Origin of the sequence: Flavobacterium sp. (assembly GCF_046296355.1) — a bacterium.
Lineage (GTDB): Bacteria > Bacteroidota > Bacteroidia > Flavobacteriales > Flavobacteriaceae > Flavobacterium.
In genome coordinates this window covers 1-57,671 of sequence record NZ_JBKBLM010000007.1, presented here as the reverse complement: position 1 = coordinate 57,671, position 57,671 = coordinate 1, and the positions used below count along the sequence as shown (strand labels likewise).

Here is a 57,671-nt window from a genome sequence, read left to right as displayed (position 1 = left end):
GGTGGCTATTTCAATGATCCCGATGCACCGGTGAGTTCTTCACCTGCGGAGATGCAAAGATACTTGAGCAAGATTTCCGGACCGTTGTTAGATAGGATTGACATTCACATTGAAGTGACTCCGGTACCATTTGAAAAACTTACTGAAACCAGACCGGCAGAAAGTAGCGTGTTGATTCGGGAACGCGTAACCAAAGCCAGAGAGATTCAATCTAATCGCTTTGAAGCATTGGACAATATTCATTATAACGCTCAAATGAGCACTAAACAAATCAGGACTTATTGTGCTTTGGATGAGGTTTCGTTACAACTTTTAAAAACCGCGATGGAAAGATTAAATCTATCGGCACGAGCTTATGACAGAATTCTGAAAGTCTCCAGAACCATAGCCGATTTAGAACAAGCAAAAACGGTCAATTCCAATCACATTGCAGAAGCGATTCAGTATAGGAGTTTGGATAGAGAGGGTTGGTTGGGTTAATTGAATTTATAATATCTCGCGCCAACCAAAACAGGATTTTCTTTTTCAACTGATTCCAAATAGAATTCGTTTGTCGGAGCCAAAACCGATTGTTTTAATTCTTTTTTATGTAATTTTTCATAAGTTGAGAAATCAATGGCTGTCGCTTGTTCCAAAGTTTCGAAGAGTTTTACTTTCTCAATGGCTGATTGCCAATCAGCTGAGACTTCAGCTTCGAAGACTTTTGATTTTGAACCACTTCCGTAGGCTATGAAACCCAATTTTTTGTTGGACAAATTTGTTTTTTGTTGGAAATGATAACACAACGTTGACAACAATCCCAAGAAAATCGAGCCGGTATAAATGTTGCCAATTTGTCCCGATGCGATTTCGGATGGCAATATTTTAGTATTGACTAAGGCTAAATATTCCTGACTTTTAGCTAAGGCTTTGAGTTTGTCTTTGGTTGTTTCTCCGATTTGAGTTTCTAGTAATTCCGGATTTTCTTTGGCAAAAATTTCAATAAATGTTCTTCGGCCTTGAAAACAATAGGGAAGATGCATTAAAATATTTGACCAGTTTTCATAGACTTTACCGCTTTGATGGCTTTCGGTTTTATAGTGTTCGTAGGCTTCCGAAATTCGGTTGATGTAACACTGATTTGAATATTGTCCGTCGAAAACCGGTTGCTCTTTGTAAATCGCTATTTCGCTTTCTAAAACACCATGCCAATCCGGATTATTTTCTAATTGTAAATCTTCTTTGCTGACAGATCGACGAGGTTTGAAGAAATCAAATACGCCTTGGGTTGAAATTCCGACTTCATTTGAAAAACTCAAAATCGCAGGTTCAGAAGTAATTAACATAGCGATTGATCCAGCGCCTTGAGTGTATTCTCCGGTTGAATTCAAATCGTATTTAGCATTGTCAGAAGCAATTACTATCGCTTTTTTAGTTGGGTTTAACCGAATGTAATCGAGGCAATTTTGTAATGCATCAATCGCACCGATACAGGCAAAAGTCAAATCTACTACATCACAATTTTTGAAACTACCTTCGCCTAAAACATTTTCTAAATTAGATAAAACGTAAGAAGCTACGGGTTTTGAACTGTCGATTCCGCTTTCGGTTCCAACGTATATTCGGTTGATTTCTGAAGGATTCAGGTTTTCTTGTCGGATAAGTTTCAAAGCTGCATTCGAGGCCATTGTCACTACATCCTGATGAACATCAAGGAAACTCATTTTGTGTAAGCCCAAACCTTTGATAAGCTTGTCGGCTTCAATGTTTCTGTTTTCGGCTAAAGTGTTTATGGGAAGGTATAATTGTGGAATATCAAATGCGATACTGTCGATGCCTGCTTTCATTTTTTTTACAATTTTGCTTTGCAAAATTAAAAAAGACAACCTCAAAATGACTTGAAATTGTCTTTAAAATTAACGAGTTGAACACGATTTATGATAAATGCAAAAAAGAATAGTTTTAATTTTTGAATTGTGATTTTTGCTAAAAATTATTGTTTTTTTTAATCCAAAAGTGCTGAAAATGTATCTCCTTGTTTAATATCTCCAGAGTTGTAGCCCTTTTTAAACCAATACATTCTTTGCTCTGACGTTCCGTGCGTAAAACTATCCGGTGTAACTTGACCTTGTATTTTACTTTGAATAGCATCGTCACCTACAGCATGTGCTGCGCTCAATGCTTCTTCAATATCACCTTCTTCTAAAAGATTTTTGTTATAATGTGCCCAAACGCCGGCGTAGAAATCGGCTTGCAATTCTAAGCAAACGGACAATTTATTGGCTTCGGTTTCGCTTTTACTTTGTTGCAATTGACGTACTTTTCCGGATGTTCCCATGATGGTTTGCAAGTGATGTCCCATTTCATGAGCAATCACATACGCAATGGCAAAATCGCCACCTTCAGCTCCAAAGCGGGTTTTTAGTTCTTCGAAGAAACGCAAATCCATATAGATTTTTTTGTCACCCGGACAATAAAATGGTCCTGAAGCAGAAGTAGCACTTCCACAAGCGGTATTTACGCCATCATCAAAAATAACCATTCCGGGTTCTTCAAAATCCATGTTGTTTTCTTGGAAAATTTTGGCCCAAGTTTCATTGTTGTACACAAAACAAGATTTTGAAAACTCACCAAGTTCTATTTCTTCAGCCGATAGTTCTCTGGTTTGAGTTTCTTCAGTTTGCGTTTCTGTTCCTTGCGTTTGCTGTATTATATTGCCAATGGTTTGTCCCGTTTCTCCACCAAACATTTGGAGTAACAAAACTACAATTCCAATAAGTCCACCACCAATTAAGGCTTTTCCGCCTCCGGACATGCCTCTGCGATCTTCAAAATTTCCGCTCTCTTTTTTTTGCCATTTCATGATATGTGATTTTTTTTAGTTTAATTTCAATAAATCTTTAATAATTTTTTCAAGTAGTTCTTTGTCTATTGGTTTTGGAATGTAATCGTTCATTCCGTTTTCGATACATTTCTCTTTTTCGCCAACCACGGTGCCTGCCGTCAAGGCAATGATTGGAATGTCAGCCGTATTAGGCAATTTTCTTATGGCTACAGTCGATTCATAGCCATTCATAATCGGCATTTGTATGTCCATTAAAATTAAATCAGGGACTAAAGTTTGTACTTTTTCAAAAGCTTCTTTACCGTTTTCGAGTTCTATAATTTGAGCATTGGGCAAAATTTGCTTGACTAAGGTTTTGGCCAAAAGCATATTGATTTTGTTATCTTCTACTATGAAAATTACTTTATTTGCTGTACTGATGATAGTTACGGCATGACTTGATTTATCCGATTTGTCTATTGATTTGTTGTTTTCTGTCGACAAATTAGAATGCGTAACATCCAAAACAAAACTAAACTCACTGCCTTTATTAGGTTCGCTCGACAATTCGAGTTTACTGTTCATTAAACTTAAAAGTTGGTTCGAAATGGAAAGTCCTAAACCGGTTCCGCCAAATCTTTTAGACGTAGAATTGTCTTCTTGTGAGAAGGCTTCAAATATTTTTAATTGGTTACTTTTTTTGATGCCAATTCCGGTGTCTTTTACGGCAAACTGTAATTGGATACTGTCTTCATCAATATTTTTAAACACCACTACCGATAAATCAATACTGCCTTTTTCGGTAAACTTCACGGCATTGCTTAACAGATTGATTAAGACTTGTTTTAAGCGAATGTAATCTACCCAAATGTATTTTGGCACTTCCTTTTGAACTATTAAATTGAGCTTCAGATTTTTGAGATTTGCTTCATATTGAATTAAGTCAACCACTTGATTCAGTAATTCAACGATGTTAATTTTCTCTATGTTGAGTTCCAATTTACCCGATTCAATTTTGGAGAAATCAAGTATATTATTGATAACTTCCATCAACGAATTCGCCGATTGGTTGATGGTATCCATGTATTTTTTTTGGATATTTTCCAAATTGGTATTCATCAAAAGTTCAGTAAAACCTATGATTCCGTTTAAAGGCGTTCTGATTTCGTGACTCATATTGGCCAAGAATTCCGACTTAGCTCTGTTGGCAGCTTCGGCATAATTTTTAGCTTTAATGGCTTCTTCGGCTTCCATTCTGGTGGTGATGTCGATGAATATCCCAACAATATAAACGATTTGATTTTCTTTGAAAATTGGTTCGCCAAATTCCTCTACCCAAATAGATTGCCCTGATTTATTGACTATTCGATAGATTAAATGTACCTTTTGTTTGCTTTTAAACAATTCATCAGCTTTGTGTCTGACAATTTCAATATCATCAGGATGCACCAAATCGATATAGAATATTTTGTTGTTCAAAAAGTCTTCTTTAGGATAACCCGTCAGTTTTTCAATTTCATCATTAAGATATATTTTCGACCATTTTTCATCATATTTAGAGAGATGAACAGTTCCCGGAATATTATTGGCCAAAAGCCTGAATTTCTCCTCGCTTTCTTTGATAATGCCTTCGTTGATGTTTCTTTCAAAAGCAGAAGAAATATTATTGGCTAGCGATTGCAGTATCGTAATTTCATCAATAGACCATTCTCTTTCAAGGGTTGAATCATCAAAGACTAAAAAACCATGCAACTCGTTTTTGACAAAAATCGGCAGAAATAAAACGGATTTAATTTCAAAAGCCTCTAGGAATTTTCGGGTAGTTTCATCTTTAATTTTTCTTACTACTGCAGCATAATAATAATTTTCTTCCATGTGTTTCATTACAAATGAAAGCATACCCGGTGTTATATTCTGTAATACTTCTCTGGGTTGGGCAAATCCTTTTTCGGTGGCAAGCCAACGGTGTTTTTGATAATAAAGAATGTCTTTTTCATTCCTAGCAAAGAAGGAAATTCGATCTACTTTTAAGACTGTACCAATTTCATTTACAATTCCTTTAAGGGTTTCATCGGTATTTTTATTGAGTAAAAATTTGTCAATGTTTTTACTGATTACGGTCAAAATTTCACTCTTGTATGATAGCTTTTTATCTGATTCCAGCAGCAATTGTGCTTCAATGGCAATCGCTATCAAATCGGCAATAGAACGGGCAAAATTGATATCTTCGTTGTCCCATTCAAAAGGAGTGTCGGTTTTTTCAAAACACAATATTCCAATAATTTTTCCATTGATAAAAATGGGTGTATCAAGCAACGACATGATGTCGTTTTTGGGAACATAATCGTAACACAACTCTTGAGTAATACTGTTGTTATAAACATTCGAAGCCACTATTTGCATACCGGTTTCTATATTTTCAAAGTAGTTAGCGTAATTTTCTTTGCCCAAGAAAAAATTCTTTTCAAAACGATCACTTTTCAGATAATATATGCTTTCACAACGCAATCCTTCCGGGATATATGACCAATAACCAACTCTGTCAATGGTACAATTGGTCGCTGCTACTTTAAGTATGTTTTTGAGAATTCCGCTAAAAGTATCTTTGTTGGAATAACTTTGCGAGGTTAATATCTTTAGTGTTTCATTGTGAACTCTAACTTTTTTACTGCGATTGTAGTGTTCGATTTCAAGGTTTTTAACCAATGTAATATCTCTGGCAATCGCTGAATAACCAATGGCTTCTCCAAAATCATTTTTCTTCAAAGTTACTTTTTGGGAAACCCAAATAGTTTCACCGTCTTTTTTCAGTAACGGAAATACCAAGTCATTGTATTCCTGCGTTTCTTTGGGGATTTCTTTATAAAAATCGGTTACATATTCTAAATAATCGGCCCGAACAAAATTAGAAAAATGCTTGCCTAAAATATCTTCTTTTTCATAATGCAGTGTTTTTACGGCGAATTGGTTCACATAGGTAACAACCGCTTTTAAATCAATTTCATAAATTAAATCGGCTGCTGATTCAATTAAACTGCGGTATTGGTCTTTGATTTTTACTTGTTCGGTAACATCTTGTCCGATGCCGATAACCACATCATTGGAGTATTTTTTATCCTTCCATTGGATGAATTTATAATCACCGTTTTTGCATTTCAATTTTCGGATATAGGATCGTTCATCAACAAAACTTTCGTGGTAAGCTTCTCCTATAAATTCTGGGTCTTCGGTTAGTTTCCAATAACCCATTCCCATAACTTCTTCGACTTTATATCCTAAAATGGTTTCTACAGATTCGCTACAAAATGACACTTCACCTTTGGTATTGGTAGTCATAATCAACGAATTTCCGTTGTTGACAATAATATCTGAGAAGAGGAATTTGTTTTTGGTTTCCAATAGCGCCAAGTGCCTTGAAATATGTATGGCAACTGTTGAAAGAAAGGTACAAACTAATAAAACAGTCAACTTGCTTTCAATTAATTCCGTTTGGTAACTAAATATTAAAAAAGCAAAAATCGAGAGCACAAATATCCAATACTGCAGTATGTTTTTGATCACAAAGTAGGAAAGGAAAAAGGCAACGATAAAGCTCGCATAGGAAATTAATTCATAAGGTTTAAAGAATAAGTTGTAACCGATAAAACAAAAGTAACCGAGATAGAATAGAGGAAATATAATGGTAATTCTTTTATAAAAATAATCATATCGGCTGCATAAAAAATAAAACAGCAACATCAGTGCACCAACAGTAAAATTTATTCCAAGATTTTGTGTAGCACGTAAATCGAAAACATCAACGATAGTTTCAACTAACGGAATAGTGATACCGAAAAACAGCAAATAAATCCTAAACTGCTCTTCCTTAGGTTCATATTCGGTGTATTTATTACTGAGGTTTAATTTCTTTTGTAAAGTTTTATGAATAGCAACATAGAACAATAATGAAATAATCAATAATAAACAGATTATGATGTAGCTATTAATGTTGGCAAATGAAAAAAGATAATTCAATGTACAGGAGAGATTTAACCAATTAAACGATTTAGATTTATAATATTACAACTTTTGCATTACAATATACACAAAAAATAAATTACTGCTCACTATTTGAAAGTCATATTCAAGAAAACCATTTTAATAATTTTTTGATAGAATTTAATTTGCCTTGGTAAGGCGCATATCTTGTAGGGATATCAAGCCAGTTGGCTTTTTTAACCACCGCTTTATGGTGTGAAAAAAGGTCAAAACTTCGCTTTCCGTGATAAGCTCCGATACCGCTGTGACCAACACCGCCAAACGGCAATCTTTTATTGGCAAAATGAATCAGCGTGTCATTGATACAGCCACCGCCAAAGGCATATTTTGCAATTACTTTTTGGGCAAAAGTTTTATTTTCAGTGAAAATATAGAGCGATAGCGGTTTTTCATAACGGGAAATAATTGGTTCCAAATCAGCTTCCCTTTCATAACTCAAAACCGGCAATATCGGACCAAAAATTTCCTCTTGCATCACCAAACGGTCTAAGGAAGGTTCGTCGAGTAAAGTAGGCGAGAGGTAAAAATCCTCGGCATTTGATTGTCCGCCCAAAAGAATGGTTTCGTTTTCCAAAAGCGCCAATTGTCGGCTCCAGTTTTTTTCATTGATAATGCGCGGATAATCAGGGGAAATCTCAGGATTTTCTCCGTAGGCCAAAATGATTTCTTCTTTTAGAAAACCAACGAGTTTTGTTTTTATGTTTTGATGCACCAGAAGATAATCGGGCGCAATACAAGTTTGTCCGGCATTCAAAAATTTTCCCCAAATGATTCGCTTAGCAGCCAATTTCAAGTTAGCTGTTTCATCAACAATACAAGGGTTTTTTCCACCCAATTCCAATGTAACAGGCGTTAGGTTTTCCGCAGCAGCTCTGGCTACAATTTTTCCGACGGCCACACTTCCGGTGAAAAAAATATAATCCCAGCGTTGTGCCAATAATGTTTGAGCGACTTCAGTTCCGCCTTCAACACATTCCACATGATTTTTATCAAAGGTTTTGCCAATGATTTTTGCGATGATTTTGGAAGTGTTCGGCGTGAGTTCTGAAGGTTTGACCACCACTTGATTTCCGGCTGCAATAGCTGCTATTAAAGGGGAAAATGCCAATTGATAAGGATAATTCCAAGGCGCAATAATCAATACTTTTCCAAAAGGTTCTTTGTAGAGATAATCTGTCGAAGGAAAATTCAAAAGAGAAGGCAAAACCCATTCCGGTTTTGCCCACTTATTGATGTTTTTAAGGGTCTGTTTTAATTCGGTAATTATGTATTCGGTCTCTGTAAATACCGCTTCAAAAGCCGGTTTTTTGAAATCGTCATACAAAGCCTTGATAATTTCAGCTTCGTGTTCTTGAACGGTTACAAGTAATTTCAGCAACGATTGTTTTCTGTAATTGATGTCCGTTTTAAAAATCATGGTAGGTTCTATTAGCTAGGCTAATATAGGATTTTTTACGGGACAATTTCAAATTTTTGTTACAGAAATGCCCAACGGAATCCGGTGTAAATATCGCCTTGTTTGCTGTCGCTAACCAAAGCCGTTACCAAAGAACTTGTTCCAAGATAAAAACCGCCTAATCGGAATCCTAACCCAACATTAGTTCCTGAAATCTCATTGAAAGTTACCGGAACATAGGTCTCAAAAAATCCTAAGTTTACTCTTGGGGTAATGCTGAAAATATTAGGCACCGTGATTTGGTCATTGCCTGAATCTTCATTGACTTTTTGTTGCAAATAAGCAGTAACATAGAATTTTGAAACCAATTTAAAATCGACGTAAGTAGAAAGCACCGTTGGTAATTTAACTTTAAAATTATCTTGACCACTGGTCTCGGTTAAATATCCGTTACTGTTTAAAATATCTTCTACGTCACTTAAATTTTCTGCATTTTCAAACAAACTCAAATCCAAGCCTTGCGGGTTTTGAACGGTTGGTTGAATGTTTAAAACATAATTAGTGGAAGCATTATTATTATCATCAAAAGACATGCTTCCGATGTTTCTGACGGCTAAACCGGCATTCAGCTTATAGTCTTTCCCTTTTTTCCATTGGTAGTTAAATCCGATATCTCCGGCAAAACCGTTTAATCCACCAAAAATTGATTGGCTGTAATCATCAAAATTGGTAAAACTATCCGCCAAATTTCCTGAATAAGCAATATTCAAACTTGCCGGTGAATTGGTAGTCAAATAAGCACCCGTAGCGTTTTCAGTAACAGTTCCGTCTAATTGGCTCAGACCAAAATTCGAATACGAGCCGGGAAATAATATTTTCAAAGTAACTCCGGCGCTGAATTTGTGATGGTCATTTTCAAAGAAAGTTCTTGCCGCCGACAAACCCACTTCACCATAAGAAGTACCGCTCAACCTTTGATTATTTGGATTGTTCAAAAGAGTTGTATTCAGAATAACATTGTCATTGGTAATCGCATTTCCAATAGTCGGGTCAATATCAACCATGTCAAACTTGGCATGGGCTTTAGTGGTAATGGCAAAACCCCATTTTTTCCAGCGCATAGCCACACCCGGACCGAGAATCTCTGCATCAATTCGAGCGTTTACCGGACTGCTTCCTTGAAAGATTAAGGTTTCAAAATCGGCGTCTGATGAAATATCACTGAAAGCAATTTTGTTATTGGCCACATTAAAACTCAAGCCATAAATGTTGACCTCAAATTTTTTAGACAAATTGGCCAACTCGGACGGATTGATATTGGCGTTCAAAATACCAACTCGATTAGAAGTACTGATACCCGTAAAGTGGTCTTGGGCAAAAGCGTTTAGTCCAACTAAGAGACTAACGGTCAAAATGATTTTTCTCATACAAGGATTGATTTTGGTTTATAACAGTTGGGTTTTCAAAAACCCTAACTACACTATAAACGTAAATGTAGTCATTTTAGTTTATAAAGCGTTCCAAATAACTTCATTTGGCGTGGGTGCAATAATTGCGACAGGTTCCTTGGAAACCGGATGAATGAAAACTAATTTTCGGGCATGAAGATGTATGCCACCATCAGGATTACTGCGGTCGAAGCCATATTTCAAATCACCTTTAATTGGGCAACCAATAGCCGACAATTGTGCTCTAATTTGGTGATGTCTTCCGGTGTGAAGATTGATTTCTAAAGCAAAATAATTGTTGAGTTCCTTGATGATTTTATAATCTAAACTCGCTTTTTTGCTTTCGGGCACTTCTTTAAGATGGGCTTTAGAAGTATTGTTTTTTTCGTTTCGTTTCAGAAAATGAACTAGATTATCCTCAGTCTTAGGTGGTTTGTTTTTGACTACTGCCCAATACGTTTTCTGCGTTTCTCTATTGCTGAACAATTCATTCAAACGAGTTAATGCCTTACTGGTTCTCGCAAAAACGACAATCCCTGTTGTTGGTCGGTCCAATCGGTGAACTACGCCTAAAAAGACTTCGCCGGGTTTGTTGTATTTTTCTTTGATATATTCTTTAACGACTTCAGACAGCGGTTTATCTCCGGTTTTGTCTCCTTGTACAATATCGCCAACGCGTTTGTTCACCACAATAATGTGATTGTCTTCGTGAAGAATTTGGAGATTGTCTTTGGTGGAAATTACTTTTTCTGCCATCTGCGTTCTGCTGCCAGCTTTCTAGTATTGCTCGTTCTTATTCGGGAAATCCTGTGACTTTACATCGGCTACATAATTTCCAATAGCGGAAGTCATTTGCTCGTATAAGTTTAAGTAACGGCGTAAAAATCGCGGACTGAATTCATTGTTCATCCCCAACATATCGTGTATCACCAAAACCTGTCCGTCAACGCCACCACCGGCACCAATTCCGATTACAGGAATCGAAATCGTCTTAGCTACTTTTTCAGCCAATGACGCCGGAATTTTTTCTAAAACCAAAGCGAAACAGCCCAGTTTTTCTAATAATTTTGCGTCTTCAATTAATTGTTCCGCCTCGGCTTCTTCTTTGGCGCGAACCGTGTAAGTTCCGAATTTGTAGATGGATTGTGGCGTCAAACCCAAGTGTCCCATCACCGGAATTCCGGCATTCAAAATGCGTTTGATGCTTTCTTTGATTTCGCTTCCGCCTTCCAGCTTTACGGCATGTCCGCCGCTTTCTTTCATGATTCTAATGGCAGAACGCAAGGCTTCTTTTGGATCAGATTGGTAACTGCCGAATGGCAAATCAACCACCACTAAAGCTCTTTCAATGGCTCTCACCACGGAAGATGCGTGATAAATCATTTGGTCCAAAGTAATTGGCAAAGTCGTTTCGTGACCCGCCATTACGTTACTCGCAGAATCACCTACCAAAATCACATCGACACCGGCGGTATCTACAATCTTAGCCATAGTAAAATCATAAGCGGTCAACATCGATATTTTCTCGCCATTGGCTTTCATGTCAAAAAGGGACTTGGTCGTAATTCTTTTGTAATCTTTCTTTGCAGTAGACATAGTGGTTCGTTTTGAAGCTGTAAAAGTATTAAATCTATTTTTGATGCAACAAAATTAAGTCGGTTAATGTGATTTTATACTACTTTTGTCAAAACTGATTTGGAGCGAGTGGCTTGGGCAAAGAATAAACCATATTCCAGCTTTCCGTTACAATCTTTTTTGTCTTACCTCGGGTTAAAACCCAAGCCAAGCCAAAAAAGGATTTCCACTACAATCAGGGCTAAAAAGCCAACCATGAAAAGAATTATAAATTAGGAGTTGGGAGTTATGAGTTAGGATTTTAACTTACAACTTACAACTTACAACTTACAACCCATATGCCCAAAATATTAATCATCGAAGACGAAGCTACCATCCGAAGAGTATTAATTAAAATACTTTCAGAAGAAAGCGACACCTATATAGTTGAAGAAGCCGAAGACGGAAAAATTGGTTTTGAAAAAATCAAAAACGAAGATTACGACTTGGTGTTATGTGACATCAAAATGCCCAAAATGAGCGGCGAAGAACTACTCGAAGCCGTCAAAAAAATCAAACCCGAAATCCCAATGGTTATGATTTCCGGTCACGGCGATTTGGAAACTGCGGTGAACACGATGCGTTTGGGCGCTTTTGATTACATTTCAAAACCACCCGATTTAAATCGATTATTAAATACCGTTCGAAATGCTCTGGACAAAAAGCAATTGGTCGTTGAAAATAAAATCCTAAAGAAAAAAGTTTCAAAGAACTACGAAATCATTGGCGATAGCGAACCCATCAACCAAATCAAGTTGATGATTGAAAAAGTGGCACAAACTGATGCTCGTGTTCTAATCACCGGACCAAACGGAACCGGAAAAGAATTAGTAGCCCATCAATTACACGAAAAAAGCGAAAGAGCTAGTGCGCCAATGATTGAAGTTAATTGTGCTGCGATTCCGTCTGAATTAATCGAAAGCGAATTATTCGGTCACGTAAAAGGAGCGTTTACTTCTGCCGTAAAAGACCGCGCCGGAAAATTCGAAGCGGCCGATGGCGGAACTATTTTCTTGGACGAGATTGGCGACATGAGTTTGTCTGCACAAGCCAAAGTTTTGCGTGCGTTGCAAGAGAGTTTGATACAAAGAGTCGGCGCCGATAAAGACATCAAAATCAATGTGCGTGTCGTAGCGGCAACCAACAAAGATTTGAAAAAAGAAATCGCAGAAGGTCGATTCAGAGAAGATTTATACCATCGTTTGGCGGTTATTTTAATCAAAGTGCCGTCACTAAATGACAGACGTGATGACATTCCGTTATTGATAGAACATTTTGCGGTGAAAATTGCAGAAGAACAAGGAAATGCACCAAAATCATTCTCCAAAGACGCCATCAAATTATTACAAGAATACGATTGGACCGGAAACATCCGCGAGCTGAGAAATGTTGTTGAAAGACTAATCATCCTTGGCGGAAGCGAGATTTCGGAAACAGATGTGAAGCTGTTTGCTTCTAAGTAATTGGTGATTAGTAATTAGTCGTTTTTCGTTAGACTTTTTTGCTAATTACTAATTATTATACACTAATCACTTTAAAAGATATGAACCTAAAAAAAATACACCCACAACTCCAACAAGCACTCATCGAACACGGTTTGACCGAAGCCAATGAGATGCAGCAGGAAACGTTTTCGACTATAAAAAGTGGCGCTGATGCCGTGATTCAATCGCCTTCCGGAACGGGAAAAAGCACCACGATTGTTTTGAACGTAATCCAACGTATGGAAAAATCGGTTGGGGAAAGTACCCGAGTTTTGATTTTGGTAGAAAATAAAGAACGCGTGATGGAAATGGAAGAAATGTTCCTCAAATACGGAACTTATCATGATTTAAGCATTCTTGGCGTACATGACAAAGGCGATATTGATTATGATAAAAATGTCATTTCCATGGGTTTAGATATTCTTATCGGCACACCAAATAAAGTAAATGCAATGTTTTCTTCGGCCGGATTTAATATCAATACCATCAAAATGTTTATCGTAGACGATGCCGAAATATTATTCAGAAACCGTATGGATGCCGTAGTGTTGAGGTTGTCCAACAGTATCGAAAAAACCCAACGCTTGTTCTTTTGTTCCCAAATCACTGAAAGAGTAGAAGTACTGGCCGAAAAAGTCATGATTGAACCGCTTTTCTTCGAAATGGAAGGGGAAGAATAGTCACAGTTGCAGTATTCAGTCACTGTAAAAACCTAAAACCTAATACCTTAAAAATGGGATTAATAAAAATATTTTCAGGAGAAGAAATTCTTGCTTTTGCATTAAAAGAAAAATTGGAAGAAGCCAATATCAATGTGGTCATTCGCGATAACAATCAGGCCAATGTATTGCCAAGTATTCAAACCAATAAACCGGTGGAATTGTTTATTCAAGAAATCGATTATGGTAAAGCCAATCCAGTAATAGAGGAATTTCGATTGAGTATTTAAATTGAGAAAAGCAGTTGAAATAGTACTCTTTCTTTTAGTCGTTTTTGTCTTCGACCGATTCTTGTTTTTACCGGGAAGAATGAATGGAACTTGGGATTATAAAACAGGAACCAACATAGGAGATTCTATCACCTTTGAAAACATCGATATCGTCAATAATTTTGAAGTCAAAATCAGCAACAGCAAAAAATTAGACTCTTTTTATTTGTTGGGCTGTTATTTCGGAACCTTGTATTTGCTGGATAAAGATACTTTAGAGTACACGGTTTATGAAGAGTATGAATCACTTGAGATGGAATAGCGTAACTATTTAAAAATCTTCAGCCAGGTTACCAATACCGAAATAAACACGCCAAAAACGCCAATTATCGCAAACGAATGTTTCAAACTCGTTAATTCAGCTATAAAACCAATCAATGGCGGACCGATTAAAAACCCAAGGAAACTGATGCTCGTTACTATCGTCAAAGCAATGCCTGTCGGTACATTTTTATTGTTTCCGGCGACGTTAAAAATGATGGGAACGACATTCGAAACTCCAAATCCAACCAACATAAAAGCAATCGTACACGGTATTATATAAGGCAATAAAACCGCCATATACAATCCGGCTGAAATGATTAACCCACTAATAATTAAGACTTTTTTGGCACCATATTTAGCCACTAAAATATCACTCAAAAACCGTCCGGAAGCCATACTAATCATAAAAGTAGTATAGCCTAAAACCACTAATGCACCCGGTGCTTTTATGATTTCCTTGAAATAAACGCCGCTCCAATCAAACATAATCCCTTCACTCGCCATACCGCAAAAACAAATCACGCCCAGCCAGAGTAAGGTTTTATCGGGATTTTTCCAAAAGGAATAACTCGATTTTTCTTCTTCTTGTTTCGATTTGACTTTGATGATGTATTTGTAATTCGTCAACAAAATTATCACAACAAACCCAAACGCAGCTGTAAAATGTTGGAATGGAGTCCATCCAAAAGCCAGCATCAGTAACCCAACCAGTGCGCCAAAAAAACCGGCCAAACTCCAAGAGCCGTGAAACGAACCTATGATAGGTTTGTCAAACAACTGTTGGGTATAAACTCCTTGTGCATTCACCGCAATATTACAGAAGTTGCAAAAGAAACCAAACAAAAACAATCCGGTCGCTAAGTGCCAACTTTGGGTTGCTAATCCTATAAAAATCAAACAAAAAGCATAAAGTAATAGTCCTAAAATAGAGATATTTCGACTTCCATATTTGGTCACAATTTTTCCCGTAAACGGCATCGCTACCAGTTGTCCAATCGGTAAAGTAAAAAGCATCGTTCCCAATTCGGCTTCACTTAATTGCAAAATCGATTTGATATCCGGAATTCGGCTTGCCCAAGTCGAAAAACAAAATCCCATGCCAAAGAAAAACAATGAAGTAGCTAATCTAACCCTATTGAGATAAGATTTTTTGGCTTTTTTATAACCTTTATTAATCTTGGCTTTGGGTAAAATTTTGGCTAAAAAACTATAATCTATTAAAGGCATAGCTGAAATCTTTGTTTGAGCATACAAAAATAAAGTTTTATGAATTGTTAAACCTTTCGTCGACAGAAATACATCGTTATTGTTATTAACTTTTTAGATTTTTAAATCTTCAAATTGTTTCACTTTCAAATTAACCTATCTTTGCACCTTCAAAAAAAATCAGACAGTTGAAGTTATCCAACTTCTATCATCTGACATCCAACTAAATAACAATGATTACAGTTAACGATATAGCCGTTGAATTTGGCGGCACCACACTTTTTAGCGACGTCACTTTCGCCATCAACGAAACCGATAAAATTGCCTTAATGGGTAAAAACGGTGCCGGAAAATCTACGCTGTTAAAAATTGTCGCCGGTGAAAACAAACCTACTCGTGGTGCGATTTCTGCTCCGAAAGAAGCCGTAATTGCTTATTTGCCTCAGCATTTGTTAGCGGCCGATAATTGTACGGTAATGGAAGAAGCGTCTAAAGCTTTTGCCGAAGTGTTCAAAATGAAAGCCGAAATTGACGAAATCAATGAGCAATTGACCATTCGCACCGATTATGAAAGCGATGACTACATGAAATTGATTGAACGTGTTTCGGAGTTAAGCGAAAAGTATTATTCCATTGAAGAAGTCAATTACGAAGCCGAAGTAGAAAAAGTATTGAAAGGATTAGGATTCGAAAGAGAAGACTTTAATCGCCCGACCTCTGAGTTTTCAGGAGGTTGGAGAATGCGTATTGAGTTGGCGAAAATCCTTTTGAAACAACCCGATTTGATTTTGCTCGATGAGCCAACAAACCACTTGGATATGGACAGTATTCAGTGGTTGGAAGATTTTTTAATCAATCAGGCAAAAGCCGTTATGGTGATTTCACACGATAGGGCTTTTGTAGATAATATTACCAATCGTACCATTGAAGTGACGATGGGAAGAATTTACGATTACAAAGCCAAGTACTCGCATTATTTGGAATTGAGAAAGGACAGAAGAGTACACCAACAAAAAGCCTACGATGAGCAGCAAAAATTTATTGCCGACAATCAGGCTTTTATTGAACGTTTTCGTGGGACTTTTTCAAAAACTGATGCCGTTCAATCGCGAGTAAGAATGTTAGAAAAAATTGTTCCGATTGAAGTGGATGAAATCGATAATTCAGCCCTGAAGTTGAAATTTCCACCATCGGTTCGCTCCGGACAATATCCTGTGATTGTGCGCGATTTGGAAAAATCGTATGGCGATCATTTGATTTTTAAAGATGCCAATATGGTTATCGAACGTGGTCAGAAAGTAGCTTTCGTTGGTAAAAACGGCGAAGGAAAATCGACCATGATTAAGGCGATTATGAAAGAGATTGAAATCAATGGTGGTAATGTTGAGGTTGGACACAATGCACAAATTGGTTATTTTGCCCAAAACCAAGCGTCATTATTAGACGGAAATGCGACTATTTTTGAAACGATTGACAATATTGCTGTGGGTGAAGTTCGTACCCAAATCAAGAATATTTTAGGTGCTTTTATGTTCCAAGGCGATGACATTCAGAAGAAAGTCAAAGTGCTTTCTGGTGGAGAAAAAACGCGTTTGGCGATGATCAAATTGTTATTGGAACCGGTGAATTTATTGATTCTGGATGAACCTTCAAATCACTTGGATATGAAAACCAAAGACATCATCAAAGAAGCTTTAAAAGACTTTGACGGAACATTAATCTTGGTGTCTCACGACCGTGATTTCTTAGACGGTTTGGCTGAAAAAGTCTTTGAATTCGGCAACAAAAGAGTCAAAGAACATTTTGAAGACATTAAAGGGTTTTTGGCACACAAAAAGATGGAGAGTTTGAAGGAGATAGAGAAGTAGCAAGACAAACAAAACCCGTCAAGTTCAAAGAACTTGGCGGGTTTACCAACATTAATCAAATCACCCAAAAATTTAATTCACTGCTTCCACTAAGCGAATAAACTCTACTTTGTAACCGTCTTCATCAAGGGCCAAACCTGCTTTGGCTAATTTTTTAATTTCTACAGAAGATTTGTTGGTCACCAATTTTGAATCTCTTAGTTTCAATCCAAACCAAGCCACAGCCGTACTGAATTTGAATCCGCTTGAAGCGTTGTCTATAGTATTCACTTTATTGTCGATTACTTGAACCATTTCGATACTTTTACTGCCATCTGGTTTTTTGTAGCGGAATTTTATGGTGGCCAGTTCGTCGTTGAATTTGGTTTTACTTGGCTCAACTTTGGTGTATTTCAGCTCATCGGTATCCACAAAAAACTCACTTTTAGCCTCGGTTGGAATGATTTCGTATAGCGCGGTTACTGTATGTCCACTGCCCAATTCACCGGCATCTATAGCATCATTTTTAAAATCTTCCGGGCGTAATTTTCTATTTTCGTAACCAATTAAACGATAGGCTTTTACATGAGTCGGATTGAACTCGATTTGGATTTTAACATCTTTGGCGATAGTAAACATCGAGCCTTTGAATTCTTTGCCCAAAAATCGATTGGCTTCCTGAATGTTATCGATGTAAGCGTAATTTCCGTTGCCTTTGTCGGCTAAAGTTTCCAATTTACTGTCTTTGTAATTCCCCATGCCATAACCCAAACAAGTTAAGAAAACACCCGATTTTCTTTTCTCTTCAATCAAGGTTTTCATATCGGAATCAGAAGAAGCGCCAACATTAAAGTCGCCATCGGTGGCCAAAATTACTCTGTTATTTCCGCCTTTAATGAAATTTTCCTCTGCAGTTTTGTAAGCCAGTTGAATTCCCGCGCCACCGGCAGTACTGCCACCAGATTGCAATTGGTCTAAAGCGTCAATGATGGTTTTTTTCTCTTTTCCTGAAGTTGGCGGTAAGACCAAACCTGCCGCACCGGCATACACTACAATGGCAATTTTATCATCAGCTCTCAATTGTGCTACCAAAACTTTCAAAGATTCTTTTAACAGTGGCAATTTGTTCATGTCAGCCATTGAACCTGAGACATCGATTAGGAAAACCAAATTTGAAGCGGGCAAATTATCAGTGGCGATGTCTTTACCTTGTAAACCAATGCGAACCAATTTATTGTCTTTATTCCATGGACATTCGCTGTATTCGGTATTAATTGAAAACGGATGTTCTCCTGTAGGTTGCGGGTATTGGTATTTGAAAAAATTCACCATTTCTTCCACACGAACCGCATCTTTTGGAACAGCTTGTCCGTTATTAATAAATCGACGGACATTGGTGTAAGAAGCATTGTCAACATCAATAGAAAAAGTAGATAACGGAGCTGATTTCGGACTTTCAAAAGCGTTTTCTACAAAGCTTTCGTAGTCTTCATTGATGGGTTCAATAACTAATGGCGTAGTAGTTTTGTCGATTTCTTTAATTCTTTTTTTAAATTCTGATTTAGATAAATTTTGTTGCACTCCGGTTTTGGTTTGCACTACTATGGCACCATTATTTGCGCTGTTACCATACAATGAAGTGGCGGAAGTATCTTTTAGAACATTAACAGAGTTGATGTCATTTGGATTGATATTTTTAAAATCGTCCTCTTTCATAGGAACACCGTCAACTATGTATAAAGGTTTTGTGTTGGTTTTGAGTGATGAGGAACCACGAATCACGACTTTAGTAGCACCGGGAGTTCCCGAACTATGGTTGATTTGCAGTCCGGTCGCTTTGCCTTGTAAAGATTGGGAATGATTGGTTACTGAATAAGAAGTTGCTTTTTTGCTTTTTGAATATCCATGAGCAACCACAACTACTTCGTTTAAATTGTTCGATTCGTCTTCCATTTTTACATTAATGGTGTTGGAATTGCTCACTTTTACTTCTTGTGTTTTCATTCCTATGAATTGAAAGACCAAAGATTCTCCTTTTTGGGCTTGAATGGAATATTTTCCATCATAATCGGTTTGAGTTGTGCGACTGGTTTTTTTTACAAACACATTTGCACCAGGTAATGGTAAGCCTGAGTTGTCTGTAACAACACCCGAAATTGTTTTTTCTTGCCCGAAGGATAGGAAAGTTATAAGCATAGCAATGCCTAATGAAAAGATTTTCACATTTTTCATGACGTTAAATTTTAAAAGGTTAGACTGATTTATTTTTGTTTTTTGGCAGCCGGTTTTCCGTTTTTAGTGGAGATGATTACGACGCCTTTTTTGCCTTTTTGACCATAAATGGAAGTCGCTTTTTCCTTCTGCAGTATGGAAATAGAGTCGATTTCTTGTTCATTTAACGGTGTGTAAGGACTGGTTGGGTTGGGCCCGAATAATTCTTGTTCGGTGTATTCTACACCATTGATAATATAGAGAGGATCGGGAAGTTCAACGATAGATTCTATTTCGTCCATTTCTACTTCTTTCACACTTTGTTTATTGGTTACTTTGTCATCAAAAACCAGCAGTGGCATTTCTTTTTTGGCGCTAGAGACTTTGTTTTCTTTGTTGATAAAAACTTCCATCTCTTTTGCTTTTTCACTTTTAGTATCCTTTTTTTCTGCTTCGAAATAGCCTTGGCTAGCTTGAGGGACAGGGCTTGAATAAAGTTTTTCTGCTTCAGGTCTTATGTTATTGTCTTCCTCTTTTTGAATATTCTCTTGAACAACAACCTGACTTGATACTACTATTTGTTCTTTCAAAATTGCTTCTGCTTCTTCTTTGATAGCCGGATTAACGGTTTCAGCCGAAACTACGTCATTGTTATTCGGGGTTGTTTTTTGTATAGAATCTTTTTGGACAATGATATCATTAGTATTCGTTACCGTTTGGTCATTTTTCAGGAATTGATATCCCAAGGTTGAAACCAATAGGAGTGAAGCTGCTACTGCAATTTTTTTCCAAAGGTTGGTGGCTTTTTTTAGCTCTTTGGTGTCCAGTTTTTCCTCTACGCGGTTCCAGACTTTCTCCATCGAAGCAAAATCGGGCGACTCGGCATTGTCGGCGGCTTTTTTGAATTGGTTAAAAATATCTTGATTTTCCATGATTACTTTGCTTTTTGATAATAAAGATTGTTGACTAAATCTTTCAGTTTGGTTTTAGCGACATTCAATTGTGACTTCGAAGTGCCTTCCGAGATATTGAGCATGGCTGCAATTTCTTTGTGACCATAGCCTTCAATGACAAAAAGGTTGAAGATGGTTTTACAACCTTCGGGAATCAAGTTGAGCAAGTTGAGCAAATCTTCTTCTTCCAAAGGTGTTTCTTGTGGACTTTGAGGCTGAATACTAAAAGAGGTTTCTTCCAAATACAAATTGAAATTCACATTGCGTTTCAATTGTAACAAACATTGGTTTACGGTTATTTTTCTTGCCCAAGCTTCAAAAGCGCCTATTTCTTTCAATTGATCCAATTTGGTAAAAATGGTGTAAAAAGCATCGGCCAATACTTCTTCAATTTCTTCTTCTTTTTTTAAATAGCGTTTGCACGTTCGGTAAAGCTTGGGTGACAAGTATTCGTATACTTGCCGCTGCGCTTCACGTTGCATTTTTTTACAGGCTGATATTTGCGTTTCGGTGATCACTATGGATGTCTTTATAAGTAAAGAGGACTATTTGTTTGAAAAGGTTGGGAAGAGGTGAAAAAAAAGTTGGCAGTGTTCAGTGTTCAGTAATCAGTTTTTCTCTGTTTTGTCTAGAATTAATTTATAAATATTGGATTCTAATAGTTCACTATCCGTGTCTTCGCAGAGGAGGAATTCGATTTCGTTAGTGGATTGTTTGTATAATGTCAAGCCTTCGAATTTATGGGTGTTTGAAATTTGTTGGGTGAATTCAACTTTTAAAGTTTTTAAATCCATGCGTCCGATAATGCTTCCTAAAACTTCTCCGTCGAGGTAAGTTGACTCGGTGTCTTCGGCGGAAGCCAAAAAGTAAATCTTATCTTCCACTAAAATGGCGTCGGTGAAAGTCGCCGCGACATTTTTTATTTTGGGTAAATCGATTGGCACAAATTCGAATTGTTGATTTTGTGGTGAGTCTTTGCTGAAAATCACGGCATTTTTACCTTGAGTACCATTGCCTCTATGGAAGAAATAAATATGGTCTTGGTTCATGATTAAACCTTCAATATTCAACTCATCGTCTGCAATGGCGAACTCTTGTTTAATTTTTTGGTAAATGACGCCAATGTTGTTCTTTTGAATTTTCCTGGTTGGAATGGCATAATTGAAAATCAGGTTTCGGTTTTCCGTTGAGCCTGAACCCAAAAGAATTAAATCAGTTCCTTTGATAGCGATAGCTTCAAAATCGGGTTTGTCTTTTTTGGCGATGTTGTCTTGGGCGTTTTCAGTTAAAGCTATTTTATTGAGCTTTTCGGTTGGAATAACATATTCGTAGAGAAAAGTACTGTTGTCAGAAATAAGATAAAGTTTGTCATCATGATAAACCAATCCGGAAGCAGAACCAATGCCAATGATTTTAAAGAGTAGTGAAAGTTGAAATTTTTCCATAAGTTAGCGTATAGTTTTTTTAGCCCCGATGGAAGTGGCATCCTTTTTTTCTCGTTTTTTAACGAGAGGAAAAGATAGAACGGACAGCGGGATTGGCTCCTACAAATATAAACATTGGCATTATGAAAAACATCAATCCCGAAGATTTTAGAGTGAAAGGCAAAATAGAGTTGTCAAAATTACCGACTCGATTGGACATAGATACGAATAAAAAAGAGGAAGCATTGGCTTTGGATAACGTGCAAGTCAAGTTGAGCAAAAAGCAAGACGCGATGTATGCGCACAACCGACATGCGTTTTTGATTTGTTTGCAAGGCATGGACACGAGTGGGAAAGACAGTTTGATACGGGAAGTTTTTAAAGAATTCAATCCGCGTGGCGTGGTAATTCACAGTTTTAAAACTCCGAATTCTACCGAATTGGAGCATGACTATTTGTGGCGACATTATTTGGCTTTGCCCGAGAAAGGAAAATTTGCGGTGTTTAACCGTACGCATTATGAAAACGTTTTGGTGACACGAGTGCATCCGGAATATATTTTATTCGAAAATTTACCCGGCATTGAAAAAGCAGAAGATATTACGCAGCAGTTTTGGGAAAATCGTATGGAGCAAATTAATAATTTTGAAAAGCATATAGCGCAAAACGGGACAACGGTTTTGAAGTTTTATTTCCACATGAGCAAAGAGGAGCAAAGAGAACGTTTGTTGAAACGTTTGGAAAATCCGGAGGACAACTGGAAATTCTCCACCGGTGATTTGAAAGAACGCGAGCGTTGGGATGATTATATGAAATATTATGAAGACGCAATTAACAACACCAATAAAGACCATGCGCCTTGGTATGTGGTTCCGGCAGATGATAAAGGCGTGGCGCGTTATATAGTGGCGCAAACCATTTGGGAAGCTTTGGAAAAACTGACGGACATCACCGAACCTGAATTAGACCCAAAAGTAAAGGCTAACATCGACATTTATCGAGAGCAATTGAAAGGATAAAAAAAAGGCGCTAAATTTTAGCGCCTTTTTGTATAAAAATAGTTGATTTACAGTTCGAAACCGTAAGCCAAACGAACGCCCAATTGACCAATTCCTTTTCCAACCGTTCCGTTGTCATTTAGTTTTGGGAAATCAGTGTAATGTTCGTAACGCAAACTAATGTCAACATATTTGGTAGCATAACCAATACTTGGAGCAATTAATAAAGAGGTTTTGTCATAATCATTGGTCACGGCAATGGCAGCTCCAACTTCACCCATTACATAAAATTGGTCGTTCCAGATAAAGGCTTTGAAACCGGCTTTTACCGGAATAAATCCTAAGTCATTGTCATCACCGCTTACAAAAAGGTTAGAAAAACCGGTGGTTAATGTCAACGAGTTTCTTTTTGACAAATCATATTGCAATCTGGCATCCACGCCAAGCGCCAATTTATAAGGTTCTTGAAAAACATAACCACCACTAATTCCGATGCCTAGTTTGAATTTTTGATCATAGTTTTCAGTAGGAGTAGTTTCTTGGGCGATAGTTTTAGTAGCTGAACCTAAAGTCATTGCTAAAACCACAAGCATTTTAATCGTTGTTGAAATTTTCATAAATGTTTAATTTTTGTTTTTTGTCTTAGTTTGAAAACCATAAGTGGTATCAATTTGACGGTGCAAAAGTATTGGTATCGGCAACCGACTTTGTTATACATTTATGATTGTTTGTTATATAATTCTTTCCCGTTTATACACCGTTATCATTATTAAATAAAAGTTTGTTGCTTTATTTCAGTTAACCTAAGTACTTTTGCAGTCAAATTTTTGCAAAGTGAATTTAGCACAATACACCAAAGAGTTCCGATACAATCTACAATTGGCTTATCCCGTAATTTTGGGAATGCTCGGTCATACCTTGATTGGTATAGTCGATAATATCATGGTAGGCAAATTGGGTAGTACCGAATTGGCCGCTGTTTCTTTGGGGAACAGTTTGATTTTTGTGGCGATGTCACTTGGTATTGGATTCTCGACTGCAATTACACCAATTGTAGCTGAAGCAGATGCTGAAAAAAACGTTGGAAAAATTCGTTTGGCTTTTCATAACGGTTTGTTTTTGTGTATCATTTTAGGCTTTATGTTGTTCTTATTAGTGGTTTTAGCCAAGCCAATAATGGAAATGTTGCACCAACCTAAAGAAGTAATTGCTTTGGCCAAACCTTTTGTGGATTGGGTCGCTTTTTCTTTAGTTCCGCTGATTATTTACCAAGGTTACAAACAGTTTGCCGATGGTTTATCGATGACCAAAATCTCGATGTATGCTATTATCATGGCGAACGTTTTACACGTTATTATCAATTATCTTTTGATATATGGGATTTGGTTTTTTCCAAAAATGGGAATCATAGGCGCGGCTTTGGGAACGGTGATTTCAAGAATTGCAATGGTGACTTTTATGCACGTTATTTTATCCAGAAAAGAAAAATTGAAACCTTATTTTCAAGATTTTAGTTTTGATGAAATCAAGAAATCAACCCTAAAAAAGATAATCAATTTAGGACTGCCATCTGCTATGCAAATGTTGTTTGAAGTCGTTTTATTCACGGCAGCGATTTGGCTTTGTGGGAATATTGGTAAAACAAGTCAGGCCGCGAATCAGATTGCGTTGAGTTTGGCTTCAATGACGTTTATGTTTGCCATGGGATTGAGTGTGGTTTCAATGATTCGTGTCAGCAACCAAAAAGGATTGAACGATTACAAGCAGTTAATTGTCGTAGCGCGGTCTATCTTTTTATTGGCGATTATCATTGAAATACTCTTTGCCGTTATGTTTGTGGCTTTGCACCAAATTCTGCCTTATTTGTTCCTCAATATGGACAATAAAATGCAATTGTTAGACAACGCCGAAGTGATTGCGATTGCCGGTAAATTGCTTTTAGTGGCAGCAGTTTTCCAAATTTCTGACGGTATACAAGTCGTAGTGCTTGGCGCTTTGCGTGGTTTGCAAGATGTTAAGATTCCAATGTATATTACTTTTGTGGCTTATTGGGTCATCGGATTCCCGATTTCCTATTATTTAGGACTTAAAACTGATTTAGGTGCCGTTGGCGTTTGGATTGGATTGGTTGGCGGATTAACAGCGGCCGCAATATTTTTGTATCTTCGTTTTCACTATTTAACTAAGAAGTTGTTGAGACAAAATTCATAACTCATAATTTATAACTCAAAACATGGAATTACCAAAATTCGTACTAGCAGATAACTCCGATTACCCGGATGATATTTTTGTCATTCACCTTGATTTTCCTCGCTTTATCATCAATTTAAAAGACGATGAAGTAGAATTTATGGAAGATTTAGAAGGCGAAGACGAAACCGAATTGGAAGCTGAAATGGAGCATTTAATTACGCTCGCCGGAGAGTTTTACGACAAAGAAATGGAAGGTTACGAGGAGTAACTTTTAGTGTTCAGTGTTCAGTTGGCAGTGTTCAGTAGAAAACAGCGACTGTAAACTATTTAAAGTATTTCTCCAATAAATTCATAGCCGCTACAAAAGGTGATAATTCATCATTTTGCACGGCTTTTTTGTTTTGTTCCAACAAAGCAATGATTTCAGGATGATGGTAGAAGTTGTTTTTCAACTGCTCGTTGATGGTTTCCATCATCCAATATTGGTTTTGGTCTTTGCGTTTTTCTTCAAAATAATGATTGGTTTTGACCAATTCCAAATAGTTGGAAATCGTTTGCCAAACTTCATCAATTCCGGTTTTTTCATAAGCGCTGCAAGTGGAAACAGTAGGAATCCAACCCGAACTTTTAGCCGGAAATAAATGCAATGCTCGATTGAATTCGGTTTTCGCCAATTTGGCTTTATTGATGTTATCACCATCGGCTTTGTTGATGACAATCGCATCTGCCATTTCCATAATCCCGCGTTTAATGCCTTGTAATTCATCGCCTGCGCCGGAAATTTTCAGCAACAAAAAGAAATCAACCATACTGTGAACCGCAGTTTCGCTTTGACCAACGCCAACGGTTTCAATCACAATCGTGTCAAATCCGGCGGCTTCGCAAAGGATAATCGTTTCGCGTGTTTTTCGAGCTACACCGCCAAGCGTTTCACCCGAAGCACTCGGTCGTATATAAGCGTTTTTGTCTTTGACCAATTCTTCCATGCGGGTTTTATCACCCAAAATACTCCCGTGCGAAATCGTACTACTTGGGTCAACCGCCAAAACAGCGACTTTTTTGCCCAAAGCGGTCAAGTGTTTTCCAAAAGCTTCAATAAACGTACTTTTTCCAACACCCGGAACGCCTGTAATTCCAATCCTAACCGATTTGTTGGCATGAGGCAAACAAGCAGTAATAATGTCATTGGCTTTCGCCAAATGGATAACATTGGTACTTTCCACCAAAGTAATCGCTCGACTCAGCGCAGCAATATCGCCTGACAAAATCCCGTTGACCAGTTCTTCCGCACCGGGTTGGATTTTGCGACTGCGAACCACTTTGTCCAAAGCAGATTGGCTAAAACTTTCCGGCTGCGGAATACCTTCTTTTTCGTGTAGCGCCGATTTTTTCGAATTCTTTTCCAAATAGCAGTGATGTTAGTCCAATAATCTCTTAATGATTTGCTAAAATTACTAAATGTTATTTTAATGACTAGTATATATAGTACTTTTGTGGCGTTAAAAAAGGAGAATGGAAATAGAAACTACACTTTCTAGTAGAAAAATTAACAAAGATTTAGCCCAAAAAACGGTCTACTCGATTCTTTTTTCAATCAGTTTTGCGCATTTGCTCAACGATTTAATCCAAGCGATTATTCCCTCGGTTTATCCCATTTTAAAGCAGAATTATAATTTATCCTTTTCACAAATCGGTCTGATTACGTTTGCTTTTCAGTTAACCGCTTCCATATTCCAGCCTTTTGTGGGTTATTATACCGACAAACATCCGAAACCTTTTTCGCAGATTTACGGCATGTTATTTTCCTTAGCCGGAATCATCTCCATTTCGTTTGCCAATAATTTCTATTGGATATTGCTATCGGTTATGCTCATCGGAACCGGTTCGTCTATTTTTCATCCTGAATCGGCACGAATTTCCAATTTGGCAGCCGGTAACAGAAGAGGTTTGGCCCAATCTATTTTCCAAGTTGGTGGTAATTTCGGAACAGCACTCGGACCTTTATTAGTGGCCTTAATTGTTGTCCCGCATTCTCAAGTGTACATTCTTTGGTTTATCATTGTGGCTACTATCGGATTAGGTATTTTAAGTAAAATTGCCTTTTGGTATCGTGACCATTTGATAAATCGCCAGCCTAAAAAAGTAGTTTTTGCCGACTTCCAACGTTTGTCAAAAAGCAAAGTAAAATGGGCCATTGCTATTTTGTTGATTGTTATTTTTTCCAAGTTTTTCTACTCAGCGAGTTTGTCAACATACTATACATTTTATGTAATGGATAAGTTCCATCTTTCCATCAAAGAAGCGCAATTCCACATGTTTATTTACTTGTTTGCTTATGCGGCAGGAACCATTTTTGGCGGACCTTTAGGCGACAAAATCGGAAGAAAATACGTGATATGGTTGTCGGTTTTTGGGGCAACGCCTTTTGCGTTGTTGTTGCCTTATGTCAACTTGTTTTGGACCGATGTTTTGATGATTATCATCGGAATTATCATTTCTTCGGCTTTCCCGGCGATTTTGGTTTATGCCCAAGAATTATTGCCTAGAAAACTCGGCATGATTTCCGGTTTGTTCTACGGATTTGCTTTCGGAATGGGCGCTTTGGGCTCGGCTTTGCTGGGTACTTTGGCCGATTATACTTCAATTCAATATGTGTATCACGTGTGTTCATTCCTGCCATTGATTGGCATTATTTGTTATTTTCTACCGAATTTGAAGAAGAAATAGAAGCGAATGGTTTGGGCTTTTTTGTGGTCCGTGTTCCCGCTTTTCGTTCTATCTTTTAGACCTGACAGGTTTTTAAAACCTATCAGGTCTAAAAGGATACCACTACAAATGCGAAGCATTCAACGAAAACCGCTAACAAATATTGACTTTGTGAGGTAATCAGGGCTAAAAAGGATTTGTCTTTTATTTTTGGAATCGCTACATTTACTTCTCAATTTTTACAACATGTCACTCCATCCCGAAATTATTCAAAAACTCACCATAATTGTTGGTGAAAACTATATTTACACCGACCAAGAAACCCGAAACCATTACGGTCACGACGAAACGGAAGACTATGTTTTTCCACCAAGCGTTGTTCTAAAACCTGCGAATGCTCAAGAGATTTCCGCTATTTTAAAAGTGGCCAACGATTATAAAATTCCAACTACGCCAATTGGAGCCAGAACCGGTTTAAGCGGTGGCGCTTTAAGCATTTACCAAGGTATCGGATTGTCCATGGAACGTTTGGATAAAATCATTGACATCGATGAGCAAAACCTACAAGTAACGGTTGAACCGGCAGTAATTACGCAAATTTTACGCGAAGCGGTTTCTGAAAAAGGATTGTTCTATCCTGTTGACCCGAGTAGTATGGGCAGTTGTTGGATTGGTGGTAATATCGCTGAGAATTCAGGCGGTGCAAGAGCCGTGAAATATGGCGTAACCAAAGATTATGTATTGAATTTAGAAGTGGTTTTACCCAATGGTGCCATCATTTGGACCGGAGCCAATACCCTAAAAAATTCAACCGGTTATAATTTGACCCAACTAATGGTTGGAAGTGAAGGAACACTTGGCGTAATTACCAGAGCCGTTTTAAAACTTTTACCTAAAAACAATCACAACGTTCTAATGTTGGTGCCGTTTTACAAAGCCAACGAAGCTTGTGAAGCCGTTTCAGCGATTTTCCGCGCCGGAATTGTACCAAGTGCTTTAGAGTTTATGGAACGCGATGCTATTGACTGGACACTTCAATTTGTGGAAGGTATAAGTGTAAGTATAAAACCAGAACACCAAGCGCATTTATTGATTGAAGTGGATGGCAATTATCCGGAGATTTTAATGCTGGAAGCCGAGAAGATTTTATCAGTAGTAGAACAATTTGAAATCGATGAAGTTTTATTTGCGGATACCGAAGATGAGAAAAATGCTTTATGGAAAATGCGTCGTTCCGTAGCGGAAGCGGTAAAATCGAATTCAGTTTACAAAGAAGAAGACACAGTTGTGCCTAGATTCATGTTGCCTGAACTGTTATCAGGAATCAAAAGAATAGGCGCAAAGTATGGTTTTAAATCGGTTTGTTATGGCCATGCCGGCGATGGCAATTTACACGTGAACATTATTAAAGGCGATATGACGGATGACAATTGGCAAACACAAGTGCCACTTGGAATTCGAGAGATATTTGAATTGACGGTTTCGTTAAAAGGCACTTTATCCGGTGAACATGGTATCGGATTTGTACAGAAGAATTTTATGGATATTGCTTTTAGCAGAACCCATTTGGAACTAATGGAAAGCATCAAGCGCGTTTTTGATCCGAATAATATCTTGAATCCCGGGAAGATTTTTCCGGATGAAGTTTAAGTTTTTAACCACTAAGGTCACCAAGAATGCACAAAGAGCACAAGGTTGTTGAAACTTTGTGCTCTTTGTGGTTTAAAACTAATCTCTTTTCGGAGTTTGTTTTTTGACTCTTTTCTCCTCTTTTTTCTCCTTTGCGGTCTTCAGAGGTTCTTTTTTAGCCGCTTTCTGAACGTCTTTTCCTTTTGCCATGGTTATATAGTTTTTTAGTTTGGTATCAAATGATATAAGTAAAGGTAAAACTATTTATTTAATCCTAAAGCCGTTTTTACATTTTCATCAAAAATCGATTGAAAAGCGGTCAATTGTTCGGGATTATCAAAATTGAAAAACTTCCATTTACCATCGGTGGTTTCATCAAAAACGGCCAAGTAAGTCGACATTTTCTTTACATTAAAACTGTTTCTGTTGGGTTCAAAAGTAACGTCTTTAGTACTATTGACTTCCTGCAACCAGACTTTTTTCTCTGCAGCTTGTTCCGAAGTCAATTTGGCTTCAAAAAAGTACCGTTTCGGAATGCGAATGGTTATGATACAAAACGATTTTTCGTTTATTTTTTTTATGGGCGCATACTGAAGCGGAACACTTTGCAATTGGTACCGCAAACGGTATGCTTCATTTTCGTAGTGAAGTTCTGTTTTTTCAAGTAAAATTTCCTTACCAATATTGGTCACCATTGGCGGATAGGACAAATTTGCAATGGCTTCAAAATCCATTAAAAAGTTGGCTTCGTAAAGTTTTTGTGCTGATGTTTTCAACGTTTCAATACTTTGCGAAAAGCAGTTGAAAGTGATGAAGAAAAGCAGAAAAGAAAGGTTTTTTAGTTTCATATTGACTTAATCTTTATCCAAATATAAAAAAATCCCCAACAGTTCAAACCGTTGGGGATAATTTAAGAGTGTTTGCGGTAAAAATTATTTTTTGGCTACAATATCAATTACAACAGTTCGGTTATAGAAACGTTCTTCGGGATATTTGTTTTCAAAAGGAGAACGATTTTCATCTTCACCTTCACCGTAAATTTCGAAGCTTACATTACGAGTGCCATATTTAGCTAAACTTTTTTCTAGAATACCTTTTACATCATTGGCTCTGGCCAAAGATAAATTTTTGTTGTATTCAGTTTCACCAATGATATCAGTGTGTCCTTTGATAATAACGGTTGAACCATTTTGAATCTTTGGGGTCACAATATCAGTTAAATATTTTTCATATATAGCAATAGATTTGGATTCGTTAAAATCATACAGTACACTAAAGCGAATACTTTCCTGAACAATTGGAGCTACGAATGGTACAATATGAATAATAGCTTCTTTAGTAACCGTTTTACCGCTGGCAGTAGTTCCGGTTAAAGTTGCTTTATAATCTCCTTCCGGCTGATTGTCTAAAATGGTTTTTACCGGAATGCTCGCAGTGGTTTCCGTATAAGGACCGTAGTTTTTTACTTTTCCTTTAGGGTCTTTTAAACTAACAGTCCATGAAGTATAAACTTCATTTGAAGCAGAGATGTCAAAAACGACAGCATCGCTATTGGCTTTTTGCTCCATAGTTATGATTTCAATGGGTTTCAAAGGTGCTTCAGGACCACTTTGAAATTCCATAAGTAGGGCAGGAGAGTTGCTTTCAATAGAGACTCTTCTGTCTCCTTCTCTTAATAAAGCTAATTCTAAGGTACCACCCGGTTGTTCCGAAGCGATTACCGGTTTTACTCTTCCTTCAATAGCAATTCTGTTTTCATTAATGCTAAAAATAGTCACCAAATAAGTTTTGATAGATTGCGCCATGACATTCCCATCATCAGCTCCTTCGTTTGAAGAACCAACTAGAGTAACCGTTGCGGATGGATTTTTACCCATACGGTCTCCAAGAATATTTAAGATGTTATAATATACAATCATCTGACGTTCTGAGCGGCCTGACATATTTTTTGGGGTACTTAAGTCGATTTGGTCTTCCTTAAAATCAGCTACTTCGTTTTTGTTTAATAAAATATAACGACTGGAGATTTCAGCGGAACCGGCATCGAAGAAAACATAATTACGTATCGGGAATACCTCTCTTACTTTTCGAGTGGTAGCATCATTGGTAGGTGTTGTAATGGTAAGTTGTAGTTCTCCGGCGGCAGGAGTTTCAACAGGTTGTCCTTGACCAAATTTCAAGACTACACCAGCTCTCAAGGTAGATACATTCCAAGTTTCGGTGGAACGCGGATTTTGTCCAAAGTAAGGATGATACGTTACAAAAGGCGAAACTACCCATTGCGTTTTGGCTGTTTCGGAGTTGATGGGAATATCATAACCCATACCTATTTGCATAGAAACGATGGTGTTTTTTATTTCACTAAAATCACCTTTCACGGCAGGACTAGCTTCTTGTAGGGGAAAATTAGGATTGATCCCTAATTGGTATTCAAAAGATTTAGACTGATTGAAAGCAATTCTTGGGCCGCCATATAAATAAAAATTAGATTTAAACGGGGCATAACGCAAGCTTGGTTCAATGGTAATATAACTCAATTCAGCATTCAAATCGGCCGGACAATCACAAGGGGTAATTACTTGATTGAATTTACCACTTCTGTTGTCATAACCGGCTTGTAATATGAAACCAAATTTGGAATCTGCCGGATGGTATTCTATTGTCGGCGCCAAAAACAAACCGGCACCAAAACCATTATGGAAAGCGGTAGGCGATCTAAAATCGGCATTCATTTGTTGGGTAGAACCGCGGTAGAAATTTAAATTGGCCCCTGTGGCCACGCCAAACCACCAAGAAGATTTAGTATATTGTATTTCTTGAGCTTGTAAGGTCGTTAAGCTAATCAGGAACATAAAAGCAATCAGAATACTATTTTTTATAATTTTCATTTTTGGTAATTGGATATGATGGGATTTATTGGGTGTTGTATTTTTGTTTTTCATAATCGTAGGTTTATTAATCCCGTTCGAAAACGGGATTTTATTAATAACTTGAAAATAAATTAATCACTTTGATTAAGGCACATTAATGGTTGTATTAACCATTGTAACCGAAGCTACCAGTGAAATAGCTCTTCCGTTTAATACCGTTTGTGCGGCGTTACCGGCAGTTGAAAATGTTACTCCTGAATTGGCTATAATGGTTCCAACCATGACACCACCACCTGCAGCATTGATAGTTGCTGCACTACCTACATACCAAAAGACATTCTTAGGTAGGGCACCATTAATCAAATTAACGCTTTTAGCACCGGTTGGTCCGGCGATGCCAACAGTTAATCCTGACGCGGTTTGAAAAATCCAAACTGCATTTGGATCACCTTGAGCATCTAATGTTAAATTTCCATTGCTGATATTGAAAGTGCCACTGGCTGATTTATAAATACCAGGTGCTAAAGTAAGACCTCCTAATTCCCCTGCCCCAGGATCAGTACCGCCCGGCATAGATGCGGGTGAAATACTCAGATAAGCAGCATTGGCATCGGCTAAACCTTGGGTCGCAATGGCAAATGAAGTTGCTGTTCCGGGTGCCGGTGGGGCAGTATAAATGGCGCCGGTTACCAGCCCTTTATTCAAGGGTGTTTCAGTGTAAATAGCTGTTGCATCATGAAAACCGGTTACTAAAGTTGAAGCGGCAGTAGTAGAGATGCTTCCATTATTTATAACGGTGTTTAACCCTTGATTGGTTATTCCGGCGTTACCACCAAAAGCACCAAACATAGCTGCCGAACCTAAATCAGGTGAAACGGAATTATTCAGTGTAGTAAAGTTCCATACATAATCATTAGCCAAAGCTATACCTGCTACATTTTTAGCGATCGTACTGATAGTTGCCGTGTAGGTTGTATTTTCTAAAAGTAAATTTGTTGGGGTAAATGAAGCTGTGGTTCCAACATAAGTCACATTTCCTGCTATTACATTGTTTCCTTGTTTCAGTGTAAAACTTGTAGGGATTGTAAGGGGATTCATGGCCATATCAAAAGTTGCCGTAATCACTTTGTTGAGCTGTACTTCGTTTTCGTTTGAAGTTGGGCTTGTCAATATAACTTTGGGAGCAATGCTAGTGCCTGTAGTAAAGTTCCATACATAATCAATTGCCATTGATGTTCCAGCAATGTTACTCGCGCCGGTAGTGATTGTCGCCGTATAAACTAAGTTCGGAGCCAAATTAGCGTTTGGTGTAAAGAAGGCATTATTTCCAACATAAGTAACTACACCAGTTACCGAAGTTACGCCTTGTTTTAAGGTAAAGGTAGTGGCATTGATTGTTGAGGCATCCATTGGCATATTAAAGGTGGCTCTAATTACCTTATTCAATACAACATCTGTTTCATCATTAACCGGGCTTGTTGCGGTAACTTTTGGTTGCAGTGTTGTTCCTGTAGTGAAAGTCCAAATGTAATCTTGTTGTAAAGCATTGCCGTTTAAATCTTTAACAGCTGTGGTTACCATACCAACGTAAGTTGTGTTAGGCGTCAAATTTACATCAGGAATAAAAGTAGCTGTAGTACCGGAATAACTTATAATGCCTGCAATTGCATTGCTTCCGACTATAGTAAAGGTAGATGAGTTGATGGTGTTGGGATCAATTTCTTCGTTGAACGTTACCGTAATGATTTGGTTCAAAGGAACACTTGTAGCGCCGTCAAGAGGATTTGTAGCAGTTACAACCGGACATAATCCAATTGTTTCCTGAAAATCATCTTTCGCACAACTGGTAATCAAAGTTGCAACAGCAAGTGCCATAGTAACTAGTAGGTTTTTTTGTTTCATTTTTATTTTTAATTTGGAAGGACAAAGGTGCGTTATTAACTTCCGTTATAGTTATACATAAACCCCATCGAGTTATACTTTTCACAGTTATATTTTCAAATCACGGCAAAAAAAATCCTCAACAGTTTGAACTATTGAGGATTGTATTACTTTTTAACGGAATTCATTTTACAATTCTTCCAGCTGAATGCGTTTTTTGTATTGCTTGATTTGTTTGAAATAGGTTGGTGTCAGTCCGGTTACTTTTTTAAATTGGGTTGACAAGTGAGAAACGCTACTATATTCCATTAAGTAGCTTATTTCTGTGAGTGATAATTCATCATACAAAAGCAATTCTTTTACACGCTCTATTTTATTTAAAATGATATAATTGACAATAGTAGTTCCGGTAACTTCTGAAAATAGATTTGCCAAATGGGTGTAATTATAGTCCAGTTCTTTACTTAAATATTCTGAAAAATTTACTTTAGGATATTTTTCGGCGTAATGTACCAATTCTATAACAACGTTTTTGGTTCTTTCAATAAGTAGTGATTTTTTGTCATCAATTAATTCTAATCCTTTTTTCAACAGTGCTTTGCGGAGCATTTCTCTGTCTTCAGCATGAATGTTTTTTTTGAGGACTACTTCGCCTAAATCAATCGTGGTGTGTTTTAATTTTAACTTGTCTAATTCCTCTTTCACTGCCAACTTGCAACGAAGTGAAACCATGTATTTAATGTGTATTTTCAAGGTAAATGTATATTGGGTTATAAAAGGAAGAATGGTTTTCTTCCAATTCTTGTAAAGGTACTCTATTAAATCGCGCAAAGGTAATTTATTTTACAGTTGCCCATTTATATAAATCCGGGCTAGATTTGTATATTTCTCAGTTTTAGACCAAAAAAAATCCCCAACAGTTTTAACCGTTGAGGATTATTATATTATTACAATCTGCTAACTGAGAATGAGACTGTTAACTATTCGTTTAACAAAACCCATTCACCGGAAGCCAACATGCTTTCGGCTTTTTTGTATTTGGTGGTTTCCGTTTTACCGCTCATGACGTGCTTAATTGTCACAGTATCGTTGCGGTTTATTTTCGGAGTTTCTCTTACGATGGTTTCTGTTACTTGCGGACGTTGTTGCGTTTGACCCGCTTCACGATTAGCACTTTCGCTACTTTCGATCTCGTCTTTGCTTTCGGTGTAATTTTGCTTTTGGCGTACTTGTCGCGCTTCCTGAATGTTTTGGTTTTGCTGAGGCAAATCGCCTTTGAACAAGAACGAAATCACTTCTTTATTCACACCATCTAACATTGAACTGAACAATTTAAACGCTTCCAACTTGTAAATCAGTAACGGATCTTTTTGTTCGTGAACCGCTAATTGTACCGATTGTTTTAACTCATCCATTTTGCGTAAGTGTTTTTTCCAAGCTTCGTCAACAATGGCTAAAGTGATATTTTTCTCGAAATCGGCCACTAATTGTGCGCCATTAGATTCAAAGGCTTTTTTCAAATCGGTTACCACGTTTAAGGTTTTTATTCCGTCTGAAAATGGTACAACGATGCGCTCAAATTTATTGCCTTCTTTTTGGTAAACATCCGCTACAATCGGGAATGCTTCGCGAGCACTTCTTTCTGTTTTTTCATTGTAATAGGCTAAAGCTGCTTTATAAACTTTACCCGTAATCTCCATTTCGGATAATTTCTCAAATTCGTTAGCCGAAATTGGTGACGTAATCGAGAAGTAACGAATCAGTTCAAATTCGAAGTTTTTAAAATCATTTCTGCCTTTGTTTTCACTTACGATTAATTCACAAGTGTCATACATCATGTTGGCAATATCCAGTTTCAAACGCTCTCCGTGCAAAGCATGACGACGACGTTTGTAAACTACTTCTCTTTGCGCATTCATCACGTCATCATATTCTAGCAAACGTTTACGAGTTCCAAAGTTGTTTTCTTCGACTTTTTTCTGAGCGCGTTCAATGGATTTGGTCATCATCGAATGCTGAATTACTTCACCTTCTTTCAATCCCATTCGGTCCATGATTTTAGCTACCCTATCGGAACCGAATAAACGCATCAAGTTGTCTTCCAAAGACACATAAAACTGCGAGCTTCCCGGATCACCTTGACGACCGGCACGACCACGCAACTGACGGTCAACTCGACGCGAATCGTGACGTTCCGTACCAATGATGGCCAAACCTCCGGCAGCTTTAACTTCAGGCGTTAATTTAATATCGGTTCCACGACCGGCCATATTGGTTGCGATAGTTACTACGCCCGGTTTTCCGGCTTCGGCAACGATATCGGCTTCTTTTTTGTGCATTTTAGCATTTAATACGTTGTGTTCAACACCGCGCATTTTCAGCATTCGACTCAATAATTCAGAAATCTCTACCGAAGTAGTTCCAATCAATACCGGACGACCGGCTTTTGACAACTCAGTAACATCTTCAATCACCGCGTTGAATTTCTCACGCACCGAACGGTAAATCAAATCTTCTTTGTCTTGACGCGCCATTCCTCTGTTGGTTGGAATTTCGACTACGTCTAATTTATAAATCTGCCATAACTCACCGGCTTCGGTAACTGCGGTTCCGGTCATACCGGCCAGTTTACTGTACATACGGAAATAATTCTGTAATGTAATCGTAGCAAAGGTTTGTGTTGCGGCTTCAATAGTTACATTTTCTTTGGCTTCAATGGCTTGGTGCAATCCGTCAGAGTAACGACGACCATCCATGATACGACCGGTTTGTTCATCAACGATTAGAATTTTGTTGTCCATGATAACGTATTCTGTATCTTTTTCGAACAAAGTGTAGGCTTTCAATAACTGTGTCAGTGTATGAATTCTCTCTGATTTTACCCCGAAGTCTTGGAATAATTTTTCTTTGGCTTCTGCTTCTTGGTCTTTTTCCAAGTTTTGTTTTTCGATATTGGCAATTTCAGTTCCGATATCCGGTAATACGAAGAAATCTTCTGAAGTATCTTTGGATAAAAATTTGATTCCGTTATCGGTCAATTCTACTTGGTTGTTTTTTTCTTCGATTACAAAATACATGGCTTCGTCTACTTCCGGCATTCTGCGGTTATTGTCTGACATGTATTCGTTTTCAGTTTTTTGTAAAAGCGCTTTTATACCTTCTTCACTCAAAAACTTGATTAACGCTTTGTTTTTAGGTAACGAACGGTAAGCTCTCAACAGTTGAAAACCACCGTCTTTCGTGTTTCCTTCTTTGATTAAACGTTTGGCTTCGGTTAAGAATCCGTTAGCCAATTGGCGTTGTAAACTATAAAGATTTTCGATTTTTGGTTTCAATTCGTTGAATTCGTGACGGTCACCATCAGGCACCGGTCCTGAAATAATCAACGGTGTTCTCGCATCATCAATCAATACCGAATCCACCTCGTCGACAATCGCGTAGTTGTGTTTTCTTTGTACCAAATCTTCCGGTGAATGTGCCATGTTATCACGTAAATAGTCGAAACCGAACTCGTTGTTGGTTCCATAAGTGATATCAGCTTCGTAGGCTTTTCTACGAGCATCTGAGTTTGGAGAGTGATTATCAATACAATCCACCGTTAAGCCGTGGAATTCGAATAATGGTGCTTTCCAAGTGCTATCACGTTTTGCCAAATAGTCATTCACGGTTACTAAGTGAACACCATTTCCGGTCAAGGCGTTTAGGTAGAGCGGAAGTGTTGCCACTAATGTTTTTCCTTCACCGGTTTGCATCTCGGCAATTTTACCTTCGTGTAATACGATACCACCAATCAACTGAACGTCGTAGTGTACCATATCCCAAGTGATTTCTTTTCCGGCAGCATTCCAGGAATTCGCCCAGATGGCTTTGTCACCGTCTAAAGTGATATAGGATTTTGTGGCAGAAAGCTCTCTGTCTTTTGGCGTAGCCGAAACGGTAACCGAAGTATTTTCTTTAAAACGACGTGCGGTTTCTTTGATTACTGCGAAAGCATCAGGAAGGATTTCGCTCAAAACTTTTTCAGTGATTTCGTAAGCTTCTTTTTCCAGAGCGTCGATGGCAATGTAGATATCTTCTCTTTGGTCGATGTCAACGGTATTTTCGGCTTCGATTTTTTTGGCTTCAATCTCGGCGTCTTGTTTGGCGCGAGCTTGTTTTATTTTTTCTTTGAACTCGGCGGTTTTGGCTCTTAGTTCGTCGTGTGATAAAGCAACTAAAACAGGTTCTAAAGCTTTTATTTTAGTGATATAGGGTTGCGTTGCTTTGACGTCTTTTTGCGATTTGTCGCCTACAAAAGCTTTGATAATGCTATTAATGAAACTCATAATGGGTTTGTATTTTTATGTTTTGATTTTCCTGTTGAAGGAGTGCAAATTTAAACAAAAAAAAAGCCCTAAACGGACTTTTTTCATTGTTGTGATTGTTTATTTTTTTAATATTCATCCTCGTTCCAAAGGTAATCTTCGTCTGTTGGATAATCCGGCCAAATCTCTTCCATTGATTCGTAGATTTCACCTTCGTCTTCTATTGATTGCAAATTCTCTACTACTTCTAGTGGAGCACCTGTTCGTATAGCATAGTCGATAAGTTCATCTTTGGTAGCTGGCCAAGGCGCATCGCTTAAATAGGATGCCAATTCTAATGTCCAATACATCTTCTGTCGATTTTAGTTTATGCAAAAATAAATTTTATACTGAAAAAGTCAAGTTTTTTTTGATTTATTTTTAAGTAAGTTTAAGAACGTCCTGTTTCAGTGATCAGTCTCAGTCTCAGTTTGAAGAAACTGAACACCGAATACTGAGACTGTTTACTTTCGTGGAATCCATTTTACTTCCTCCGCTTGCAGGTCAAAGGACAACTTCCGTGCCAAGACAAAAAGGTAGTCAGAAAGTCGGTTCAGGTACTTGATAACCTGTTCGTCTGTTGGTTCTAATTCGTGTAAATGGGTAGCCAAACGTTCGGCTCTACGGCAGACACAGCGCGCAATGTGACAATATGACACGGTAGTATGACCGCCGGGCAAGACAAAGTGTGTCATTTGTGGTAAAGCAGTATCCATGCTGTCGATTTCATTTTCTAAAAAGGCGATATCTTCTTCCGAAATTCGGTTGATGTTTAATCGAGGTTGGCCGTTTTTGAGCATTTCTTTTTCGGGTGGTGTGGCCAAAATGGCGCCTACGGTAAATAGACGGTCTTGGACTTCAATCAAAACATTCTTGTATAAAACATTAATGTCTTGGTCTCGAATTAAGCCGATGTGGGAGTTGAGTTCGTCAACGGTGCCGTAACTTTCGATACGGATATGGTGTTTTGGGACACGAGTGCCTCCAAAAAGTGCGGTGGTTCCGGTGTCGCCGGTTTTGGTGTAGACTTTCATGAGTTGCTGAGTTTCTGAGTGGCTAAGTTACTGAGTTTTTTTTAAAGTTGCTGAGTTGCTGAGTTACTGAGTTGCTGAGTTTTTTAAAGTGGGCAAAAATACAAATGGATTACTAACTAGCCCTGATTGAAGCAAATTACCGTGTAATGCGAAAAGCAGGAAAATGGATGGCTTATAAAGCCCGAGCCATTCGCTCCTTTACTTCTAAAAACTTAGTTTAAATCTACAAATGGTCTACATTAGGAGTATCACTTTCGATAATGCCGTCGCGTAATCGGATGATTCTGTGGGCGTATTTGGCGATGTCTTCTTCGTGGGTTACGAGAATTACCGTGTTGCCATTTTTGTGGATATCGTTGAAGAGGTTCATGATTTCGACCGAGGTTTTACTGTCGAGATTTCCTGTTGGTTCATCGGCTAGAATGATTGAAGGTTTATTGACCAAAGCTCTGGCAATGGCTACACGTTGGCGTTGTCCGCCCGAAAGTTGGTTGGGTTGGTGGTCCATTCTGTCGGCTAAACTCACTTGGGTCAATACTTCTGTCGCGCGCGCATTTCGTTCAGATTTTGAATATCCGGCGTAAATCATGGGCAAAGCTACATTATCAAGTGCAGTAGTTCTTGGTAAAAGATTGAAGGTTTGGAACACAAATCCGATTTCTTTGTTTCGGATTTCTGCCAAATCGTCGTCGTGCATTTGGCTGACGTCATTCCCGTTTAAGATATAAGTTCCTGAGGTTGCTGAATCCAAACAGCCTAAAAGGTTCATCAGCGTTGATTTTCCGGAACCTGATGGTCCCATTAGGGCAACATATTCGCCTTTGTTGATTTGTAAATCGATGCCTTTTAAAACGTAGATGGTTTCGCTTCCTAATTGGAAATCTCGTTTTAAGTCCTTTATATTGATTAATGGATTTGCCATTGTTTGCTGAAAATTGAATTTGTCCAATAAGTAGTAAATATAGAGATAATGTTACAAATTGGGTTAGAATTTTAAATCAATGAATTATGCAACTATTGAGGATAATTGTATAATAGTTTAGCGGTTTATTCAGAGTAATTTTACAGGAACATTAAAACTTAAAATGATGAAAAACAGAATAATTAGATATGGAGTATTTTTTACTGCATTGGTGAGTTTTGTCTCTTGTAAAGACAAAGAAGCAGAAACGGCTGCAGACGAAAGAATAGCTGCTTTAGAAAGCTATGTAGATTCGCTTGAAAACGTAAAAACTGAGGATGCGGAAGCCAATTGGGAACAAATCTCAGCTGATTATGACAGAAGAACGGCAGAATCAAACGAGGCTATTGCAACCTTAGGGGATGATATTAAGCCACGAAATCAGGCTAGATTGGATTCGATTAATGCCAGATATTTTGTAATTAGAACTTCGGTAGAAACTGCTAAAGTTCCGGTTAAAGTGAATCCGAATCAAGCGCTTAGAGATACTTTCTTTGGTGCCGGTAAATTGGGAGAAGACATGAATTTCAGTTGGGTAAACAAAGACAACATTCTTGACACTTACCAGACTTTCTTTGATGCTTACAAAAACAATAAAGAAAATTTCACAAGAGAAGATTATGACGAAGTAAAATTGATTTATGAAGCTTTAGACAGCAGAAAAAATACGGTTGAAAAAGAAGGTTTGTCTTCTGAAGACAACACTAAAATAGCTTCGATTAAATTTAAGTTTGCACCGATGTTCAAAATGAACAGAATCGGGGCAAAGGCAAGAGAAAATGAAGAAGCAAAAGAATAATTTTTTTTGAATTGGTTTGTTAATTAGGAAATGGTGATCAGTGATGGTCACCATTTTTTTAGGTTCGAATGACAAAATGTTCTTTCTCTTGTTCGGTTCTAAAGAAAACAATTCCCCATTGAAAAGTATCAATTGTTACGGTTACTTTCGGATGGTTTTTGATGATTTCCCAAGCTTCTTCCATGTCTAGGCTCCAATGGATATCATCAAAAATCCAAACGGTTTCGTTAGTGATTGTCGGAAGTAATAATTCGAAATAGTTTAAAGTCGCTTGTTTGGAATGATTGCCGTCGAAGTAAATGAGTTGGAAGTTGGAAGTTGGAAGTTGGGAGTTGGTTAAGAATGAATTAAACTCAGTTGTAACCGAATTGATATTGGTTAATTCAAATTCTTCAAATTGTTTTTTGGCGACAGCCAAAGTATTTTCGCATCCTTCAAGTGTAGTCATTTTTGCTTTAAGATTGCCAAGTGATAAAGCTGAAGTCGCTAAACCTAATGAAGTTCCTATTTCTAAAACATTTTCAGGCTGAAAATAATTGGCGATTCTAAAAAGTAATTCCGCTCGTTTTGGTGTAATTCCGGCAGTTTTCGCAATTTGATTTATCGCACGATTGTTGCTTTTGAAAACTTTGGAACCGGCGCCAAAATCAGTAACTTCAACAGTATTTTTGTTTTCTAAAAGCGATTTTCTGTAGTTTTTTAAAATCGAATATTCGGGATATTGTTGCTTATCATAAAAACATTTCGTCACCAAATCAAACACAAACGGCGAATGCACTCCGTGTTCGTTTTTGGAGTGATAGAGTAAGTTTAGATATGATTTTATTTGTTGTAACATATTAAAGTGTTCAGTGTTCAGTGTTCAGTGTTCAGAACTGATGACTGACCACTGCCAACTGACCACTATTTTTATTCCATTTTACTCGAAAGTTCAAACCAACGTTCTTCTTTAGCTTCCAGTTTTTTTATAATCACCTCCAATTCGTTGGCTTTTTTCGTGATGTCGACATCAGCTACTTTGCCTTCTGCGAATTGGTTTTCGATTTGTTTTTTCTCGTATTCTAAGTCTTTGATTTCGCGTTCGATTTTGCTGAATTCTTTTTGTTCGTTAAAATTCAAGCCCGATGTGGTTGGATTGTTTTGTTTCCAATTGTTCTTTTCGGTAGAAACGCTGGATAAAGTTTTGGGTTCAGCCGAATCTTCATAAGCTCTGAAATCAGAATAATTTCCGGGGAAATCTTCAATTTGTCCTTCGCCTCTGAAAATAAACAAATGATCCACAATTTTATCCATGAAATACCTATCGTGGGAAACCACCAATAAACAGCCCGGATAATCCAAAAGGAAACTTTCTAGTACATTCAACGTTACTATATCCAAGTCATTCGTAGGCTCATCGAGTATCAAAAAGTTCGGATTTTGGATTAACACCGTACACAAATACAATCGCTTCAATTCGCCACCGCTTAGTTTTTCTACAAAGTCGTATTGTTTTTTGGCATCAAATAAAAAACGCTCTAGCAATTGCGAAGCCGAAATGATTTTCCCTTTTGTGAGCGGAATGTATTCTCCATATTCTTTGATGATGTCAATGACTTTTTGTCCCGGTTTCGGATTGATACCGCTTTGGGTGTAATACCCAATTTTAATTGTGTCACCAATAATCACTTTGCCCGAATCGGGCACCATAGTTTTGGTTAGTATGTTTAGGAAAGTCGATTTCCCGGTGCCGTTTTTACCAATGATACCAATGCGTTCGCCACGTTGGAAATCATAAGTAAAATTATCTAATATGGTTTTTTCTTTGAATTTTTTGTTCAGTTTGTACAGCTCGATAATCTTGCTGCCCATGCGTTCCATGTTGATTTCGAGTTCAACTACGTTTTCTTTACGACGACTTTCGGCTTTTTCTTTAATTACATAAAAGTCATCTTGGCGCGATTTTGATTTGGTCGTTCTCGCTTTCGGTTGGCGGCGCATCCAAGCCAATTCTTTTACGAAAAGGTTTTGCGCTTTGTCGATAGAAGAATTTTCCATGGCAATTCGCTCTTCTTTTTTCTGTAAATAATAAGAGTAATTGCCTTTGTATTGGTATAACTTTCCGTTGTCGAGTTCGATGATTTCGTTACAAACGCGTTCCAAGAAGAAACGGTCGTGCGTTACCATAAACAGCGTGATGTTTTCTTTGGCAAAATAACTTTCCAGCCACTCAATCATTTCCAAATCCAAGTGATTCGTCGGCTCATCCAATATCAATAAATCAGGACGATTGATTAGAATAATGGCCAAAGACAAACGTTTCTTTTGTCCACCCGAGAGTGATTTTACTTTGAGTTTTAAATCGTCTAACTTTAATTTGGATAAAATTTGTTTGAATTGGGTTTCAAAATCCCAAGCATTGTGGCGGTCCATTTCGTCGAAAGCCAATTGGTATTTTTCCTCGTCTTCCGGGTTTTTCAACGCTTTTTCGTATTGTTCAATTACATGCAGGATATCATTATCCGAAGCGAAAATACTTTCCTCAATCGTCAATTCTTCCTGTAGCATGTTATTTTGAGAAAGAAACGCCATTTTCAAACCTTTTCGAATCACAATTTGCCCGGTATCCGGTTCATCTTCGCCATTAATCATTTTCATAATTTGGGTTTTTCCCGAACCGTTTTTGGCAATGAAGGCGATTTTTTGGTCTTTGTTTATGCCAAACGAAAGGTTAGCAAACAAGGTTCTTTCGCCAAAGGACTTCGATATATTTTCTACTGAAAGGTAATTCACGGGTGACAATTTTTTGCAAAAGTAGATTATATTTGTCAAATGCAACTATCCGTTATCATCCTTAATTATAATGTACGCTACTTTTTAGAGCTCTGTGTTTTGAGTGTGCAAAAAGCCATTCAAAATTTGGATGCCGAAATCATTGTTATCGATAATAACTCTTCCGATGACAGTTGCGCCATGATGAAAAAGCGTTTTCCGAATATCAAGCTCATCGAAAACAAAGAAAATGCAGGCTTTCCTAAAGGCAACAACATTGCGGTCAAAGAAGCCAAAGGCGAGTATTTGTGCATTTTAAATCCGGACACGGTTGTAAGCGAAGATACGTTTGAAAAAATACTGAATACTGAACACTGGAAACTGAACATTGGAATTATTGGTTGCAAACTCATCGACGGCACCGGAAACTTTCTACCCGAAAGCAAACGAGGAATTCCAACGCCTTGGGTAGCTTTTACTAAGATATTTGGTTTGTATAAAATCTTTCCGAAGTCATCATTATTTAATAAGTATTATGCCCAACATTTAGCCGAAAACCAAACCGGAAAAGTGGATATTCTCGTTGGTGCTTTTATGGTGATGAAGCGAGAATTATACAACGAATTAGAAGGTTTTGACGAAAACTGCTTTATGTATGCCGATGATATAGATTTGTCTTATCGTGCTTTGTTGTTGCAAAAACAGAACTATTATTTTCACGAAACCACAGTCATTCATTACAAAGGAGAAAGCACGGTAAAAGATGCCACTTACATGAAGCATTTCAGAGGATTTATGAATTTCTTCTACCAAAAGCATTTCAAACGCTCGTTTTTTTTCAATCTAATGGCGAGATTGGGTGCGTTTTATTTTTCAATAGTCAAAGTTTTTAAAGGCAAAGCAAACCCAAAGGTAAAACCCAATCAATACATTTTAGTTTCTGATAATGAACCGTTAAAAGAAAAATTAGCATCCAAATTGCAAAAAAGTATAGAAAGAATGCCATTAGAAAATGGGAAAATAGTAATTTCGCAAACGATTTCGAAGGCTAAGAATATCGAGGTTATTTTAGATACCAATTATTTAGGTTTTAAAAAAGCCATTGCCTTTTTGGAAGAAAACAAAAACAAGTCGTTTACTTTTAAATTGTTACCTGTTGAAAGTAATTTCATCATTGGAAGTAACAGTAGCAACGATAGAGGAGAAGTGATTAATTTATAGAAAAGTGTAAAAATCGTCTTTTCTTTTATTAATTTTGCAAGCGAAACAACAAAATACAACTTTAGATTATCAATATGGCAAAGTTTGAATTGAAATTACCCAAAATGGGAGAAAGCGTTGCAGAAGCAACTATTACCAATTGGTTAAAAAACGTAGGGGAAAAAATAGACGCCGATGAAGCCGTTTTGGAAATCGCTACCGATAAAGTAGACAGTGAAGTCCCAAGCGAAGTATCGGGTGTTTTGACCGAAATTTTATTCCAAGTCAATGATGTGGTAAAAGTAGGTCAAACCATCGCCATTATTGAAACAGAAGGCGGAAGTGTTGCTGCCGCACCGGTAACTCAAGAAGTTCCTGCACCGGTTGCTGAAGTTGCAAAAACAGTAGAAGTTGCTGCTGCTATTGCCGCTCCGGCCGATTTTAAATCGTCTGATAAATTCTTCTCGCCATTGGTGAAAAATATTGCCACAGCAGAAGGCATTTCATTAACTGAATTGGAAAACATTGCCGGTTCAGGAAAAGACGGACGCGTGACTAAAGAAGATATTTTAAATTATGTGGGAAGTAGGAAGTCAGATGCCGGAAGTCAAAAACAAATTTCAACTCAACCAACACCTAACACCCAACAACCAACTTCCAACACCCAACCGGTTTCTGTAAACGGTGGCGACGAGATTGTGGAAATGGACAGAATGCGCAAGTTGATTTCAGGTTATATGGTGGCTTCGGTGCAAACCTCGGCGCACGTACAATCGTTTATTGAAGTGGATGTGACCAATATTGTAAAATGGAGAGATCGCGTTAAAAATGCTTTCGAGAAAAGAGAAGGCGAGAAACTGACATTCACCCCAATTTTCATGGAAGCCGTGGCGAAAGCCTTGAAAGATTTCCCTGGAATGAATATTTCTGTTGACGGTGATTTTATTATCAAAAGAAAAAATATCAACCTTGGAATGGCGGCTGCGTTACCAAACGGAAACTTAATTGTACCTGTAATTAAAAATGCAGACCAATTGAACCTTGTTGGAATGGCCAAAGCGGTAAACGATTTAGGTAACCGCGCCAAAGCCGGAAAACTAAAACCGGACGATACGCAAGGCGGAACTTATACGGTAACGAATGTGGGAACTTTTGGTTCAGTATTCGGAACACCAATTATCAACCAACCGCAAGTAGGCATCTTAGCATTAGGCGCGATTAGAAAAGTGCCTGCGGTTATCGAAACTCCGGAAGGTGATTTTATCGGTATCAGACAAAAAATGTTCTTGTCGCACAGTTACGATCACCGAGTTGTAGATGGAGCGCTTGGCGGACGTTTTGTAAAACGCGTTGCAGAATATCTCGAAGCTTTTGATGCTAACAGAGAATATTAAAATTTTTTATATCGTAATACAAAAACCTTTCAAGTATTTATTTGAAAGGTTTTTTAGTTAAAATCCCCACGGAATGGAACACCTTAGATATTTCAATTAAAATTTGTTATAAAAACCGTAAAATATATAAATTGTAATGAAATATATGTAACAATTTTTATTGGTATACAAAGTACTTTCGTTGGTAAAACTAAATTTAAATTATCATGAAAAGACTAACTAGCTGTGTATTTTTTTTATTTACATTCTGTATTTCATTGGCACAAGAAGTAAAGACTACAATTGTTGTAGATTCTGCTCAAGTAAAAATCGAATCGAGTAAAGCGAACATCAACGAAAAAAAATCTCAACTTAAATCGGACCTTCAAGACCAAAAGAAAATCAGCAGACAACAGAAAAAAAACGATAATAGAGCAACAGATGAGCGAAGAGAATTAGCCAAAGAGCAAAGAAAGCTTAAAAAGGAGCAAAAGCGAACTCAAAAAGAAAATAGAACGATTTCCAACGATAATGAGAAACGAAACGATTCAAAAAAAAGAGAAATTAAGCTAAATCAAAGATTAATGAATGCTAACAAAGATTTGGTTAAACTTCAAGAAAAATTTGAAAAGAAAAAAAATAAGGGGAATATGACTGCCGTTGTAAATAGTAAGTTTGAAGTAAAAATTACCAAAAAACAACTTGAAGTTAGAAAGATAGAAGAAGATATTGCAAATTTAAAGAAGTATTGAATAATATCTAATACTCATTTTCACGAGAATAGTTTATTTGAAAATTATATTACAATCGTAAAACGAAATAGTAAAATTTCGAAATTTAATTCAGATTTTATTACATCAACTTAAATCTTAATTATAAGGATTCGAATAAAAAGATGGATTTACTTATTAATAAATTTGAGGCACCAAAATAGTTTTTAATTCAAATAATTATATATCAACCCTTTTACTTTTCGAAAGGGTTTTTTTATGCCTAAATCATAAATCTTTATTAAAATATCGATAAACGGTAACATCAATATTTTATATTTGTCTGCAATAAAAAATGACAATGGAATTAAAACTCAACAGACCTATTTGCTTCTTCGACTTAGAGACTACCGGAATTGACGTAGCCAAAGACAGAATCGTAGAAATTTCGATATTCAAAGTCTATCCCAACGGAAACAAAGAAAGCAAAACATGGTTGGTGAATCCAACAATTCCAATTCCGTTTCAAGCGACCGCTATTCACGGTATTTCGAATGAAAAAGTAGCCAATGAGCCCACTTTCAAAGAATTGGCCACACAAGTGCATAATATGATTAAAGACTCAGATTTGGCCGGATTTAATTCGGACCGATTTGACATTCCGTTATTGGCTGAGGAATTATTGCGAGCTGAAGTCGATTTTGATATGAAAAACCGAGTGTCAGTTGATGTGCAAACCATTTTCCATAAAAAAGAAGAAAGAACGCTAAGTGCCGCTTACAAATTTTATTGCAATGCAAGTCTCGAAAACGCCCACAGCGCAGAAGCAGACACGATGGCAACTTACGAAATCCTCAAAGCACAATTAGACCGTTACGAGGATTTAGATAACGATATGAAAACGCTTTCAGAATACACCACTCGTAAAAAATCAGTCGATTTTGCAGGCTTTATCGCTTTGAATGCAGAAGGACAAGAGATTTTTACTTTTGGCAAACACAAAGGCGCATTAGTAGATGAGGTTTTAGACAAAGAACCGGGTTATTTCGGTTGGATACAAAACGCCGAGTTTCCATTATATACCAAGAAAGTGTTGACCGGAATTAAGTTGAGAAAATTAAACACTAAAAATTGAGTGAATAGTGATTAGTAATTAGTGACTAGTAAAAGTCCTTGCTAATTACTAATCACTAATTACTAATCACTATAAAGAATGAAAATAATCTGTATCGGAAGAAATTACGTCAACCACATTGCGGAGCTCAACAACGAGCGTCCCGATGAACCCGTAATTTTCTTAAAACCGGATACAGCGGTTATCCCCAATAAATCACCTTTCGTAATACCTGATTTCAGTAATGAAATTCATCATGAAGTTGAGATTTTGGTCAAAATCAATAAAGTCGGTAAATACATTGACACTAAGTTCGCTCACAAGTATTATGACGAAATAGGATTAGGAATCGATTTTACAGCACGAGATGTTCAGAACAAGCTGAAAGAGAAGGGTTTGCCTTGGGAAAAAGCAAAAGGATTTGACGGTTCAGCGATGATTGGTGCCTTTCTGCCGATAAATGATTTTATTTCGGTGGAAAATATTACTTTTGAGTTGACCAATAACGGAAAAACCGTTCAAAAAGGAAATACAAGCCACATGTTGTGGAAAATCGATGAAATTATCTCTCATATTTCACAGTATTTCACCCTGAAAAAAGGAGATATTATATTTACAGGAACTCCCGAAGGAGTGGCCAGAGTGGCACCAAACGACATCCTTGAAGGATTCATAGAAGATAAAAAACTACTAAGATTACATATAAAATAATGGCTATAAACTACAACCTAGCGAAAGTTTACGCACTTTCAGACAACGATCCCGAATTTGTTATGCAAATCATCACTTTGTTCGTCACCGAAGTACCCGAAGACATGAAACAAATTGAATTGGGCATCAAAGAAAAAGACCACAAATTGGCTTACGCCTATGCACACAAGATAAAACCAACGCTTGATTTATTGGGAATGTCTGTGGCATTTGAAGAAATTCTTCAGGTAGAAGCTTGGACCAAAAGAGAAGGCAAACGCAAAGAAATCAACGATACTTTCGAAAGCATTCAAAGTCAAGTGGAAAAGGCAATCAAAGAAATCAAAAAAGATTTCGAAGTTTAAAATTAAGAGCAAATGGTTCGGGAATTATCGGTAATGGTAATTCCCGCTTTTCGTTACAATATCCCGAAAAATCGGGATGATTTTCTCTACAATCGGGGCTAGTTAAAAATCTATTTGCCTTTTTTTAAGCAAAATTAAAACTTAGTAACTCAGCTACTCAGTAACTCAGCAACTTATGCAAGCAACCATAGTCACCATCGGAGACGAAATCCTCATCGGGCAAATTGTCGACACCAACTCAGGTTACATCGCCAAAGCTTTAGATAAAATTGGCGTGCAAACCCACGAAATGCTTACCATATCTGATGATAAGCAGCACATTTTAGAAACTTTCGCGGCTTTACAAGATAAAGTCGAATTGGTAATTATAACCGGCGGCTTAGGACCAACAAAAGACGATATCACCAAGCATACTTTTTGCGAGTATTTTGAAGATACTTTAGTCGAAGACAAAGCAGTTTTGGCTCATGTTACTGAAATTATAGAAGGTTTTTACAAGCGACCGATTACCCAGTTAAACCGTGACCAAGCTTTAGTTCCTTCCAAATGTGAAGTGCTTTTCAATAAGATGGGAACTGCGCCCGGAATGTGGATGAAAAAAGGAAACACTGTCTACATATCGTTGCCCGGAGTGCCTTATGAAATGAAGTATTTGGTCGATTTTGAAATTGTTCCGAAAGTGGTTAAAGAATACAAACGACCCTACATTATCCACAAAACCATCATGACTTATGGTGAAGGCGAAAGTCGAATAGCAGAGAAAATTGAAAGCTGGGAAAACAACTTACCCGATTTCATCAAATTAGCGTATTTGCCAAGTCCGGGAAAAGTCAGGTTGCGCCTCACAGCCCGTGGTTCAGACAAAGAAATATTAGAAGAAAAAGTAGCCGAAAACGTAGCGTCATTAACCAAAATCATCAGCGACATTATCGTTGGCTTTGATGAAGACGAAACGATAGAAGTAATCATCGGCAGACTGCTTACCCAACAAGGCAAAACCATTGCTACAGCCGAAAGTTGTACCGGTGGAAAAATAGCGCAAATGTTGTCTTCGGTGGCCGGAGCTTCAAATTATTTCCGTGGAAGTGTGGTAAGTTATTCGAAAGAAACCAAAATAAATATCCTCGGTATTGACCCTGAGTTGATTAACCAACACGATGTTGTCAGCGCAGAAGTCGCTTCAGCGATGGCGACGAGTATTCAAAAAATGATGAAAACCGACTATGCTTTGGCCACAACAGGCAATGCCGGACCAACATCTGAACCCGGAAAAGCCGAAGTTGGTGTAGTTTTTATTGCTTTGGCTATGCCGAATGAAGTATTGGTTGCTGAGTTTAACTTTGGGCAACCCCGTGAAAAAGTGATAGATAGAACGGCAAATAAAGCACTGGAAATATTGCAGAAAGAAATTTTAAAATTTCTGCCATAAATTTTTTGTTACTACAATATATTTTGCGTAAGTTTGCACCCTGATTTTGAATAACGATAAAAGAAAAGCATAATGTCAAGAGTTTGTGACCTTACAGGTAAAAGAGCGATGGTAGGAAATAACGTTTCTCACGCTATGAACAAAACTAAGAGAAAATTTTCTGTTAACTTAGTTAAAAAACGTTTCTATCTTGCTGAAGAAGACAGATGGATTACGTTGAGAGTAGCTGCGTCTACAATTAAAACAATCAATAAAAATGGATTGGCTGCTGTTTTGAAAAAAGCAAAAGTTGAAGGATTTATTAAATAATTCTATCCCAATAAAAATAAAGTAAGATGGCAAAGAAAGGTAATAGAATACAAGTTATTTTAGAGTGTACTGAGCACAAAGGAACTGGTTTACCAGGAACTTCTCGTTACATCACCAACAAAAACAAAAAAAATACTCCGGACAGATTAGAGATTAAAAAGTTTAATCCAATCTTAAAGAGAATGACTGTTCACAAAGAGATTAAATAATTTAGAGATTTTAAATAATAAAATTTCATAATAAACAATATAAGTCATGGCAAAGAAAACCGTTGCAACGTTACAAACATCTTCAAAAAGATTAACCAAAGCTATCAAAATGGTTAAGTCTCCTAAAACAGGTGCATATACTTTCCAAGAAAGCATTATGACACCGGAAGAAGTAGATAGTTTCCTTAACAAGAAATAATTCAACAAACTCTATATATCAAAGCTACTTTCATTCGGAAGTAGCTTTTTTATTTTTATATTTGCTTCGCCAGTTCGCTTTCGCTCGGGTGTCAAACAAATTCGAATTTTCAATCCGTTTCCAATGAGTTTTTTCAAAAGAATATTTTCCTCCGAAAAAAAAGAGACTTTAGATAAAGGTCTAGAACAAACCAAGACATCATTTTTTTCTAAATTAACCAAAGCCGTTGCCGGAAAATCCAAAGTAGATGATGAGGTTTTAGACAACTTGGAAGAAGTATTAGTGTCTTCAGATGTTGGCGTTGATACCACCTTGAAAATCATACAAAGAATTGAAGCACGTGTTGCCCAAGACAAATACATGGGAACGGACGAGCTCAACAAAATCCTTCGCGAAGAAATAGCCGCCCTTTTATCGGAAACCAAATCGGGTGAAGAGACCGAATTTACCATTCCGGCCAATAAAAAACCTTATGTGTTAATGGTTGTTGGAGTAAATGGCGTAGGTAAAACGACCACCATCGGAAAATTAGCCCATCAATTCAACAAAGCCGGTTACAAAGTGGTTTTGGGCGCAGCCGATACTTTCCGTGCTGCAGCGATTGACCAATTGCAAATTTGGGCCGATAGAGTAGGCGTTCCTTTAGTAAAACAGCAAATGGGAAGCGATCCTGCTTCGGTGGCTTTTGATACTTTACAAAGTGCCGTAACCCAAAATGCGGATGTAGTGATTATTGATACCGCCGGTCGTTTGCACAACAAAGTCAACTTGATGAATGAGTTGACCAAAGTAAAACGCGTTATGCAAAAAGTCGTTGAAGACGCGCCACACGACGTTTTATTAGTATTAGATGGTTCAACCGGTCAAAATGCTTTTGAGCAAGCCAAGCAGTTTACTGCTGCAACTGAAGTATCTTGTTTGGCCGTAACCAAATTAGACGGAACAGCCAAAGGCGGTGTTGTAATTGGAATCTCAGACCAATTCCAAATTCCGGTAAAATACATTGGCGTAGGTGAAGGTATTGAAGATTTGCAGGTTTTTAATAAATTTGAATTCGTAGATTCGTTTTTTAAATAATAAATATGAACAAAGTTTTATCTTTCTTTAAAGAAACAGCCCCCATAAAATTAATAGCTATCAGTATTGGAATTGTGGCATTAAGCTATTTTATTGAAAAACCATTACCTAATGTTTTCATGGGATTGCGCTTAATCGCTTTTCTTTTATTTGTGTATGGGGCTATTCGGCTGTTAAACAGAAAATAAATTATTCGTATAAATCATTGATTTTATCCCATAAATCATTATCAAATCCCGATAAGGCGAACGTTGGATTATCAGGATTGGCGACTTCTCCCATTCTAATAATGACCATTTTCATGCTTGGTACCACATAGATTTTTTGGTCGTTTTTGCCCAAAGCCGCATACATATCGCTTGGCGCATTCGACATTAAAGTACCATTAAATTCAAACTGAAGTCCGGGTAATCGGTAAGTCGATTTACCGTTCAACCACCACAAATAGCCATAGGCCTGATTTAAAGTTTGTGAAGTCGTTGTCGCTTGGTTAAGGAAGTTTTCATTGACAATTGTAGTTCCGTCCCACTTTCCTTTATTCAAAGACATTAATCCAAAACGAGCCATATTTCTGCTCGTGCTCCAATAAACGCTAAGTCCATCTCCACTGTTAACCCATGCGCCACCGGTCATTCCGATTCTGTCTCTTAATTTTGTGTTGAAATAATTGGTCCAAGTTTGTCCACTGGCTTCCGCTACGACATCTTGTAATTTGACATACACATTGTGGTAAGCCCAACGCGTTCCGGCATCGGCTACATACTGCAAATTGGCAGGGTCAACATTATCACCTAAAGCATCATTCAACCCTGAATTCATAGACAATAAGTTTTTGCAAGTAATTAGGTTTTCCTTTGCCAATGGCGCGCTCGTCCAACCCGTACCTAAATAATCAGAAACTTTATTGTTGATGTTGATTAATCCTTCGTCTTGAGCAATTCCCGTTACGGTTGAAGTCAAAGTTTTTCCGGCGCTTGCCCAATACCAGGGAGAACTAGCCGAATGACCGTTGAAGTAATTTTCCATTACAATTCGACCATTAACCAAAATGATAAACGATTTAGTGTTTTTCAATTCTAAGTAATCTAATAAAGGTTGTACGGCATTTTGATTCCATCCCAAATCGGCTATAGATTTGGTTTCCCAAGTATTGCTGCCATCACTCGGCGGAAAGTACATTTGTTCTGCAATTGGTTCTGAATTGGAATCATCGGAGGAGCTACAATTCACCATAAAAAGGGAAGCGAAAACTAGTAGGTATATCTTTTTCATATTTTTGAGATTTGTTTTTTGGACTTTAAAAGTAATAAATAGTTTAATGTTGATAAGATTAATTTTTATTTCGCTGACTTTGTAAACTTAAAAAATTAAATTTGTGAAGGCATTAAAAACTTAAAACCATGAAAAGAATTGCTTTTGTTTTCCTTACTTTTTTATTAATTTCTTGCCAAGCTGATGTCAAAAAGGAAGACTTGACTAAGCTCAGCGGCTATTGGGAAATCAAACAAGTGACTTTGGCGGATGGAGAAAACAAAGATTACAAAGTCAATGAAACCATCGATTTCTTTGAAGTCAAAGACAATGTAGGTTTTCGCCAAAAAGTAATGCCGCAATTTGATGGTACGTTTAAAACCAACGGCATCAAAGAAAGTATCAAAGTGTTCGAAGAAAACGATAGCTATTTTATCGAATACAAAACCGAATACGGTAAATGGAATGAAGAAATTATCACCATTGAAGATTCGACTTTGGTACTTAAAAACAAACAGAATCTTATTTATACTTATAAAAAATACAAACCTTTTTCTTTAAAGTAATGGCCAAAAGACTCAGCAACGAAAGTTCGATAGGCGACGTTTTAAAAGCTTTTATCGAAACTAACAAACTCCAAAGCGGCATGGACAAAATTGACGTGCAGGAAGCTTGGAAATCGTTGATGGGCAATGGGGTCAACAGTTATACCAAAGAAGTTGTTTTGAAAGGTTCGACGTTATATGTTTCTTTAACTTCCGCGGTCTTGCGCGAGGAGTTGAGTTACGGCAAACAAAAGATTATCAAAATGATAAACGAAGAACTGCGCAAAGAAGTAGTGACTGATATAATCCTTCGTTAAGTATTGGTTTCCAAATCTTTGATGTAATCCTCATATTCGTAGAAGAAAACTTCAAACTGTGTCATCGTATCACTAAAGAAGTCAAAAATCTCGGGCCAATAACTTTTGTTGTTTAGGCTTACGCCCAATTTTTCGACCCAAATTCTACTAATCACTTTGCCACTTTCCAAATAAAAATTGCGCTCCAATATCGCTTCCGGTAGGTATTCTTCTTCCAAAATTGTTTTGAGTGACTCTATTTTTTCGAAATATATTTTGCGTTTTTCTTCGTCTTTGGGTTCAATGTCTAAAAGCACTTGCGCCTTTTTATTGTCGATGTAGAATTTGAAAGTAACGTCTTTAATCTTAGTGTCATACAACAACCATTTTCTGGGATAAGCCACGGCAAATGCGGTCCAGAATTCCTTTTTAATGCGTTGGGCTTCTTCTTTGCTGTACATTTTATTGGCGTAAATTTGGTGTGCGTTGTTTTTTTAAGGTAACTTTATATTTCTAAAACTAGGGATAATGCACTTTGAACAGTTTTTAAAATACACGCCAAAAATACAAAATGTCGCGCTACCGGCAACGCATGCCCATGCAAAAATGGCACCTGCGAACCGATTAGATTTAATAAAAGCCATCGATTTTAGTAAAGTTACCCCAAAACAAGCCGCTGTATTGATGCTTTTTTATCCTAAAGCTTCGCAAACGCATTTGGCTTTAATTCTTCGCACCAGTTACAACGGTGTGCATTCTTCTCAAATTGCTTTCCCTGGTGGAAAAGTAGAAGATTTTGATGCCGATTTAAAAGAAACAGCGCTAAGAGAAACCCACGAGGAAATTGGCGTGCATCCCAATCATATAAATGTTATTCGCGCTTTTACAGAAGTTTATATTCCGCCGAGCAATTTTATGGTGTATCCTTATTTAGGTTATAGCGAAAGCGAATTGGAGTTCATTCTGCAGGAAGATGAAGTCGCAGGTTTAGTAGAATTTCCTTTTGTAGATTTTATGGATGACAGTATCATTGTCAATACCACTATGAAAACCTCTTATGCAGGAAGTATTGAAGTGCCCGGATTTCAGGTAAAGGAACATTTCGTTTGGGGTGCCACCGCTATGATGTTGAGCGAATTGAAAGATACTTTGAAATTGGTTTTATAAGTTTTAGTTTTTGTAGATTTGCAGTCCTAAAAAATGAATTATGGGATTATTGAAACGAAATCCTTTTGGTCATATACTCTTTATCAAAAAATGGTTAATCCGCCTCTTCGGAGTTTTGACGCATCGTCGTTATCGCGGTTTTAACGAACTCCATATCGAAGGTTCTGAAATCATCAAAGGCTTACCTGATAAAAATGTACTTTTTATATCGAACCATCAAACTTATTTTGCCGATGTTGTAGCCATGTTTCACGTGTTCAATGCCAGTCTTTCGGGTCGTGTTGACAATATTAAAAACGTGGGCTATTTGTGGCAACCCAAAATGAATATTTATTATGTAGCCGCCAGCGAAACGATGAAAGCCGGTTTATTGCCTAGGATTTTGGCCTATGTTGGTGCGATAACTGTTGAACGCACTTGGCGCTCAGGAGGAAAAGACGTAAATGAAAAACGTGAAGTAAATCCTAACGATACCGAAAACATTCGCATTGCACTCGAAGACGGTTGGGTAATCACCTTTCCGCAAGGAACGACTAAGTCATTTAAACCGGTGCGAAAAGGAACGGCGCATATTATCAAACAACACAAACCTATTGTAGTGCCTATTGTAATTGACGGTTTCCGCCGTGCGTTTGACAAAAAAGGACTTCGTGTGAAAAAGAAAAACATCCTGCAATCGTTTATTATCAAAGAACCTTTGGTGATTGATTATGACAACGAAACCATAGAGCAAATTGTAGAAAAAGTAGAGTATGCCATAGAGCAACACGCTTCATTTTTAAAAGTAATTCCTGCTGAGGAAATTGCAGAGCAAGAGCGTTTGAACAAGCTGCGAAAATGGCAAGTAGATAAAGAAGATACCAATCAAGTAAAATAACCGAGTCAATCCCATTTCAGTCCTAACGAGATGGGATTTTTTTGAGTTTTCAATTACAATGTAAATTCATAATTGATAACATTGATACCATTAACTCTTTGCTTTATTAAGCGTATAAATACCGCCTGCAAAAAGAACGACAGCCAATCCAACGAAAAGATAACCTTCTTGTTTGCCCGATTCATCTGAAGCGTCTATTTTGAGTCCCAATAAGTTTACTGAAGCCGAACTATCAGCTATTTTAGTATAGCCTAAGTAACCAATTCCCAAACTGACGATGATTAAAATCGCCCCGATAATTTTTGAAGTTGTCATTTTTTTTAATTTAATGTTGGAGTAAGGTAGTCAAAAGAAACGGCATTCATACCAATAATGTTTTTTAATGCAAGTGGGTGAAGTTTAGCGCTAATGTTTTGGCTTGACTTTTGTTTATCTCTTTTTAAATCTAAAAATGAAAGTATGAAAAGTCTATTGATTATGTTATTGCTCACTACGGGGATGTATGCTCAAGAGCAAGTTTTTAACGTTCAGCAGTATTGTATTGATGAAAAACCTCTGCGAAATGGCGACTGCGATATAAAAGGCAATGCCTATTCCTTTGTTTTTCTTGATGTTAAAAAAGGGGAAGTGGTATTGTTTCTGTCTGATTTAAAATTTGTTTATCAAATTACAGCTTCTAAAAAAGATTCAAATGACACACTATATGCCCTAAAAAATGGGGTAAGCCATGCCGAGATGAGACTCAACGGCAACAAGACCAAAATAGAATTTCTACAACCCAGTCGGCATATTAAACTAACGGTTGGCAAGACAACCAAGTTGCCCAATAATTAGCAAAAATTGCAGTCCCAAAAAACCCCTCAACTAGAGAGTTTTTTTATGCACTACTTTTTTGACTCAAAATAATTATGCAAGTTAAATACACAATTCTACAACAGCTGCTCCGGGTATTCCGTCTAATTTCGCCTCTAACATTATAAATAAATTGAAATGAAGAATCAAAGTGTATTACTCGCCCT

General features: G+C 37.4%; 56 protein-coding genes (1 of these 56 running past the window's edge). 29 read left to right on the top strand and 27 right to left on the bottom strand.

All coding sequences use genetic code 11. The annotated features are described in order from the left end of the window. Positions 1 to 480: the final stretch of a YifB family Mg chelatase-like AAA ATPase gene (locus tag ACK4HO_RS05250; RefSeq protein ID WP_409663553.1), read on the top strand. The gene continues 1,056 nt to the left of window position 1, outside the view; only the last 480 of its 1,536 coding nucleotides appear in the window; its start codon lies off the left edge, out of view; the stop codon is at positions 478 to 480. Here ACK4HO_RS05250 and ACK4HO_RS05245 read toward each other — a convergent pair. From ACK4HO_RS05245 to panB, 7 genes are all read right to left on the bottom strand, one after another. Beyond that, positions 477 to 1,826 carry a hydroxymethylglutaryl-CoA synthase family protein gene (locus tag ACK4HO_RS05245; RefSeq protein WP_409663549.1) on the bottom strand — a complete coding sequence of 450 codons (1,350 nt, stop codon included), beginning with the start codon at positions 1,824 to 1,826 and terminating at the stop codon, positions 477 to 479. The two genes, ACK4HO_RS05250 and ACK4HO_RS05245, sit on opposite strands and share 4 nt — an antisense overlap. Before the next feature lie 158 nt (positions 1,827 to 1,984). Then, positions 1,985 to 2,842 carry a neutral zinc metallopeptidase gene (locus ACK4HO_RS05240; protein ID WP_409663546.1) on the bottom strand — a complete coding sequence of 286 codons (858 nt, stop codon included), beginning with the start codon at positions 2,840 to 2,842 and terminating at the stop codon, positions 1,985 to 1,987. Positions 2,843 to 2,857: 15 nt separating this feature from the next. Continuing rightward, entirely contained in the window at positions 2,858 to 6,760 is a 3,903-nt protein-coding gene (locus tag ACK4HO_RS05235; protein ID WP_409663544.1) for a PAS domain S-box protein, read from the bottom strand. A gap of 166 nt (positions 6,761 to 6,926) precedes the next feature. Further along, positions 6,927 to 8,258, bottom strand: coding sequence for an aldehyde dehydrogenase (locus ACK4HO_RS05230; protein ID WP_409663541.1), 1,332 nt, complete (start codon positions 8,256 to 8,258; stop codon positions 6,927 to 6,929). Between the two features lie 59 nt (positions 8,259 to 8,317). Further along, complete coding sequence (locus ACK4HO_RS05225) at positions 8,318 to 9,664, bottom strand: hypothetical protein (RefSeq protein ID WP_409663538.1); 1,347 nt, start codon at positions 9,662 to 9,664, stop codon at positions 8,318 to 8,320. Positions 9,665 to 9,745: 81 nt separating this feature from the next. Further along, the gene (locus tag ACK4HO_RS05220; RefSeq protein ID WP_409663535.1) at positions 9,746 to 10,441 is read right to left on the bottom strand and encodes an RluA family pseudouridine synthase; all 696 of its coding nucleotides are present in this window, start codon (positions 10,439 to 10,441) and stop codon (positions 9,746 to 9,748) included. A gap of 21 nt (positions 10,442 to 10,462) precedes the next feature. Beyond that, complete coding sequence (gene panB / locus ACK4HO_RS05215) at positions 10,463 to 11,281, bottom strand: 3-methyl-2-oxobutanoate hydroxymethyltransferase (protein ID WP_409663532.1); 819 nt, start codon at positions 11,279 to 11,281, stop codon at positions 10,463 to 10,465. A 317-nt stretch (positions 11,282 to 11,598) separates the two neighbouring features. On the opposite strand from panB, the gene ACK4HO_RS05210 reads away from it, so the two are divergent. From ACK4HO_RS05210 to ACK4HO_RS05195, 4 genes are all read left to right on the top strand, one after another. After that, positions 11,599 to 12,762 carry a sigma-54-dependent transcriptional regulator gene (locus tag ACK4HO_RS05210; RefSeq protein ID WP_409663529.1) on the top strand — a complete coding sequence of 388 codons (1,164 nt, stop codon included), beginning with the start codon at positions 11,599 to 11,601 and terminating at the stop codon, positions 12,760 to 12,762. 80 nt (positions 12,763 to 12,842) lie between these two features. Next, positions 12,843 to 13,463, top strand: coding sequence for a DEAD/DEAH box helicase (locus ACK4HO_RS05205; RefSeq protein ID WP_409663526.1), 621 nt, complete (start codon positions 12,843 to 12,845; stop codon positions 13,461 to 13,463). Between the two features lie 53 nt (positions 13,464 to 13,516). After that, complete coding sequence (locus tag ACK4HO_RS05200) at positions 13,517 to 13,732, top strand: putative signal transducing protein (protein ID WP_409663523.1); 216 nt, start codon at positions 13,517 to 13,519, stop codon at positions 13,730 to 13,732. 1 nt (position 13,733) lies between these two features. Further along, positions 13,734 to 14,033 carry a hypothetical protein gene (locus ACK4HO_RS05195; RefSeq protein ID WP_409663520.1) on the top strand — a complete coding sequence of 100 codons (300 nt, stop codon included), beginning with the start codon at positions 13,734 to 13,736 and terminating at the stop codon, positions 14,031 to 14,033. Between the two features lie 5 nt (positions 14,034 to 14,038). Here ACK4HO_RS05195 and ACK4HO_RS05190 read toward each other — a convergent pair whose 3' ends face one another. Further along, on the bottom strand, positions 14,039 to 15,262 hold the full coding sequence (locus tag ACK4HO_RS05190; protein ID WP_409663517.1) for an MFS transporter: 1,224 nt from the start codon (positions 15,260 to 15,262) through the stop codon (positions 14,039 to 14,041). A gap of 212 nt (positions 15,263 to 15,474) precedes the next feature. On the opposite strand from ACK4HO_RS05190, the gene ACK4HO_RS05185 reads away from it, so the two are divergent. Continuing rightward, positions 15,475 to 17,109 (top strand): ABC-F family ATP-binding cassette domain-containing protein, encoded by a 1,635-nt coding sequence (locus ACK4HO_RS05185; protein WP_409663514.1) that lies wholly within the window; start codon positions 15,475 to 15,477, stop codon positions 17,107 to 17,109. 72 nt (positions 17,110 to 17,181) lie between these two features. Here ACK4HO_RS05185 and ACK4HO_RS05180 read toward each other — a convergent pair whose 3' ends face one another. From ACK4HO_RS05180 to ACK4HO_RS05165, 4 genes are all read right to left on the bottom strand, one after another. Next, positions 17,182 to 19,320 carry a von Willebrand factor type A domain-containing protein gene (locus tag ACK4HO_RS05180; protein WP_409663511.1) on the bottom strand — a complete coding sequence of 713 codons (2,139 nt, stop codon included), beginning with the start codon at positions 19,318 to 19,320 and terminating at the stop codon, positions 17,182 to 17,184. 29 nt (positions 19,321 to 19,349) lie between these two features. Then, positions 19,350 to 20,231 (bottom strand): hypothetical protein, encoded by an 882-nt coding sequence (locus tag ACK4HO_RS05175; protein WP_409663508.1) that lies wholly within the window; start codon positions 20,229 to 20,231, stop codon positions 19,350 to 19,352. A 2-nt stretch (positions 20,232 to 20,233) separates the two neighbouring features. Further along, positions 20,234 to 20,734 (bottom strand): RNA polymerase sigma factor, encoded by a 501-nt coding sequence (locus ACK4HO_RS05170; RefSeq protein ID WP_409663506.1) that lies wholly within the window; start codon positions 20,732 to 20,734, stop codon positions 20,234 to 20,236. Between the two features lie 126 nt (positions 20,735 to 20,860). Further along, the gene (locus ACK4HO_RS05165) at positions 20,861 to 21,697 is read right to left on the bottom strand and encodes a DUF6929 family protein (protein WP_409663503.1); all 837 of its coding nucleotides are present in this window, start codon (positions 21,695 to 21,697) and stop codon (positions 20,861 to 20,863) included. A gap of 122 nt (positions 21,698 to 21,819) precedes the next feature. On the opposite strand from ACK4HO_RS05165, the gene ACK4HO_RS05160 reads away from it, so the two are divergent. Next, positions 21,820 to 22,695 (top strand): PPK2 family polyphosphate kinase, encoded by an 876-nt coding sequence (locus ACK4HO_RS05160; RefSeq protein WP_409663500.1) that lies wholly within the window; start codon positions 21,820 to 21,822, stop codon positions 22,693 to 22,695. A 47-nt stretch (positions 22,696 to 22,742) separates the two neighbouring features. Here the strand turns inward: ACK4HO_RS05160 and ACK4HO_RS05155 are convergent, their stop codons facing one another. Beyond that, positions 22,743 to 23,291, bottom strand: coding sequence for a hypothetical protein (locus ACK4HO_RS05155; protein ID WP_409663497.1), 549 nt, complete (start codon positions 23,289 to 23,291; stop codon positions 22,743 to 22,745). Positions 23,292 to 23,508: 217 nt separating this feature from the next. Between ACK4HO_RS05155 and ACK4HO_RS05150 the strand changes: the two genes are divergently transcribed. Then, positions 23,509 to 24,885: an MATE family efflux transporter gene (locus ACK4HO_RS05150; protein ID WP_409663494.1), complete on the top strand. Its 1,377-nt coding sequence runs from the start codon at positions 23,509 to 23,511 to the stop codon at positions 24,883 to 24,885. A gap of 22 nt (positions 24,886 to 24,907) precedes the next feature. Further along, the gene (locus tag ACK4HO_RS05145) at positions 24,908 to 25,135 is read left to right on the top strand and encodes a hypothetical protein (RefSeq protein ID WP_187660213.1); all 228 of its coding nucleotides are present in this window, start codon (positions 24,908 to 24,910) and stop codon (positions 25,133 to 25,135) included. 55 nt (positions 25,136 to 25,190) lie between these two features. Here the strand turns inward: ACK4HO_RS05145 and meaB are convergent, their stop codons facing one another. After that, a complete protein-coding gene (gene meaB / locus ACK4HO_RS05140) occupies positions 25,191 to 26,273 on the bottom strand; it encodes a methylmalonyl Co-A mutase-associated GTPase MeaB (protein WP_409663490.1) in 1,083 nt (360 codons plus the stop codon). Positions 26,274 to 26,379: 106 nt separating this feature from the next. Here meaB and ACK4HO_RS05135 point away from each other — a divergent pair, with 106 nt between their 5' ends. Both ACK4HO_RS05135 and ACK4HO_RS05130 read left to right on the top strand, forming a co-directional pair. Then, positions 26,380 to 27,594, top strand: a complete 1,215-nt coding sequence (locus ACK4HO_RS05135; protein WP_409663488.1) for an MFS transporter — start codon at positions 26,380 to 26,382, stop codon at positions 27,592 to 27,594. A gap of 225 nt (positions 27,595 to 27,819) precedes the next feature. Further along, positions 27,820 to 29,223, top strand: a complete 1,404-nt coding sequence (locus tag ACK4HO_RS05130) for an FAD-binding oxidoreductase (RefSeq protein WP_409663486.1) — start codon at positions 27,820 to 27,822, stop codon at positions 29,221 to 29,223. 239 nt (positions 29,224 to 29,462) lie between these two features. Here ACK4HO_RS05130 and ACK4HO_RS05125 read toward each other — a convergent pair whose 3' ends face one another. The 8 genes from ACK4HO_RS05125 to ACK4HO_RS05090 all read right to left on the bottom strand — a co-directional run bounded on the left by ACK4HO_RS05125 (position 29,463) and on the right by ACK4HO_RS05090 (position 40,252). Next, positions 29,463 to 30,050: a hypothetical protein gene (locus ACK4HO_RS05125; RefSeq protein WP_409663483.1), complete on the bottom strand. Its 588-nt coding sequence runs from the start codon at positions 30,048 to 30,050 to the stop codon at positions 29,463 to 29,465. A gap of 84 nt (positions 30,051 to 30,134) precedes the next feature. After that, on the bottom strand, positions 30,135 to 32,144 hold the full coding sequence (locus ACK4HO_RS05120) for an OmpA family protein (RefSeq protein ID WP_409663481.1): 2,010 nt from the start codon (positions 32,142 to 32,144) through the stop codon (positions 30,135 to 30,137). 72 nt (positions 32,145 to 32,216) lie between these two features. Next, complete coding sequence (locus ACK4HO_RS05115; protein WP_409663478.1) at positions 32,217 to 33,974, bottom strand: Ig-like domain-containing protein; 1,758 nt, start codon at positions 33,972 to 33,974, stop codon at positions 32,217 to 32,219. A gap of 168 nt (positions 33,975 to 34,142) precedes the next feature. After that, positions 34,143 to 34,706 (bottom strand): helix-turn-helix domain-containing protein, encoded by a 564-nt coding sequence (locus ACK4HO_RS05110; protein ID WP_409663475.1) that lies wholly within the window; start codon positions 34,704 to 34,706, stop codon positions 34,143 to 34,145. Positions 34,707 to 34,933: 227 nt separating this feature from the next. Further along, positions 34,934 to 38,278, bottom strand: a complete 3,345-nt coding sequence (secA, locus tag ACK4HO_RS05105) for a preprotein translocase subunit SecA (protein WP_409663472.1) — start codon at positions 38,276 to 38,278, stop codon at positions 34,934 to 34,936. Between the two features lie 107 nt (positions 38,279 to 38,385). Beyond that, positions 38,386 to 38,607 carry a DUF2795 domain-containing protein gene (locus ACK4HO_RS05100; RefSeq protein ID WP_002986941.1) on the bottom strand — a complete coding sequence of 74 codons (222 nt, stop codon included), beginning with the start codon at positions 38,605 to 38,607 and terminating at the stop codon, positions 38,386 to 38,388. 153 nt (positions 38,608 to 38,760) lie between these two features. Continuing rightward, complete coding sequence (locus tag ACK4HO_RS05095) at positions 38,761 to 39,330, bottom strand: cob(I)yrinic acid a,c-diamide adenosyltransferase (protein WP_409663468.1); 570 nt, start codon at positions 39,328 to 39,330, stop codon at positions 38,761 to 38,763. A 223-nt stretch (positions 39,331 to 39,553) separates the two neighbouring features. Next, the gene (locus tag ACK4HO_RS05090; RefSeq protein WP_409663465.1) at positions 39,554 to 40,252 is read right to left on the bottom strand and encodes an ABC transporter ATP-binding protein; all 699 of its coding nucleotides are present in this window, start codon (positions 40,250 to 40,252) and stop codon (positions 39,554 to 39,556) included. Positions 40,253 to 40,418: 166 nt separating this feature from the next. On the opposite strand from ACK4HO_RS05090, the gene ACK4HO_RS05085 reads away from it, so the two are divergent. Beyond that, positions 40,419 to 41,090: a hypothetical protein gene (locus ACK4HO_RS05085; RefSeq protein ID WP_409663462.1), complete on the top strand. Its 672-nt coding sequence runs from the start codon at positions 40,419 to 40,421 to the stop codon at positions 41,088 to 41,090. Positions 41,091 to 41,148: 58 nt separating this feature from the next. Here the strand turns inward: ACK4HO_RS05085 and ACK4HO_RS05080 are convergent, their stop codons facing one another. Further along, on the bottom strand, positions 41,149 to 41,928 hold the full coding sequence (locus ACK4HO_RS05080; RefSeq protein ID WP_409663459.1) for an O-methyltransferase: 780 nt from the start codon (positions 41,926 to 41,928) through the stop codon (positions 41,149 to 41,151). 71 nt (positions 41,929 to 41,999) lie between these two features. Beyond that, complete coding sequence (locus tag ACK4HO_RS05075) at positions 42,000 to 43,862, bottom strand: ABC-F family ATP-binding cassette domain-containing protein (RefSeq protein WP_409663457.1); 1,863 nt, start codon at positions 43,860 to 43,862, stop codon at positions 42,000 to 42,002. A gap of 39 nt (positions 43,863 to 43,901) precedes the next feature. Here ACK4HO_RS05075 and ACK4HO_RS05070 point away from each other — a divergent pair, with 39 nt between their 5' ends. From ACK4HO_RS05070 to ACK4HO_RS05015, 12 genes are all read left to right on the top strand, one after another. After that, positions 43,902 to 45,062, top strand: a complete 1,161-nt coding sequence (locus ACK4HO_RS05070; protein ID WP_409663454.1) for a glycosyltransferase family 2 protein — start codon at positions 43,902 to 43,904, stop codon at positions 45,060 to 45,062. 74 nt (positions 45,063 to 45,136) lie between these two features. After that, positions 45,137 to 46,435: a dihydrolipoamide acetyltransferase family protein gene (locus ACK4HO_RS05065; protein WP_409663451.1), complete on the top strand. Its 1,299-nt coding sequence runs from the start codon at positions 45,137 to 45,139 to the stop codon at positions 46,433 to 46,435. 206 nt (positions 46,436 to 46,641) lie between these two features. Next, complete coding sequence (locus ACK4HO_RS05060) at positions 46,642 to 47,166, top strand: hypothetical protein (protein ID WP_409663449.1); 525 nt, start codon at positions 46,642 to 46,644, stop codon at positions 47,164 to 47,166. Between the two features lie 319 nt (positions 47,167 to 47,485). After that, entirely contained in the window at positions 47,486 to 48,259 is a 774-nt protein-coding gene (locus tag ACK4HO_RS05055) for an exonuclease domain-containing protein (RefSeq protein WP_409663446.1), read from the top strand. A 78-nt stretch (positions 48,260 to 48,337) separates the two neighbouring features. Continuing rightward, positions 48,338 to 48,949, top strand: a complete 612-nt coding sequence (locus ACK4HO_RS05050; protein WP_409663443.1) for a fumarylacetoacetate hydrolase family protein — start codon at positions 48,338 to 48,340, stop codon at positions 48,947 to 48,949. Further along, the gene (locus ACK4HO_RS05045; protein ID WP_409663441.1) at positions 48,949 to 49,293 is read left to right on the top strand and encodes an Hpt domain-containing protein; all 345 of its coding nucleotides are present in this window, start codon (positions 48,949 to 48,951) and stop codon (positions 49,291 to 49,293) included. The genes ACK4HO_RS05050 and ACK4HO_RS05045 overlap by 1 nt, the downstream gene beginning before the upstream one ends. A gap of 175 nt (positions 49,294 to 49,468) precedes the next feature. After that, positions 49,469 to 50,722 carry a CinA family nicotinamide mononucleotide deamidase-related protein gene (locus ACK4HO_RS05040; RefSeq protein ID WP_409663438.1) on the top strand — a complete coding sequence of 418 codons (1,254 nt, stop codon included), beginning with the start codon at positions 49,469 to 49,471 and terminating at the stop codon, positions 50,720 to 50,722. 72 nt (positions 50,723 to 50,794) lie between these two features. Then, positions 50,795 to 51,031: a 50S ribosomal protein L28 gene (gene rpmB, locus ACK4HO_RS05035; RefSeq protein ID WP_121313180.1), complete on the top strand. Its 237-nt coding sequence runs from the start codon at positions 50,795 to 50,797 to the stop codon at positions 51,029 to 51,031. A gap of 26 nt (positions 51,032 to 51,057) precedes the next feature. Beyond that, the gene (gene rpmG / locus ACK4HO_RS05030) at positions 51,058 to 51,240 is read left to right on the top strand and encodes a 50S ribosomal protein L33 (RefSeq protein ID WP_035126304.1); all 183 of its coding nucleotides are present in this window, start codon (positions 51,058 to 51,060) and stop codon (positions 51,238 to 51,240) included. Positions 51,241 to 51,286: 46 nt separating this feature from the next. Beyond that, positions 51,287 to 51,439, top strand: coding sequence for a DUF4295 domain-containing protein (locus tag ACK4HO_RS05025; protein ID WP_121313181.1), 153 nt, complete (start codon positions 51,287 to 51,289; stop codon positions 51,437 to 51,439). 123 nt (positions 51,440 to 51,562) lie between these two features. Continuing rightward, positions 51,563 to 52,516: a signal recognition particle-docking protein FtsY gene (gene ftsY, locus ACK4HO_RS05020; protein ID WP_409663434.1), complete on the top strand. Its 954-nt coding sequence runs from the start codon at positions 51,563 to 51,565 to the stop codon at positions 52,514 to 52,516. A 5-nt stretch (positions 52,517 to 52,521) separates the two neighbouring features. After that, on the top strand, positions 52,522 to 52,704 hold the full coding sequence (locus ACK4HO_RS05015; RefSeq protein WP_409663431.1) for a hypothetical protein: 183 nt from the start codon (positions 52,522 to 52,524) through the stop codon (positions 52,702 to 52,704). A 1-nt stretch (position 52,705) separates the two neighbouring features. Here ACK4HO_RS05015 and ACK4HO_RS05010 read toward each other — a convergent pair whose 3' ends face one another. After that, complete coding sequence (locus ACK4HO_RS05010) at positions 52,706 to 53,788, bottom strand: serine hydrolase domain-containing protein (protein ID WP_409663428.1); 1,083 nt, start codon at positions 53,786 to 53,788, stop codon at positions 52,706 to 52,708. A gap of 128 nt (positions 53,789 to 53,916) precedes the next feature. Here ACK4HO_RS05010 and ACK4HO_RS05005 point away from each other — a divergent pair, with 128 nt between their 5' ends. Both ACK4HO_RS05005 and ACK4HO_RS05000 read left to right on the top strand, forming a co-directional pair. After that, positions 53,917 to 54,333 (top strand): hypothetical protein, encoded by a 417-nt coding sequence (locus tag ACK4HO_RS05005; protein ID WP_409663425.1) that lies wholly within the window; start codon positions 53,917 to 53,919, stop codon positions 54,331 to 54,333. Continuing rightward, positions 54,333 to 54,629, top strand: a complete 297-nt coding sequence (locus ACK4HO_RS05000) for a DUF721 domain-containing protein (protein ID WP_409663422.1) — start codon at positions 54,333 to 54,335, stop codon at positions 54,627 to 54,629. Before ACK4HO_RS05005 ends, ACK4HO_RS05000 begins: the two co-directional genes overlap by 1 nt. On the opposite strand, the gene ACK4HO_RS04995 is transcribed toward ACK4HO_RS05000, so the two are convergent. Then, the gene (locus ACK4HO_RS04995) at positions 54,626 to 55,069 is read right to left on the bottom strand and encodes a DUF4268 domain-containing protein (protein WP_409663419.1); all 444 of its coding nucleotides are present in this window, start codon (positions 55,067 to 55,069) and stop codon (positions 54,626 to 54,628) included. The two genes, ACK4HO_RS05000 and ACK4HO_RS04995, sit on opposite strands and share 4 nt — an antisense overlap. A gap of 67 nt (positions 55,070 to 55,136) precedes the next feature. On the opposite strand from ACK4HO_RS04995, the gene ACK4HO_RS04990 reads away from it, so the two are divergent. Continuing rightward, complete coding sequence (locus tag ACK4HO_RS04990; RefSeq protein WP_409663416.1) at positions 55,137 to 55,775, top strand: NUDIX hydrolase; 639 nt, start codon at positions 55,137 to 55,139, stop codon at positions 55,773 to 55,775. A gap of 40 nt (positions 55,776 to 55,815) precedes the next feature. Next, positions 55,816 to 56,652 (top strand): lysophospholipid acyltransferase family protein, encoded by an 837-nt coding sequence (locus tag ACK4HO_RS04985; protein ID WP_409663414.1) that lies wholly within the window; start codon positions 55,816 to 55,818, stop codon positions 56,650 to 56,652. Between the two features lie 90 nt (positions 56,653 to 56,742). Here ACK4HO_RS04985 and ACK4HO_RS04980 read toward each other — a convergent pair whose 3' ends face one another. After that, a complete protein-coding gene (locus ACK4HO_RS04980) occupies positions 56,743 to 56,967 on the bottom strand; it encodes a hypothetical protein (protein ID WP_409663412.1) in 225 nt (74 codons plus the stop codon). Positions 56,968 to 57,111: 144 nt separating this feature from the next. Between ACK4HO_RS04980 and ACK4HO_RS04975 the strand changes: the two genes are divergently transcribed. Continuing rightward, positions 57,112 to 57,486, top strand: coding sequence for a hypothetical protein (locus tag ACK4HO_RS04975; protein WP_409663409.1), 375 nt, complete (start codon positions 57,112 to 57,114; stop codon positions 57,484 to 57,486). Positions 57,487 to 57,671 lie beyond the last annotated feature (185 nt).

Bases quoted from the DNA above. Each gene is read 5' to 3' on its own strand.
- ACK4HO_RS05245 (WP_409663549.1), bottom strand. From the start codon at position 1,826: ATGAAAGCAGGCATCGACAGTATCGCATTTGATATTCCACAATTATAC.
- ACK4HO_RS05240 (WP_409663546.1), bottom strand. From the start codon at position 2,842: ATGAAATGGCAAAAAAAAGAGAGCGGAAATTTTGAAGATCGCAGAGGC.
- ACK4HO_RS05230 (WP_409663541.1), bottom strand. From the start codon at position 8,258: ATGATTTTTAAAACGGACATCAATTACAGAAAACAATCGTTGCTGAAA.
- ACK4HO_RS05225 (WP_409663538.1), bottom strand. From the start codon at position 9,664: ATGAGAAAAATCATTTTGACCGTTAGTCTCTTAGTTGGACTAAACGCT.
- ACK4HO_RS05220 (WP_409663535.1), bottom strand. From the start codon at position 10,441: ATGGCAGAAAAAGTAATTTCCACCAAAGACAATCTCCAAATTCTTCAC.
- panB (WP_409663532.1), bottom strand. From the start codon at position 11,281: ATGTCTACTGCAAAGAAAGATTACAAAAGAATTACGACCAAGTCCCTT.
- ACK4HO_RS05210 (WP_409663529.1), top strand. From the start codon at position 11,599: ATGCCCAAAATATTAATCATCGAAGACGAAGCTACCATCCGAAGAGTA.
- ACK4HO_RS05205 (WP_409663526.1), top strand. From the start codon at position 12,843: ATGAACCTAAAAAAAATACACCCACAACTCCAACAAGCACTCATCGAA.
- ACK4HO_RS05200 (WP_409663523.1), top strand. From the start codon at position 13,517: ATGGGATTAATAAAAATATTTTCAGGAGAAGAAATTCTTGCTTTTGCA.
- ACK4HO_RS05190 (WP_409663517.1), bottom strand. From the start codon at position 15,262: ATGCCTTTAATAGATTATAGTTTTTTAGCCAAAATTTTACCCAAAGCC.
- ACK4HO_RS05185 (WP_409663514.1), top strand. From the start codon at position 15,475: ATGATTACAGTTAACGATATAGCCGTTGAATTTGGCGGCACCACACTT.
- ACK4HO_RS05180 (WP_409663511.1), bottom strand. From the start codon at position 19,320: ATGAAAAATGTGAAAATCTTTTCATTAGGCATTGCTATGCTTATAACT.
- ACK4HO_RS05175 (WP_409663508.1), bottom strand. From the start codon at position 20,231: ATGGAAAATCAAGATATTTTTAACCAATTCAAAAAAGCCGCCGACAAT.
- ACK4HO_RS05170 (WP_409663506.1), bottom strand. From the start codon at position 20,734: ATGCAACGTGAAGCGCAGCGGCAAGTATACGAATACTTGTCACCCAAG.
- ACK4HO_RS05165 (WP_409663503.1), bottom strand. From the start codon at position 21,697: ATGGAAAAATTTCAACTTTCACTACTCTTTAAAATCATTGGCATTGGT.
- ACK4HO_RS05160 (WP_409663500.1), top strand. From the start codon at position 21,820: ATGAAAAACATCAATCCCGAAGATTTTAGAGTGAAAGGCAAAATAGAG.
- ACK4HO_RS05155 (WP_409663497.1), bottom strand. From the start codon at position 23,291: ATGAAAATTTCAACAACGATTAAAATGCTTGTGGTTTTAGCAATGACT.
- ACK4HO_RS05145 (WP_187660213.1), top strand. From the start codon at position 24,908: ATGGAATTACCAAAATTCGTACTAGCAGATAACTCCGATTACCCGGAT.
- ACK4HO_RS05135 (WP_409663488.1), top strand. From the start codon at position 26,380: ATGGAAATAGAAACTACACTTTCTAGTAGAAAAATTAACAAAGATTTA.
- ACK4HO_RS05130 (WP_409663486.1), top strand. From the start codon at position 27,820: ATGTCACTCCATCCCGAAATTATTCAAAAACTCACCATAATTGTTGGT.
- ACK4HO_RS05125 (WP_409663483.1), bottom strand. From the start codon at position 30,050: ATGAAACTAAAAAACCTTTCTTTTCTGCTTTTCTTCATCACTTTCAAC.
- ACK4HO_RS05120 (WP_409663481.1), bottom strand. From the start codon at position 32,144: ATGAAAAACAAAAATACAACACCCAATAAATCCCATCATATCCAATTA.
- ACK4HO_RS05115 (WP_409663478.1), bottom strand. From the start codon at position 33,974: ATGAAACAAAAAAACCTACTAGTTACTATGGCACTTGCTGTTGCAACT.
- secA (WP_409663472.1), bottom strand. From the start codon at position 38,278: ATGAGTTTCATTAATAGCATTATCAAAGCTTTTGTAGGCGACAAATCG.
- ACK4HO_RS05100 (WP_002986941.1), bottom strand. From the start codon at position 38,607: ATGTATTGGACATTAGAATTGGCATCCTATTTAAGCGATGCGCCTTGG.
- ACK4HO_RS05095 (WP_409663468.1), bottom strand. From the start codon at position 39,330: ATGAAAGTCTACACCAAAACCGGCGACACCGGAACCACCGCACTTTTT.
- ACK4HO_RS05090 (WP_409663465.1), bottom strand. From the start codon at position 40,252: ATGGCAAATCCATTAATCAATATAAAGGACTTAAAACGAGATTTCCAA.
- ACK4HO_RS05085 (WP_409663462.1), top strand. From the start codon at position 40,419: ATGAAAAACAGAATAATTAGATATGGAGTATTTTTTACTGCATTGGTG.
- ACK4HO_RS05080 (WP_409663459.1), bottom strand. From the start codon at position 41,928: ATGTTACAACAAATAAAATCATATCTAAACTTACTCTATCACTCCAAA.
- ACK4HO_RS05070 (WP_409663454.1), top strand. From the start codon at position 43,902: ATGCAACTATCCGTTATCATCCTTAATTATAATGTACGCTACTTTTTA.
- ACK4HO_RS05065 (WP_409663451.1), top strand. From the start codon at position 45,137: ATGGCAAAGTTTGAATTGAAATTACCCAAAATGGGAGAAAGCGTTGCA.
- ACK4HO_RS05060 (WP_409663449.1), top strand. From the start codon at position 46,642: ATGAAAAGACTAACTAGCTGTGTATTTTTTTTATTTACATTCTGTATT.
- ACK4HO_RS05055 (WP_409663446.1), top strand. From the start codon at position 47,486: ATGGAATTAAAACTCAACAGACCTATTTGCTTCTTCGACTTAGAGACT.
- ACK4HO_RS05050 (WP_409663443.1), top strand. From the start codon at position 48,338: ATGAAAATAATCTGTATCGGAAGAAATTACGTCAACCACATTGCGGAG.
- ACK4HO_RS05045 (WP_409663441.1), top strand. From the start codon at position 48,949: ATGGCTATAAACTACAACCTAGCGAAAGTTTACGCACTTTCAGACAAC.
- ACK4HO_RS05040 (WP_409663438.1), top strand. From the start codon at position 49,469: ATGCAAGCAACCATAGTCACCATCGGAGACGAAATCCTCATCGGGCAA.
- rpmB (WP_121313180.1), top strand. From the start codon at position 50,795: ATGTCAAGAGTTTGTGACCTTACAGGTAAAAGAGCGATGGTAGGAAAT.
- rpmG (WP_035126304.1), top strand. From the start codon at position 51,058: ATGGCAAAGAAAGGTAATAGAATACAAGTTATTTTAGAGTGTACTGAG.
- ACK4HO_RS05025 (WP_121313181.1), top strand. From the start codon at position 51,287: ATGGCAAAGAAAACCGTTGCAACGTTACAAACATCTTCAAAAAGATTA.
- ftsY (WP_409663434.1), top strand. From the start codon at position 51,563: ATGAGTTTTTTCAAAAGAATATTTTCCTCCGAAAAAAAAGAGACTTTA.
- ACK4HO_RS05015 (WP_409663431.1), top strand. From the start codon at position 52,522: ATGAACAAAGTTTTATCTTTCTTTAAAGAAACAGCCCCCATAAAATTA.
- ACK4HO_RS05010 (WP_409663428.1), bottom strand. From the start codon at position 53,788: ATGAAAAAGATATACCTACTAGTTTTCGCTTCCCTTTTTATGGTGAAT.
- ACK4HO_RS05005 (WP_409663425.1), top strand. From the start codon at position 53,917: ATGAAAAGAATTGCTTTTGTTTTCCTTACTTTTTTATTAATTTCTTGC.
- ACK4HO_RS05000 (WP_409663422.1), top strand. From the start codon at position 54,333: ATGGCCAAAAGACTCAGCAACGAAAGTTCGATAGGCGACGTTTTAAAA.
- ACK4HO_RS04995 (WP_409663419.1), bottom strand. From the start codon at position 55,069: ATGTACAGCAAAGAAGAAGCCCAACGCATTAAAAAGGAATTCTGGACC.
- ACK4HO_RS04990 (WP_409663416.1), top strand. From the start codon at position 55,137: ATGCACTTTGAACAGTTTTTAAAATACACGCCAAAAATACAAAATGTC.
- ACK4HO_RS04985 (WP_409663414.1), top strand. From the start codon at position 55,816: ATGGGATTATTGAAACGAAATCCTTTTGGTCATATACTCTTTATCAAA.
- ACK4HO_RS04980 (WP_409663412.1), bottom strand. From the start codon at position 56,967: ATGACAACTTCAAAAATTATCGGGGCGATTTTAATCATCGTCAGTTTG.
- ACK4HO_RS04975 (WP_409663409.1), top strand. From the start codon at position 57,112: ATGAAAAGTCTATTGATTATGTTATTGCTCACTACGGGGATGTATGCT.